Below are 56418 nucleotides of genomic sequence, written 5' to 3'. Positions count from 1 at the left end.
CAGGCAACCCTTCCAGTCTAATTGAGCTGCGTATCCCAACACTCGAAGGGGGGCGAAACCTCGTAGCCACCATCCCAGCTCCTGCGCGTTGATGGATGGCTTCACGCGTTACCATACAGACTCTTGCCGAGTGAGCGACAGCAGCGCAGCATGTGCACCCACATAACAAGCCGCCATGAGGAAACCCAATGCTCCTGCACCTGTCGACCTGGGCCGAGATCGGTCAGTTTCTCGAACGCAGCCGTACCATCGTCGTGCCCATCGGTTCCAACGAACAGCATGGCCCCACCGGGCTGCTGGGTACCGACTGGATGTGTCCACAGATCATTGCCCACGAAGCCGAGAAAAGCGCCGATATCTTGATCGCGCCGACCTTCAATATCGGCATGGCCCAGCACCACCTGGCATTCCCGGGCACCATCTCGCTGCGGCCGTCGACCTTCATCGCCGCCATCGGCGACTGGGTCCGTTCGCTGGCTGGTCACGGCTTCGAGAAGATCCTGTTTCTCAACGGCCACGGCGGCAACATCGCCTCGATCGAGGCGGCCTTCTCCGAATTGTATGCCGAAGCGAGCTTCGCCAAGCGCCGCGCCGGCTACGCCTTGAAGCTGTGCAACTGGTGGGATCTGGAAGGTGTCGGCGAGTTGGCCCGCGAGCAGTTCCCCACCGGACATGGCAGCCATGCCACGCCCTCCGAGATTGCGGTGACGCAGTGGGCCTATCCGGAATCGATCAAGTCGGCCGACTACTCGCCACGGATCGGCAACACCGGCCCGATCCGCGAAGCCCTGGACTTCCGCGCACGCTTCCCGGATGGCCGCATGGGTTCCGACCCGGCCCTGGCCAGCGTGGAAAAAGGCGGTGAACTGGTGCGCCTGGCCGCCCGGGGGCTGGTGCGGGAAGTGGAAGCGTTCAGCCGCGAAGCACTGCCCGAGTGATCCCTGGCCCCTAATCCGGCGCCCGGCTCAGTTCGCCGATTTTCTCCAGCCGGGCCCGGACGATGTTGCGGCTGATGTTCAGCAGGCGCCCGGTCTGCAACTGGTTGCCGTGGCAATAACGGTAGGCGGTGCGGAATATCGTCTCCTCGATGTGCTCGTAAAGGTCCGGGATATTGCGCTCGAACAAGGCATTGAGCGCTGCCTCAAGGTCTACCGGGCCGCTGATGGCACGGGTCGGTTGCACGGTTTCCTCCTGGCGGACGCCCACCGTGCGCATGTCCACCAGGTGCAGGTCGGAAGGCGCCACACGCTGGTTGCGGCATACCAGCAAGGCGTGGTGAATGGCATTCTCCAACTCGCGGATGTTGCCTGGCCAGCTGTGTTCCAGCAGTTTGCGCTCGGCCTCGCTGCTCAGTGAGGCGCGGTTGTAGCCCAGGCGCTGGCAGTGTTCCTCAAGGAAGAATTCCGCCAGCGGCAGGATATCGCCCGGCCGCTCGCGCAATGGCGGCAGGCGGATCGTCGCCACGTGCAGGCGGTAGAACAGGTCCTCGCGGAAATTCCCCGCCACCACCGCGTCAGCCAGGTTGACGTTGGTCGCCGCCACCAGGCGCACATTGATCGGAATCGGCGTACGCGAACCCAGGCGCACCACTTCACGCTCCTGCAGCACCCGCAGCAGCTTGACCTGCATGTTCAGCGGCAGGTCGCCGATCTCGTCGAGAAACAGCGTGCCGCCGTTGGCCGCCTCGAACCAGCCGGCCTTATGGGTGGTGGCGCCGGTAAAGGCGCCCTTCTCGTGACCGAACAGTTCGCTCTCCACCAGCGTCTCGGCGAACGCGCCGCAGTTGACCGCCACGAACGGCTCGCGGCCGCGCCGACTGAGGTGATGGATGTGCCGCGCAACCAGTTCCTTGCCGGTACCGGTCTCGCCGATGATCAGGGTATTGGCCTCGCTGGGCGCCAGGCGCTCGATACGACTGAGCAGTTCCTGGGAGCGCGGGTCCTTGAAAACCAGCACGGTGGCGCGCACCGACTTGGTCAGTTCACGGGCGTTGGGGTGTGTGATCAGCGACATGATGCATTCCTGGCAGTAAAAGCGCCCCTTCATAGTGCCCGAAGATTTTTATGCTAAATAATTATTAATTAATATTTATATATTCCTTGAAATCATATGCGTGTTTTTTGCTACACACCTGCTGCTGGAGCAGCAATCGGTCAGCAGCTGCCTGTGTATCAATCAGCACACGATCCCCCTGGCGACTCTCGCCTGAGTCGCTGAAACCCTTGCCCGCCGTGGCCGGCAGCACTTTCCGGGTGCGCTGGCACGCAACCTGCTCTGCCCCCTTCAAGCACACCGCACAGCTGCAGGGGAAATTTCAATGAAAGGTTTCTGGCGCAACAGCCTCGCCGCATTGGCCGGGTTACTGGCGAGCTACGGCGCACTCGCCGAGCCGGCGCCGGCTTCGGTAAAGATCGCCATCGTGGCCTTCACCCAGGGCGGCAAGCCGGTGTTCGGCGGCATCGCCGGCCGGGTGATCGAGGACGGCTGGCTGGAACAGCAGCTCAAGGAGCGCGGGGTCACGCTGGAGTGGATCGCCCTGCCCCATGCCGGCGCCGGTCCGCAGATCAACGAAGGGTTCAGCAACAACAGCATCGACTTTGCCGTGCGCGGCGACCTGCCGTCGGTCATTGCCGGGGCCGGTGGCGTGCCGGGCAAGCTGATCGTGCCGGGCGGCAGCGGCAACAACGTCTACCTGGTGGTGCCCGCCAACTCCACGGCCAAGTCCATCGAGGACCTCAAGGGCAAGCGCCTGGCCCTGCACCGCGGGCGGCCCTGGGAGTTCGCCTTCAGCAACTTTCTCACCAGCCGGCAGCTCAAGCTCGATGATTTCAAGATCGCCAACCTCAACCCGCAGGTCGGTGCCGCCGCCGTGTCTGCCGGCAAGGTCGACGCCGCCGTGCTGCTCAACGAGGCCTATGCCCTGGAAGACAAGGGTGTCGGCAAGATCATCTGGTCGACCAAGCAAGGCAGCAACGACTGGCGCCTGGTCTCCGACCTGTGGGGCACCGACCGCTTCGTCCAGCAACACCCGGACATCACCCAACTGCTCGCCACTGCCTGGGTCAAGGCGGCCTGGTGGATCTCCCAGCAGCAGAACCAGGACGCCTATTACCAGCTGTCCTCCCGCGCCGGCATCAGCGAAAGCGTGTTGCGTCGCGATGACCAGGGCGACCCGGTGAGCTGGAGAGACCGCTGGGCCCCCAAGAGCGACCAGCAACTCAAGGCCCATTACCAGGCCCTGAGTGCCTACGCCCTGGCCAACCACCTGATTCGCGACAACTACGACATCACTCAGGCCCTGGCCACCCGCTACACCAACCAGGCGCTGATCGACCTGAACCTTACCGACTACTGGCCGAACCTGCGCGGCCAGGTCACTCAGAATCCATGACAGGAGTCACGATGAGCATCGAATTCTTTACCCGCCTGCCGCTGCACGGCGAAACCCAGTTTCTCCCCGGCGACCCACGCAACCGCGGCGACTGGCACCGTGGTGGCCCGAGTACCGGGGCCGTTTCCGGGTTCAGCGTTGGCGACCACTTCACCTACATCGACTACCTCGGCCAGATCGCCCGCGCCGCGGAAATCAATGGCTTCGGCGGCGCGCTGATGGTCAATGCGCCGAGTGGCGAGGAACCCTGGACGGTCTGCTCGCTGCTGGCCCGGGAAACCCGCACGCTGAAATACGTGACGGCCTTCCAGCCCTACCACTACACCCCCTGGGTGGCGGTACAACAGGCCGCGACCTACCAGCGCGCCACCGGCAACCGGCTGGTGTGGAACATCATCAATGGCGGCTCGGATGCGATCCAGCGCCAGGTCGGCGATTTCAGCGACCATGACGAACGTTATGAACGCGCCATCGAGTTCATGGACGTGGTCAAGGGCTACTGGAACAATGAAACCTTCCACTACGATGGCAAGTTCTACAAGGCTGACGGCGGCGGCCTGCGCGGCCCGCAGAAAAAGGCCGAGCTGCCGCTGATCTGCACTGCGGGCTCATCGAGCCCGGCACGGGAGTTCGCCGCACGGCACGCCGACTTCTACCTGATGCGCGCCGAACACCCTGACGAAATCGCCGCCCTGATCGCCGACATCCGCGAGCGCGCGCTGAAATACGGCCGCACCGGGATTCGCTTCGGCCTCTCCATCGACGTCATCACCCGCGAAACCGAAGAACTGGCCCGTACCGAGGCCAAGCGTTTCTTTGACGAAGGCATCGCCCGTGGCGCGGTCAAAGCCGTGGCGGCCCACGCCGGGCTGCGTACCGCGCGCAAGCTCAGCTATGAAAACGACTTCGCCAGCAAGCACGAAGCCCAAGGCTTCGACGACTTTTTCATCCACTCCAACGTCTGGACCGGTTTCGGCTACATCGGCATTCCACCCGGCTGTGCGCTGGTGGGCAGCTATGAAAACGTCGTGGCCCGGATTCGCGAATACAATGCGCTCGGCATCGACCTGTTCTTCCTCGCCGGCTACCCGCACCTGGAAGAGGCCTACCGCCTGGGCGAGCATATCCTGCCGCACTTTCGCGGCGAGCGCAGTGGCCTGAGCCGTACGGCCGAACCGCTGCTGGCGCTGCACAGCGCCAACGGTCCGAGCGGAGCCTGATCCATGAGTCAGGATTCGCACTCGCTCAGCCGTCGGGCCTTTCTCGGCCACAGTGCCGCCCTGGGTGGCGGGCTCATCCTTGGTGGCAGCCTGCTCGCCGGCTGCGGCCCGCAGGGCGACAAGCCCGCCCCCACGACGTCGACGGACGACCAGCCGCGTTACGGCGGTCGGTTGCGCCTGGGGATCATCGACGGCAACCAGAACGGCAACCTCGATGCCCACAAGCCCATCGGCGGCGGCATCGTCCGCGGCTTTGCGCTGTACAGCAAGCTCTGGGAATGGGACGAGCACATGCAGCCGCGCCTGGCCCTGGCCGAGCTGGCCGAGCCGAATGCCGATGCCAGCCAATGGACGCTGCGCCTGCGCCAGGGCCTGGAGTTCCACAACGGCAAGACCATCGACGCCGACGACCTGATCTTTTCCATCCGCCGCCTGACCGACCCGCAACTGGCCTCGCCCTATGCGGCACTGCTGCACTGGGTCGACCGCGACAATCTGGTCAAGCTCGACTCGCGTACCGTGCGCCTGGGCTTTCGCGAAGGCCGCAGCTACATGCCGCTGGCGGAAACCTGGGTCAACTTCGGCGGTATCGTCCCGGTGGACTACCACCCAGTGACCAACCCCGTCGGGGCCGGGCCGTACAAGCTGAAAAGCTACAGCCCCGGCCAGCGCTCGCTGTTCACCCGCTTCGAGCACTACTACAAGGACGGCAAGCCGTACGCCGACGAGTTGGAGATCATCGATTTCAAGGACCAGGTCGCGCGCCTGGCCGCCCTGCGCGCGGGGCAGATCGACATGGCCAACGTGATGCCCACCGAACAGCTGGAGGTATTGCAACGCGATCCGCGCGTACGCCTGCTCAAGTCGGTGAGCGGCAACTGGCTGTCGTTCGACATGAACCTGGACAAGCCGCCGTTCAACGACCCACGGGTCCGCGAGGCATTCCGCCTGCTGGCCGATCGCGAGGAACTGGTGCGCCGTGCGCTGAATGGCCAGGGTCGGGTAGCCAATGACCTGTACGCGCCGAGCGATCCGACCTTCAACCACGATCTCGGCCCGCGCCCGCACGACCCGCAGAAGGCCGCGCAACTGCTCAAGGAGGCCGGCCAGGAAAACCTCGAGGTGGAACTGATCACCACCACCGGTCCCGGACTGTCTTCGGCGCTGGTGCTGGCCGAGCAGGCCAGGCGCGTCGGCGTGACGCTGAAGGTCAAGCAGGTCGACCAGGCTACCTTCGACGGCCCGCAGCGCGCCGACTGGACCCTGAGCACCGGTGGCAGCATCGGTGCGCCGTTCCTCGCCAGCGCGATCCACACCGACGCGCCGTTCGCGGTGTCGAACAAGACCCACTTCAACGACCCGCAATTCTCGCAACTGTTCCTTGAGGCCATGGCCCAACCCGACCTGCAGAAGCGCACCGCCCTGGTCCACCAGGCGCAGCGCATCCAGTACGAACGCGGCGGGATGCTGATCTGGGGCTACGCCGACCTGCTCGACAGCGTGGCAACCCGCGTCGGCGGCGCAAAGGCGGAAGAGTCGCTGTTCAGTACCTGGCGCTTCGAACGCCTGTGGCTCAGGGACAGCGCCTGACCGCGGATATCACCGGGTTTTAGGGCCTATTCGCGGGCAAGCCCGGCTCCTACAAGTTTTGCGAGTGCTGGGTTCAACGCAGTACCTGTAGGAGCCGGGCTTGCCCGCGAACCGCCGCAGGCGGCCATCCCCACGTTCCTCCTTTTCCATCACCTTTTATTCGAGGCGAGTTCGTCATGCCCGCTATCGCACGTTTTTTACCCGCGCCAGGCCCCGAAAGCCTGCGCAAGAGCGCCCTGGCCCTGGCAATCCTGTCCAGCCTTCCCCTTGCGGCACACGCCGCCGACACCCAGTTGCAAACCGTCACCGTCGAGGCCAGTGCCAGCGACGACGATGCCTTGCCCACCCGGCCACCCTCCTCGATCTACGGCGGCACGGAGGCAAAGGTCCTCGACACCCCGCGCTCGGTCACCCAGATCAACGCCGAGCAACTGGCCAGCGACTCGATCCGCAGTGCCGACGACCTGGTCAAATACGCGCCCGGCATTACCCGTGGTGGCGGCCAGAACGCCGGGATCGCCCCACAGTTCCGCGCCCAGGGTTCCGAAGTGTTCCAGGACGGCCAGCGTGCCTATGGCGTACGCCATCCCGCCAACTTCAACGCCTACGAAGGCGCCGACATCGTCGCCGGACCGTCGTCGGTCACCTACGGCTCGGTCTCCGGCAGCGGCGGCTACGTCAACTACCTGAGCAAGAAACCCGACTTCAACAGCTTCAAGACCAAGGTCAGTGGCGAACTCGGCGCCTGGATCCCCGATGGCACATCCCGTGACTCAAGCAAGTTCAGTATCGACAACACCGGCCCCGTGAGCGACAACCTCGCCTACCGGGTCAGCATCACCAAGCAGCGCCAGCAGGATTTCTACGACAACGTCGACAACAACTTCGACGCCTTCTACGGCGCGCTGGCCTGGCGCAACGACAACGTACGGGTCGACTGGAACGCCAGCTACGACAACTACTATGACTACAACATCACCCACGGCTGGAACCGCGCCACCCAGGCGCTGGTGGACAGCGGCAAGTACTACGCCGGACGGGCCACGCCGATCATCCAGAACGGCAACACCCTCTGGTCGCCGGTGCTGGCCTCCGGCGCCGCCGATGCGCCGACCCTCGGCTGGGTGCAACGCCAGCGCAATGCCCAGGGCCAGTACACGGTGGTCGATGGCAGTTTCCAGACCGCCTCGCCGAACACCCAGGGCAACCCCGGCACCCTGCGCGGCTGGGTCTATGACCCGACCCTGGCAGGCAACGGCCTGACCTCGTTGTCGTCCCAGGTCGGCCAGCGCGCCGAGGACCAGAGCAGTTCGCGGCGCTTCACCACCCAGTTGCGGATCGAGGCCGACCTGTCGCCGACCATCACCCTCGCCAACAGCACCTTCTACCAGCGCTCCAAGGACCTCACCGACGCGGTGGGTTCGTTCCAGGTGAAGTCCAAGGACAATATTTTCGACAACCGCTTCGAGTTCCACTGGAACAACGAACTGCGCCTGGGCGATTTCAGCCTGCGTGACGAGAGCAACAGCGGGCTGATCTACCGCCGCGAGTTCAACCAGTCGATCGCCGCCAACAACAACTTCGGTTCGACCATCAACGCCTACGACCTGACCCTCGACCCTTCCGGCAAGAACCCCGGCACGCTGCTCGGCCTGACCGGTTCGAACCCGGCCGGCGGCAATGGTGCCTGGATCGGCCAACCGGGTGTACCGCAGTACTCCAGCTACTATGGTTGGCTCAACCTGCCGGCGATGTACCCCGTCAGTGGCGGGCTCTATGCCGAATCGGTCGCACCCTATACCGCCGAGAGCACCTGGAGCACCAAGACCCTGTTCAGCCAGCACAACCTGCATTTCGGCGAGCGGGTCGGGTTGAACGTCGGCGCCAGCCGCAGCTGGATCGATGCCGAGATCGACAACCCGTTCGTCCTGCCGGGCAGCAATTCGCGCAAGGACAGTCACAACTACAGGCTGTTCTCGGTGCAGGTCAGCCCCTACGTCAAGCCTACCGAAAACAGCACGCTCTACTACACCTTCGACCGCTCGCTGGCGGTGAATACCGGGTTCTTCTCCAATGGTCTCGGCTGGGGCAGCGGCACCGGCGCCAACCAGCTCAGCCCGCTGGCGTTCCAGAGCCTGAGCGTACTGCATGAAGTAGGATTGAAGGTCGAAGCGATACCCAAGGAACTGTTCTTCACCCTGGCGGCCTTCAAGCAGGCCCGCGACCAGTCGCCGGACAGCAACAACAACATCGCCCGACTGGTGATCAAGGGTGTCGAGTCGACCCTTCGCTACCAGCCCAACGACCACCTGCGCAGTGGCCTGAACCTGTCCAGGCTCAATGCCTACAACGAATTCACCTCCCAGGCCGGTTTCGCCTCGGCGGGGTTCATTGCCGACAACGGCACCGTGTTCGGCGACAACAACAGCCTCAACCAACGGCCCTCCGGGCGCTTCGACGCCGTGCAGATTCCCGAATACACCGCCAGTGGCTATGTCGACTACCGCTTCGACTCGGGCTTCGGCGCCGAGCTGTCCGGCTGGTGGACCAGCAACTGGTACCTGAACCTGAGCAAGACCGTGAAGATCCCCAACGAATACAACCTCGACCTGGCGCTTTACTACCGCCAGCCGCAGTGGAGCACCACCTTGCGCGTACTCAACCTGACCAACGAGCTGAACTTCGTCAGCGGCCTGGCCGGCTCGACCAACACCTTCCTGCAGCCCATGCCGGGTCGCACCGTGCTGGCGCAGTTCGACTATCAGTTCTGACCCTTCAACCCCAAGAGGCAATCACGATGTCCATTGAATTCGTCGGCATGATCTTCCCCCGCCAGTGGTCCGAGACCCGTGGCGTACGCAGTCCGGACTTCGACCTGGAGTTCATCCGCCACCATGCCCGCAGCCATGAGCATGCCGGTTTCGACCGGGTGTTGATCGCCAGTGGTCCGGGCAGCGCCGACAGCCTGCAGATCGCCGCCTACGCGGCGGCCCATACCGAGCGCCTGGGCTTCATGATCGCCCACCGGCCGGCGCTCACCGCCCCCACTGTCGCGGCGCGCGCCTTCGCCACGCTGGACCACACCACCGGCGGCGGGCGAATTCGCCTGCACGCGATCACCGGCATCACCGCCGAGCCCCAGGAAGGCGACACCCTGCTGGACAAGACCGAGCGCTACAAGCGTACCGACGAGTACCTGGAGATTGTCCGACGGACCTGGACCGAAGAGGAACCATTCGATTTCGAGGGCAAATACTTCAACATCAAGGGTGCGTTTTCTCCGGTCAAGCCGTTGCAGAAGCCGCATATCCCGATCTCGTTCGGCGGTTCGTCGGACATCGCCTACCAGATCGCGGTGAAACATGCGGACCTGTACGCGTTGTGGGGCGAACCCCTGAGCGGCGTGGCCGAGCAGATCGGCAAGCTGAAAGCCGCGGCGCAGGCGGCCGACGTCGCAGCACCACGGGTGAGCCTGTCGGTCCGACTCATCCTCGGCGCCACCGAGGAACTGGCCTGGCAGCGCGCCGAGCAGATCCTCGCGCAGATCAAGGCCAATCCGCAGTTCGCGGCAGGCAGTCCGTGGCAGAAGCACCTAAAGGGCACCGGCTCCGAACGGTTGCTGGCGGCGGCCGCCGCGAGCGATCGCCATGACCGGGCGCTATGGATGCCGACGGCGACGGCGGTCGGCGCCTACGGCGACACCACGGCCCTGGTCGGCACCCCGGAGACCGTGGCCCAGGCACTGCTGGACTATGTCGACCTGGGCGTGACGACCTTCCTCAACCGTGGCTACGACCCGTTCTATGACACGGTCGACTACGGGCGCTGGATCATTCCGGCGGTGCGTGAAGAAGCGCGCCGCCGCCAGGCACGGGTAGCCTAGGGCGGCGCGTGGTCGACGCGACTAGATGACGAAACGGGCAACCATCGCACTCAGATCGACCGCCAGGCGCGACAGCTCGTGGCTGGCGGCGCTGGTCTGGTTGGCCCCGGCGGCAGACTGGGAAGCCAGGTCGCGAATGTTCACCAGGTTGCGGTCGACCTCGCGGGACACTTGCGCCTGCTCTTCCGAGGCGCTGGCGATCACCAGGTTGCGCTCATTGATCAGGTTGATCGACTGGGTGATCTGCTCCAGGGCAACGCCGGCCGCCCGGGCGCGCTCAAGCGTGTCCTGGGTCCGCTGGTTGCTCTGCTGCATCGACTGCACCGCTTCGCCGGTACCGTTCTGGATGCCCGCCACCATCTGTTCGATTTCCCGGGTCGACTGCTGGGTTCGATGGGCCAGGGCCCGCACTTCGTCGGCCACCACCGCGAAGCCACGCCCGGCCTCGCCGGCCCGGGCCGCCTCGATCGCAGCGTTGAGGGCCAACAGGTTGGTCTGCTCGGCAATCGCCCGGATCACGTCGAGTACCTGGCCGATATCCCGCCCCTGGGCAGCCAGGCCCTCGATCAGTGCCGAAGTACTCTGCACGTCATGGGTCATGGTCTGGATTGCCTCCACGGTTTCCACGACCCGGTTGCGCCCCTCGCGAGCAGCCTGGTTGGACTGCTGGGAAGCCTCGGAGGTCGAGACGGCGTTACGTGCCACTTCTTCCACGGCGCTGGTCATCTCGTTGACCGCAGTCGCCGCCTGCTCGATCTCGTTGTTCTGCTGTTGCAGGCCACGGGAGGCTTCCTCGGTGACCGCGCTGAGTTCCTCGGCCGCCGAGGCCAGTTGGGTGGCAGAGCCGGAAATCTGTTCGATGGTCTTGCGCAGGTTGCCTTGCATGGTCGACAAGGCACTCAGCAGGCGCGCCGGTTCATCCGTACCTTCGACCTGGATCGGCTTGGTCAGGTTGCCACTGGCGATGATCTCGGCGGTTTCGACAGCGGTCTTCAAGGGCTCGACGATACTGCGGGTCAGCAGCCAGGCCAGCAACACGGTCAACAACGAGGCAATGATTGCAACGCTGATAATGCCAGTGCTGGCGTTGTCATACTGCCTGCCGGCCTCGTCCGACGCAGCCTTGGCTCCGGCCTTGTTGATATCCACCAACTGATTGAGTTGCACGCCCATCAGGTCGGTGCCGGATTTGATCTGAGTGTTGATCAGGCTGCGCAATTCATCGAGCTTGTCCTGGCGGGACAACTCCAACATCCGGTTCTGGTCCTTGAGGTAAGTCTCGAGCGTGGCGGCAAATTCCTTGTACTTGGCCAACTCCTCGCCCGCCGATGGCAAGTCGGCGTAGCTCTTCTGGTCCTTGCGCACCTTGTCGACGAGGAACGCGATACGCGTTTCAGCTTCCTGCAACGCTGCCGGTTCGCGGTTGGTCAAGACACGAAAGGACAGGATACGCATGCGCAGCACACCCTCGATCACATTGCCCAGATAACCCACGCTGGGCAACTGGTTGGTCTGCATATCGATCGACGCCTGGCGGATCACCGTCATGCGGGTTTGCGCAAAGACACCCAGCACGATCACCAGCAAGGCAATAAATGCAAAGCCGAGAAAGGCCCGAGGGGCGATGTTCATATTGCGTAGGGACATGGGAAGCTCTCTCTGGACAATGAGGCTGAAAGCATCCATGCCATCTATCTATCGAGGCCTGGCACCCGATAGTTTCAACGCCCCGCGTAAAAAACGGCATGGACTCAATAGCAATATCGGCAGGACTAAAGGTTTTATACAGGGCAACTCGCAAAAATAATTCAAGTAATTACAACTAGTTGAGAAGCCTTATCTATGACGCCAAAAAGATGGCCGTTTAATACCAAAAAAACGATTCAGCTCCCTGTAACTGTATAACAAACCAAGTAAGATGGATCCAATAGTTCAAGCATCATATAAAAACCACCCTGTAAAAAAGGTGGAAAACGAATGCACTTCGTTTCCCGCCTATTGGCAACTACCCTGAAACCCTGGTTACTCCCCTGTCTTGATCTTGTTCCACAGCCGCGTGCGAATCCGATCGATATTCAGCGGCATGGCCTCAAGGGCAAACAGCTTGTCCATCATCTGCGGGCTTGGGTACACCTTGGTATCGGCCTTGAGGGCCGGGTCGACAAGACTGTCGGCTGCCACGTTGCCGTTGGCATACTTCACATGGTTGCTGATGCCCGCCATCACCTCGGGCCGCAGCAGGTAGTTCATGAATGCATAACCGGCCTTCTCATCCGGCGCATCGGTGGGCATTGCCACCATGTCGAACCAGATGGCCGCGCCTTCCCTGGGAATCGAATAACCGATATTGACGCCGTTATGCGCTTCCTGGGCCCGGCTGGCGGCTTGCAGGATGTCACCCGAGAAACCCACCGCGACGCAGATGTCGCCGTTGGCCAGGTCGGTGGTGTACTTGGATGAATGGAAGTACGCCACGTAGGGTCGCACTTTCATCAATAGTGCCTCGGCTTTCTTATAGTCCGCCGGGTTCTTGCTGTGGTGCGACAGGCCCAGGTAGTTGAGCGTAGCCGGCAACAACTCGGGGCCGTTGTCGAGAATCGCGACACCACACTTCTGCAACTTCTGCATGTTTATGGATTGAACTCCAGCGGGTGGATGATCCGGCGCATGACGCCGGTTATTTCATGAAACCTTCCATGAACCCGGCCAGGCGGCTGGCCAACTTGCGGCGCCAGGGCGCGGCGTTGGGGTTTGCCAGTACCTGGTCTTCATGGACGAAACTGCGCACGATCGCGTTATAGCCCAGCCAGCGACAGGGCTCGGGCTCCCAGGCCTTGAGCGCAGCCAAGCCGCCTTCGTGGATGACCCAGGGCTGGCGGACCCGCGGGGTGTCCTGCTGCAGGATCAGGTCGGCCAGGGTCCGCCCGCCCAGGTGGCTGGCGCCCACGCCCTCACCACCATAACCGCCGGCCAGTGCCAGGCCATTGGCACGATCGCAGAGCATGTGTGGGCGGAAGCGCCGCGACATGCCGAGGTTGCCACCCCAGGAATGGGTAATCCGCACCGTCTTCAATTGCGGGAACAATTCGCCGAACAGGTAGCGACGCAGATCGATTTCGGCGTCGGTCAGATTGAAGTCATGCCGCAGTTGACCGGCGAAGCGATAACCGCCACGGGCGCCGAACACCAGCCGGTTGTCGGCCGAACGCTGGCCGTAGGTGACTTGGCGACTGCCCTCGCTGAAGGCCTGGCCGCGATCGAGGCCGATTTCTTCCCAAGTCGCCGCGGACAATGGCTCGGTCGCCACCAACAGGCTCTGGACCGGCAACTGGTAGCGGCCCAGGGGCGGCAGGGTCACTGAATAGCCTTCGACGGCCGGCACCACCCAATGGCTGCGCACCTGGGCGTTGCGGGTGCGCAAGCCACCGTGACGCCAATCGGTCACCGGGGTGTTTTCATAGATCGGCACACCCAGGCGCTCAACCGCCCGTGCCAGACCGCGGGCCAGCTTGGCCGGCTGGATCGTCGCCATGTGCGGCGAGAAGATCGCGCCGTAGGGCCGGGCGACGCGAATCTGCCGGACCAGCTCGGCGGGGCCCAGCCAGGTGTAGTCGGCTTCGTCCAGGCCCTGGCGGTGCAGCCCTGCCAGGTAGCTGCGCAGGCTCTGCTCCTGTTCGGGATAACGGGCGGCACAGTACAACACCCCACCCTTGCGGTAGTCGCAGTCGATGAACTCGCGATCGATGACCGCTTTCACTTCATCGGGAATGCCATGCAGCAACTCGAAACCGGCACGTCGTTGCTGGGGTGACAGCCCGGCCAGCAGGCGGTCTTCACCCAGCAGGTTGCCCATCAGCCAGCCGCCATTGCGCCCGGAAGCGCCAAAGCCGGCGGTCTGCGCCTCGATCACTACCACCTTCAACTGCGGCGCCTGGCGCTTGAGGTAATAGGCGGTCCAGAGCCCCGTGTAACCGGCACCGATGATCGCCACGTCGACATCCAGGTCCTGCTCCAGACTGGCCCGAGGCGTCAACGGCTCATCGAGCTGATCCATCCATAAACTGATATTTCGCCAGACCGGCATGCAGGCCCCCGCAACCTGTAACAGATGGCTGCGATGCTAGTCCTGCCACTCAGGGCGTGTCTTGCGCGCGTGCACGCAAGGAAATTTGCCGCAGGTAGGCCTTGGGCGACAGGCCCGTGTGCTGGCGGAAACAGTTGTAGAAGGCCGACAACGAGTTGAAGCCGGCGGCAAACGCGAGGTCATCGATCCGTGCCGCCGGCCCGGCCTGGTCCAGGGCCGCAAGCAGATGCCGCAGACGCGCCTGGTTCACGTAGCGGTAGAAGCTCTGGCCGAGCACCTGGTTGAGCAGGTAGGAAATCTGGTTGCGGCTGTAACCGCTGTCCTTGGCCACTCGCTGCAGGTCGAGGGCGGGGTCGAGATAGGGTTGCTGGCGCTCGAAGTACTGTTGCAGGTCATCCGCCATGAAACTCAGTTGCCGTGGCGACAGGCCCAGGCGGCTGGTCGCCGGGCGCAGTGCGCTGGCCACGGGGCTGACAGCTTGCTCATGCACCAGCGAGGCATATTCGTTGACCCGCCAGATCAGTCCGTCACGGACGGTGATCGCCTCGCTGGAACGAAACGACACCAGTCCCGCCCCGCCCCGCAAGGTGAGCTGGTACTGGATGAAGGCCGTGTTGCCATCCAGGCGGATACGATCGCTGTGTTCCAGCGCCTCGTCGGAGTCGCGGGGCATGCTGGCCTGCACGTATTCACGCAACTCGGCCAGGCCCATTACCCGGTTCTGGAAAAAGTCGTGGTACTCGACGTCCGGATGATACAGCGCCATGACACCGTCCAGGTCCCGGTGCTTCCAGCGCAGGTGGTAGCGCAGGACGATATCGCCGGTGATTGGGGTCTGCAGCGGGCCGTCGTCGTCGAACATGGAAGGCTCGTATATGTAAGTTTTATGACATCGATCAAGTTACAGGGAAACAATCGCCGGACGGGCGCTAAAAACTCTCCTGCGGGAGGCACACGGATGCTACTTTTAGCACTCGGCCTTGGCACAAGGCCAGGTCGGACCATGAGGTCCTGCCGTTCCTACCCGCGAGCAAAAGGAATCGCTCAATGACACAGGTGGGCACTATGAGCAAATTCTTCAGCAAGGTCACGTTTCCCAATGCCTGCCAGCTGATGCGCTGGCATTTTCATCCAATGGGTTTCGAAGCCAGCATGGACGCACCGGGCAGCATGATCGCCCGGCTATTCGACCGCGCCAGCGGCGAGACCCTGATCGCCATCGCCGGCATCCCCTGCGCGACGGTGATGAATGCCGCCGATGTGGAGCGCATCATCGAGGCTGTAGAGGCAGAGCTTGCGTTCTTCGTGCCACCCCAGAGCCTGCAGGTGCCTGCCTGATCAGCCCTTGCCGGAACCCGGCCTGGCACGCAGGTCGGCGAAGAACGCCTTGCCTGGCGCAATCCGGTCCGAGGCCTTGGGCGCATTGGCCGCCTGGGCATCCTGCCCATCCAGATACCAGTAGCAATGTTTCACCGCGCGGGTGATGCCGACATAGGCCAGGCGCAGGATCTCGTCCTTTTGCGCGCTGTCGTAAGGCTCGGCATCGCCATCCTTGCCCAACCCGGCCATTCGGTAGACCTGGTTCTTGTAGGGAGACCGCGTCAGGTGCAGGCAGTCACCCAGCAGGAACACCGCATCCGCCTGCAGGCCCTTGGAGCTGTGGTAGGTCAATTGCTTGAGCCGTCGCTGCTCGAACGGCAAGCTAGAATCAACATTAACTACAGAGTGAATATGCTCTTCAATCAATAACTTATCGCTACTTTTTCGAAACAGCATCAATATGGTGTCGCCGTTCCGATAGTGTTCCGCCAGGCGCCTGCCCAGTTCCGCGTCATCCCGCTCGAGAACATTTACCGGTACCAGTTCCCTGGGCTCGCCAGCAGCCCTGGCCTTCTTGCCGGCGATTGCCGGCGCCGCACGCACGATGTGTTCGGCAGCATCGATGATGTGTTGATGGCTGCGGAAGTTATCGCTGAGCATCACCCGCGTTGTGGACGGCGACGGGAACTCCTTGCCGAACTCCATGAAGTACTTGGGCGAACTGCCCCGCCAACCATAGATCGACTGCCAGTCATCACCCACACACAGCAACGAGGAATGCTGGGCCCCACGCCCGACATGCAGGGCCGGGCCGCGCCGGCGAATTTCCCGCAGGCTGGCACGCAGCCAGGAGACAATCTGCGGGGAAACATCCTGGAACTCGTCGATCATCAGGTGCGAAAGCGGTCGCAGCAGCTCGTCACTGAGCAGCGACTGGTTTTCCGGATTGTTTTCGCCGAACAGCGAGAACATCCGGTTGTAGGTCATGATCGGCGGCGACTGTGCCTGCAGGTGCGCCTCAAGGGCCTTCCAGAACAGACTCAAAGCCTCGAAGAAAAACCGGTCGGGGTCATCCTTGGCAAAGCTCATCTGGCCGACCGCCACGTTCACATCCAGGCCCAGGTTCTCGATGAACCCGGCGGCCATGACAAAGCAGTCGAGCAACGGCGCCGACGCCAGCTCGCCCTTGACCTTGTAGTCGAACCCGGGACCCGCCGTGGCTTCTCCCCCAAGAGCAGACAAGACACGCTTTGCTGATTCGTAATTATCAATCCATATCAATGGCTTACGGCAAAAAGCTTGAAACAGGGTGCGCTTGACCGCCCACTCCGCACGCACCGTCAGGCGCGAGCCCGGCCGGGTCACCTGCGGACTCTCACGTGGATCGAAGCCCAGCACCACCCAGGCATCCAGCTCGGGGATGAAGCCGTGGCAGTGGAACGGCGAACCATTGATGTCCAGCGTTTCACGGTTCGGCTCGATGCCCTTGATCGGCCAGGCACCAGCACGGAACCACAGGTCTTCGATGGTATCGCAAAGCTCCTCATCGCGACGGGACGCCAGCTCGGTGACCGCCATCCGCTTCTGCACATCCGGGTGATCCTGCTCCAGCTCCTTGAGCTGCAGGGCATGTTTGTACAGCGGCGCCAGGATCTCGCGAAAACGCGGGTTGTCCTGTTGCAGACGGTGGTAGCAGGCGTTCAGGTGCTGGCGCTGGGCGTCGTTGATCCGCAGGTCGAAGGGATTGCTGTCGCTGCCTTCATCGTCACCGGCCGTACGCGCCCCAAGGTTCTCGAATGCCTGCAATTGGCCAAAACCGGGCAATCCGCGAACCATCGGCAGGATGCGCGAGTGGAAGGTGCGCACCACTTCCCTGGCTTCGCGCAGTCCAAGCGGACGCCCCCACAGGGTAAGGATTTCGATCAGTTTGGCGATGAAGTCCTTGCGCGACTCACGGGTGAAGGTCACCACGGTCAACGAGCCAAGCTCGAAGCCCAGGTAATGGGTGAGCAACAGGATGCGCAGCACCAGCGAGGTGGATTTACCGGCACCGGCTCCGGCGATCACCGATGTAGACGGGGTGTCGCTGAAGATCATCTTCCACTGTGCCGCGCTCGGCTGCGCATGAGCGGGCAACAGCCGGGCGACATCGGCCTTGATGCGCTTCTTCAGTTCGGCGCTCAGCGGCAGGCGCCAGTCGTCGAACAGGTTGTCATCGACCCCGGGCGCCCGATGTTCGGCAGGACGGGTATCGCGGATCAGCAGGACCTGGCGACCCTCCTCCAGCCCCTCGGCATGCCCTTCCCGGTAGCCGTATTCGACGCCGGCGCTATGCCCACTGCGAAAGCCGTCCGCCTGGCCTTGCAACCAGGACGCCACGTGCTGCGCACGCAAACGGCTCAGGCCACCGCCCAACAGGCGGGCCATCAGCCGCTTGAACAACGGCAACTGGGCCAGGGAGGAAAGTTCGGCAGGCGGTTCGGGATCATATTGCGACACGCTGGCTCCTGGTCTGGGACGGTCCGGGTGGAAAGCTTATGGTCGCCTGATTAGCCGTACAGTTCTAGTCAATTGCTTTTCAATCAGCCATTTAGACGACGAACTGAAAGTGCAGACATCACTTCACCACCTCAAACACATCGATTAATTAGATAATTATAAGGAATTATTTACGCTTTTTATCGATATAGATCTGACAGATGATGAATCCATCAACCCACGGTCACCGTCCTGCCCTGGCCCGGCGCCAGCCCACGACGAACCTGAACAGGAGAAGCATCATGCTGCAACTTCGACCCTTCGACAGCCTGGGCGGCGCTCATCACGGCTGGCTGAATGCCCACCACCATTTCTCGTTCGCCGAGTACTACGATCCGCAACGCATGCACTGGGGCAACCTGCGGGTCTGGAACGATGACGTGATCGCTGCCGGCACCGGCTTCCCGAAACACCCGCATCGGGACATGGAAATCATCACCTACGTTCGTGAAGGCGCAATCAGCCACGAGGACAACCTGGGCAACAAGGGCCGTACCGAAGCTGGCGATGTACAGGTAATGAGCGCGGGGACCGGGATTGCCCACAGCGAATACAACCTGGAGTCGACGCCGACCAAGATCTTCCAGATCTGGATCATTCCGGAGCAGGAAGGCGCGGCACCTTCGTGGGGTACCCGGCCATTTCCGAAGGGCGAGCGTGGCGAAGGCTTCGTGACCCTGGCCAGTGGCAAGGCGGGTGATGAACAGAGCCTGCGGATTCGTGCCAACGCCCGGCTGGTGGCGGCCAACCTGAAGGCCGGTGAAAGCGCCGAGTACCGCTTGGGCAGCGATCGCCGGGCCTATCTGGTACCTGCTACCGGGGTCATCGAGGTCAATGGCCTGCGGGCCGAGGCACGCGATGGCGTGGCCGTGGCCGAAGAAGAGGTCGTGCGGGTGACTGCCGTGCAGGACAGCGAGATCATCCTGGTCGATGTGGCCTGAAAGGCTGAAATTGGGGGTTGTGGCGGGACCGGCAGTTAGCCTGAAACCGAAATTGTGAATCAGTGCAGGACCGTGGCGGGCGGGCTTGCCCGCGCTGGGGTGCAAGGCACCCCCAAACCCAGCCACCTCGGTTTGACTGATGTACCGAGGACTCAGACTTCAGGGGGCTTCGCCCCCAGCGCGGGCAAGCCCGCTCGCCACAACAGCCGACACCAGGCACATCAGCATCAGGCCGGGGAAATCGCCCCGTCCACCAGCACCTGCGCTTCTTCCACCAGACGCTTGAGGTGATCGTCGCCAACGAAGCTCTCGGCGTAGATCTTGTAGATATCCTCGGTACCCGATGGACGCGCGGCAAACCAACCGTTTTCGGTCATGACCTTCAGCCCGCCGATCGCCTGCTCGTTGCCTGGGGCATGGCTGAGGATCTGCTGGATCGGCTCGCCCGCCAACTGCGTCGAACTCACCTGCTGCGGCGACAACTTGCCCAGCAGCGCTTTCTGCGCTGGCGTGGCAGCGGCGTCGACCCGCACCGAGAACGGCTCGCCCAGCGCATCGGTCAGACCACGGAAGATCTGGCTCGGATCACGGCCGGTGCGCGAAGTCATTTCCGCCGCCAGCAGGCCCGGGATCAGGCCGTCCTTGTCGGTGGACCAGACCGTGCCGTCCTTGCGCAGGAACGACGCACCCGCACTCTCCTCGCCGCCAAAACCCAGCGATCCATCGAACAACCCGTCCGCGAACCACTTGAAGCCCACCGGCACTTCATAGAGACGACGGCCCAGTCGCGCCGCCACCCGGTCGATCAGGCCGCTGCTGACCACGGTCTTGCCCACGGCGGCATCGGCACGCCACTGCGGACGGTTCTGGAACAGGTAGTCGATGGACACCGCCAGGTAGTTGTTCGGTGCCAGCAGGCCGCCGGACGGGGTAACGATGCCATGGCGGTCATGGTCGGGATCGCAGGCGAAGGCCACGTCGAAACGCTCCTTCAGGCCGATCAGGCCCTGCATCGCATGGCTGGAGGACGGGTCCATGCGGATCTTGCCGTCCCAGTCGACGCTCATGAAGCGGAAAGTCGGGTCGACCTCGGTGTTCACCACTTCCAGGTTCAGCTTGTAGTGATCGGCAATTGCTGACCAGTAGCGCACCCCGGCTCCACCCAGCGGATCGACGCCCAGGCGCAGGTTGGCACTGCGAATGGCGTCCATGTCGATGACATTGGCCAGGTCGGCGACATAGCTGTTGAGGTAGTCATGGCGGTGGGTGGTCGCGGCCTTGAGCGCACGCTCGTAGCTGACGCGCTTCACGCCAGCCAGTTTGTCCGCCAGCAGCTCGTTGGCCTTGGCCTCGATCCACTTGGTGACGTGGGTGTCAGCCGGGCCGCCATTGGGCGGGTTGTACTTGAAACCGCCGCTTTCCGGCGGGTTGTGCGAGGGGGTGATCACCACGCCGTCCGCCAGGCCACTGGTGCGGCCGCGGTTGTAGCAGATGATCGCGTGGGACACCGCCGGCGTCGGGGTGTACTCGTCGCCCGCGGCGATCATGGTTTCCACGCCGTTGGCGGCGAACACTTCCAGGGCACTGGCACCCGCAGGAGTGGACAGTGCATGGGTGTCGATACCGACGAACAGCGGGCCATCGATTCCCTGGGATTGGCGGTACAAGCAGATTGCCTGGCTGATGGCGAGGACGTGCCACTCGTTGAAACTCAGTTCGAAGGAACTACCCCGATGTCCCGAGGTGCCGAAGGCGACACGCTGGGTGGAGATCGTCGCATCGGGCTGGCCGGTGTAATAGGCCGATACCAGTCGCGGGATATCTACCAGCAACTGTGCCGGTGCCGGTTTGCCCGCAAAAGGACTGAGTGTCATGCAAAACCTCTGGAAATGAAGGGTACGGGGAAAGCGCAGCAGTTTACTGGCAGTTCGACACCGCCGGTAAGCTATCTATCCGCTGCAAGCAAAGAATTTTCATGGCAGGCGCCCCCTCTGGGAAAGGGGGCGTGAGAGAGAAGATGGTGGCGCGGTACGCTGGCGTCAGAACGCCCGCGCCCTGGCCTGGTCATGACCGGCACCTTGACCCTGTGCCAGGTCATGGCGCAACTTGGCGATCAGTTCGGAGATGGCCCGGCTGCTATCGAGCTTGGAAGTACGGATACCGGTGACCAACAGGTCGACCCGTTCGGACTTCTTGTCGAACACCTTGACGGTGAGGGACTCATCCGCCCCCACGCTGCACTGGCAGCGCGTCGGCAGAAAACTGCTTTCAATGATGTTGCGTAATTCAAGTGACGATAGCGATAGCATGGCGACTCTCTCCGTTATATGAGGCTGCCAGTTTCCTTGCCGGGACGGTCAGCGACCGCCTACGGGTTCTTCACACGATACAAACCCAACGCATGCCCCCGCCCAGTCCTATCCTGAAGGACGGAAGCCTCGCCACAGACTAGGCCGTTTCCCACGGCTGCGTGAGCGCTGTCCGTCCGACGGGCACACCGCTGGTCGCTTTAATAGCGAAATGCCGCTATCCAGCCAGCATGAAAAAACCTTTGCCGGGGCCGCATTTGCCCTTATCTTCGCCAGTTGTTTGCAAATCCGCCGTGACAACCATGCGGCTCACCCGAAGTTGTACCATTCCACCGAGGGCGCGATCCCTCCTGACCAGGCACAGAAAGCTCATGAACTCGACGACTATCGCCGCCACATTCCTGTTGGCCATGACCACTGCCGCCAGTGCGGTCGCCGCCGACAAATCGGACCTGGCGCCCTTCCCCAAGGCGGAAGACGGCTTTACCCGCACGGTGATCCGGGTACCGAAGATGACCAAGGACTCCGATCACCGGGTGGAAATCATCGCCGGCAAGATCCTGCCCGTCGACTGCAACCAGAAGCGCCTGACCGGCAGCCTCGACGAGAAGAACCTGGAAGGCTGGAGCTATTCCTACTATCGCCTGGAAAATGTCAGCGGCCCGGTTTCGACCCTGATGGCCTGCCCGCCCGGCGCCAAGCCGAAGAAGGACTTCGTTCCGGTGGTCGGCACCGGTTACATGTTGCGCTACAACAGCAAGCTGCCGCTGGTGATCTACGCGCCGGACGACGTGCAGATCCGCTACCGGATCTGGACCCCCTCCAAGCTGATCAAGAAAGCCGTCAGCGAGTGACCTGGGGAGCGCAAGCATGATCACCTGCCACGTCAAATACGTCATTGACCCGTATCAACTGGCCGAATTCGAGGCTTATTCCAAGGCCTGGATCCGCATCGTCGAACGCCTCGGTGGTACCCACCACGGCTACTTCCTGCCCAGCGAAGGCGCCAGCAACATCGCCTACTGCCTGTTCAGCTTTGGTTCGCTGGCCGAGTATGAGCGCTATCGCCACGCCGCCCTGAGCGACCCGCAGAGCGCTGCGCTGGTCGCTTCGGTGGTGGAGAAGAAGTTCATCCTCAGCTACGAGCGCAGCTTCATGCGTCCGTTGCTGTCCTGAGCCGGTACGCGCTCAGGCAACGGCAGCCTGCGGCCTGACCAGGGCCGCACGCTCGACGACGTGGCGCAGGCTGTCAAAGTTGATATTGGCCCCGGAGTTGATCGCCACCAGCGTCTGCCCCTTGGTCCCGCCCTGCGCTACGTACTTCTTGATCCCTGCCACTGCCAGCGCGCCCGACGGTTCGGTGATCGAGCGGGTATCGTCATAGATGTCGCGGATGGCCGCACAGAGTTCGTCGTTGCTGACGGTGATGACCTGGTCGACATGCCACCGGCAGATCTCGAAGCCATAGGCGCCGATCTGCGCCACCGCCACCCCGTCGGCAAAGGTTCCGACCTGGGGCAACACCACCCGCTCGCCGGCCCGCAAGGCCATTTGCAGGCAGTTGGAATGTTCCGACTCGACCCCGATGATCCGCACCTGCGGCCGCAGGTATTTGACGTAGGCGGCGATCCCGGCGATCAGGCCACCACCACCGACCGGCACGAAGATCGCGTCCAACTGCCCCTGGTGCTGATTGAGCAGCTCCATCGCCACGGTACCCTGGCCTGCGATCACGTCGGGATCATCGAAGGGCGAAACGAAGGTAGCGCCCTGCTCCTTTGCCAGCGCCAGGGCATGGGCCAGGGCGAAGGGAAAGCTTTCACCGTACAGCACCGCATTGGCGGCGCGACTGCGCACGCCTTGCACCTTGAGTTCCGGCGTGGTGGTGGGCATGACGATCGTCGCCTTGATGCCCAGGGTGCGCGCCGCCAGGGCCACGCCCTGGGCGTGGTTGCCCGCCGAGGCGGTGACTACGCCGCAACGGCGCTGGGCCTCGCTCAGTTGCACCAGCTTGTTGTAGGCGCCACGAATCTTGAAGGAAAAGGTCGGCTGCAGGTCTTCGCGCTTGAGCAGTACCTGGTTGCCCAGCGCCTCGGACAACGCCGGCGCCGGCTGCAATGGCGTGCAGATCGCCTGGTGGTAGACCGGGGCCGCAAGAATCTTGCGGACATAGCGACCCAGCAGTTCGTCATTGACGCTGGAGGGTTGGCTGGCGGTATCGATGTTCATCAGGCTCTCCGGGATTGGCGCTTGACCTCGGAGGCAGAAACAACAAACCCGCCTCGGAGGCGGGTTTGGGTAAACAGGTGCAGCTCAGCCCGCCGGATAAGGAATGGCGATCATAATAATGCTTGGCTGAGGCAGGGCATGGGTGTTGGTCATTGCTGGAAACTATCCGGGAGTGACTTTCAAGTCAACGATAAAAATTCACGGCGGCTTGCCTGAAATATACGAAGCATATACGCTTCGTATATTCATTTTCCGTGAGAAGCCCATGGGTATCGTCAAGATCTCCGATCAACTGCACGAGCAGATCCGCATGGCCAGCGCCGCCATGGACCGTTCGATCAACGCCCAGGCCGAGTTCTGGATCAAACTCGGCCTGCTCGCCGAACTCAACCCGCAACTGGGCTACAACGAGCTGGTCAACCGCCTGCTGCTGAACAAGGATGACCTCATCCGGGGGCGCAACTGATGTCCGTCGGCCTGATCAAGAACGAAGCCGAACTGGCACTGATGCGTGAATCCGGGCGCCTGCTGGCGCAAGTCTTCAGCATGCTCGACGGCCTGGTCATGGCCGGCCTGTCGACCCTGGAACTGGATCGGCGGGTCGAGACCTTCATCCGCCAGGAACTGTTCGCCCGTCCGGCGAGCAAGGGCCAGTACGACTACCCCTACTCCATCAACACCTCGATCAACGAGGTGGTCTGCCATGGCATGCCTGACGCACGGGCTATCCTGCGCGAAGGCGACATCGTCAATATCGACATCACCCTGGAAAAGAACGGTTTCATTGCCGACTCCAGCAAGATGTACCTGATCGGCGCCGTCAACCCTAAGGCCCGGCGCCTCGTGGACAAGACACTCGAAGCGCTCTGGGAAGGTATCCGCGTGGTCAAGCCCGGTGCGCGCCTGGGGGATATCGGCCATGCGATCCAGAAGCACGCCGAGAGCAATGGCTACAGCGTGGTGCGCGAATACTGCGGACATGGAATCGGCCGTGAAATGCACGAGGAACCGCAGGTCCTGCACTTCGGCCGACCGGGCACCGGCATGATTCTGCGCGAAGGCATGGTCTTCACCATCGAGCCGATGCTCAACCAGGGCAGCCCCCGCACCCGCGGCCTGAAGGACGGCTGGACCGTGGTGACCCGCGACGGCAGCCTGTCGGCGCAATGGGAACACACCGTGGCCGTCACCCATGACGGCTTCGAAGTGCTGACCCTGCAGCCCCCTGGAACCTGACACCCGGCACCTACCACCTACCACCCGACACCTGGCACCTGACACCTGACACCTGACACCTGGCACGATTACCGTAGGAGCAGGGCTTGCCCGCGAACCGCCAGAGGCGGCCATTCTCCACAGCCCTGCGAAGCAGCCTTCGCAGGCAAGCCCCGACCCCACGGGAATCGGTGAAACCCACCGGCTCAGGCCGCACGGTCGGTATTCCCGGCCAGGCGCTTGAGCCCCAGTACCATCAGCCCTGCCCCGGCCAGCATCGCCAGCAGGAACAACGGGTAGGATACCCACCATGGCGTGCCAGCCGTCATCATGCTGTATTCGGACATGCCGCCAATGCTCGCAATCAGGTTCAATGGCAGGAACACCACGTTGATCAACGTCAACTTGCGCAGCAGGCCATTGGTGCTGTTGTTCATCAGGTTGCCACGGGCATCGATCAGCGCAGAAAACACATTGGAGTAGATTTCCGCCTGCTTGTAGCACTGGTTGTTCTCAATGATCAGGTCGTCGATCAGGCTGATCGCCTGTTCGCCGAAGGCTTGCTTCTGTGCATGATTGCGCAGCCGCGTGAGTACCGCGCCGTTGCTGTGCAGGGCATTGATGTAATAGATCAGGCTCTCGCTGAGGTTGAACATCTGGATCAGGTGACGGTTCTCCATCGACGCATAGAACTTCTGCTGCAGCTCGCGGGCGACCATCTTGATCACCTTGAGGTGCCCGAGGTAGTGATGGATGTTGTTGAACAGCATCTCCAGTAGCACATCGAGGGGCGTATCCAGTGCCTTGTGGGCACCCAGGCCATCGAGCTGGGAAGCATCGGTGGCGATCACCAGCAGGCGCTCCTCGCAAAACAGCAGGCCGCAGGAAGACACCTCAAAGGACAGGCTGTCCGCCGCCGAGTAGTTAAGCGGGCGCTTCCAGATCAGGAACAGATTGTCCGGGTGGAACTCGATGCGCGAGATCTCGTCCGGGTCCAGCGCCGACGCCAGGGCATGCTCATCCAGCTTGAAATGGCTGTGCAGCAGCTCCCGCTCGGCCGCATCGGGGTTGCAGAACAGCATGACCGCCGCATCCAGGTGCGGGACTGCGTGCAGGGCGCCGTGCTGCAATTCGAAACTCCTGATCATCGCGGCCCTCCTACCAGGCCTGGCCGCGACGCTTGAGCTCCAGGCGCCGAATGAACTCTTCGAGTACCAGTCCATAAAGGTCATCCTGCAGGTAGGCGTCCTCAATCCCGGCATCCAGGTTCGGGTTGTCGTTGACCTCGATCACCACCACCTTGTCACCGGACTGCTTGAGGTCTACCCCATACAACCCGTCACCGATCAGGTTGGCGGTCTTGACCGCCAGCTCGACCACCGCCCGCGGGGCCTCATGAATCGCCAGGGTACGGCACTCGCCGTTGATGTCCTGGCCCTTGGCCTTGTGGTTGTAGATCTGCCAGTGGCCCTTGGACATGAAGTACTGGCAGGCGAAGATCGGCTTTCGATTGAGCACACCGATACGCCAGTCGTACTCGGTGTAGAAGAACTCCTGGGCCAGCAACAGCACCGAGTGTTCGAATAGCTCGGCAGTTGCCTCCAGCAACGCCTGCTGGCTTTCGACCTTGATCACGCCCCGTGAGAAACAGCCGTCGGGAATCTTCAGCACCAACGGGAAACCCAGGCGCTCGCCAACCCGCTCGAAGTCCTCCGGTCGCTCCTTGTAGAGAATCTCGGTCGCCGGCATGCCCAGGCCATGGCTCCTGAGCAGGTCGGCCAGGTAGACCTTGTTGGTACAGCGCAGAATCGATGCCGGATCATCCATCACCACCACCCCTTCGCTCTCGGCCTTCTTGGCGAACCGGTAGGTATGGTTGTCGACACTGGTGGTTTCGCGGATCAGCAGCGCATCGTACTCGGCGATCCGCCCGTAATCCTTCTTCCCGATCAATTCGACATCGATGCCCAGCCCCTTGCCGACCCGAATGAAGTTCTCCAGTGCACGAGCATTCGACGGTGGCAGAGCTTCCTGGGGGTCATGGAGGATTGCCAGGTCGTAACGGGCCAGCCGGCGCGAGCGCGGCAGGCGCCAGATCCTGCGACTGAAACCATCCAGGGCATGGGCGAAGTGATCTTCCTGATCCTCGCGCAACTTATGCAAAGCTCCGGACTTGACACCTTCGATATGCCATCCGTTACTTTTCTTGAACTCCACCAGTAATATCGGACAGGGAAAAACTTCAAATAACTGCCGAGCCAACTCCTGCAAGGGCTCGATAACCGTACTACCGAAATACAGTGTCAGAGTGAAAGCCTCTGTATCACGATAGAGGTGATTGCCCAGGGCCCGGTCCAGGGTCTTGTCCAGATCATCCAGGGCCAGCCCGTAGAGCGACTTTCGGGTCAGCTCGCTGATGGTCCTTACCGACGGAATGACCCGGTGCCCGCGCGCCTCGGCCAACAACGAGCAATAGTAGCCATGCCCCAGGTACTTGTAGCTGCGGCAAAGGTTGATCACCTGCACGCGCTTGCCCGGTTCACCATCACGGGGCTGTTCGAGGTACTCCTGGGCAGTGACGATATCTTCGCAGGGAAAGTATGAAGCCCAGTCCTCCTTGCGTTCGACAATAATAATCAACTGACTACCCAAGTTATTCGAAAGCGATAAATAATTTTCCTTGGATATTGCTACCGGGAAACTTTGACCGGATACTTCGCGCCAATCACCTTGCACCGCTGACATAGAGATAGATCCGTTGAACAAGACACTTTCTATTAAGCACCAACTTTCGGGAAAGTCCCGTTTCGTTACGCAACTTTTACGGTGGTTATATGGATCTCGTCTTTCGCCCTGCCACAACCGATGACCTGCCCGCCCTGCTGCAACTCGAGGCACACTGCTTCACCGGTGATCGGCTGACTGCACGCAGTTTTCACTGGATGATCAGCCGGGCCCATGCCCGGCTGATCGTCACCCAGCAGCCTGACGGCCAACTGGCCGGTTATGCCCTGCTGCTGTTTCACCGGGGAACCTCCCTGGCGCGCCTGTATTCAATTGCGATCGCGCCCCATGCCCGCGGTATCGGCTTGGGCAGGCAACTGCTGCAACACAGCGAAGCCTGTGCCCTGGAGCACGACTGTGCCTACCTGCGGCTGGAGGTACGCACCGACAACGGCGCGGCGATCGCCCTCTACGAACACAACGGCTACAGGCGCTTCGGCATGATCAACGACTACTACGAAGACCACGCCGATGCGTTGCGCCTGGAAAAGCGCATCCTGCAACATCCGGCCAGGCGCGAGGCCCAGGTGCCCTACTATGCCCAGACCACCGAGTTCACCTGCGGTCCGGCCTGCCTTTTGATGGCAATGGCCGCTCTGCAACCTGAGCGCCAGGCCACGCGGCGCGAGGAAGTACAGATCTGGCGCGAGGCGACCACCATCTTCATGACCTCCGGGCATGGTGGCTGCAGCCCCCAGGGCCTGGCATTGGCGGCCTGGCGCCGCGGTTTCGCGGTACGTCAGCAAGTGAGCATCGACGGCCCGCTACTGCTCGACGGCGTGCGCAGCGAGCATAAAAAAACCGTCATGCGCCTGGTGCATGACGGTTTTGAAGAGGCGTTGCAAGAAACCGACGTCGAGCAGATCGTTGGCAACACCCTCGACCTGCCGCAACTGCTGGCCGCCGGCGGCAAGCCGCTGGTCTTGATCAGCAACTACCGCCTGACCCGTTCCAAGGCACCCCACTGGGTGATCGTCACAGACTGTGACGAAGAGTTCGTCTACCTGCATGACCCGGATGTCGACCATAGCCAGCATCGCCAGCCCCTGGACTGTCAGCACCTGCCGGTGAGCCGCGGGGAGTTCGACAAGATGAGCGCCTTCGGCCACCGCAAGCTGCGGGCCGCGGTGATCCTCTACTCCAGACCCACCTTGTAGAGCCCGCCGTCCTCGGCATCGGTCAGCACATACAGGTAACCGTCCGGCCCCTGGCGGACGTCGCGTATCCGCGACTTCAGGCCGCTGAGCAGCCGCTCTTCGTGGACGACCTTGTCGCCATCGAACTGCAGGCGGATCAGCTCCTCGGCGGCCAACGCACCGATGAACAGGTTGTGCTGCCATTTCGGGAAACGGTCGCCGTCATAGAAGGCCATGCCGCTCAAGCCCGGGGATTTTTCCCAGACATGATGGGGTGCCACGGTGCCCTTGACTATCTTGCCCTGGGCCTCGGGGATGGGCAGCAGCGAGTAGTTGATGCCATGGGTCGCCAGCGGCCAGCCGTAGTTCTTGCCACGCTCGATGATATTGATCTCGTCACCGCCACGGGGCCCATGTTCGTGGGTCCACAGGGTGCCGGTCCAGGGATTGAGCGCTGCGCCCTGCTGGTTGCGATGTCCATAGGACCAGATTTCCGGGCGTACGCCCTGTTGGCCGACAAAGGGGTTGTCGTCGGGGACTCGGCCATCGGGGAAGATCCGCACCACCTTGCCTTGCAGCTTGTCGAGGTCCTGGGCGGTCGGTCGCTCGTTGTTCTCGCCCAGGGCGATGAACAGATAGCCGTCACGGTCGAACACCAGCCGCGAGCCGAAGTGGTTGCCGGTCGACAGCTTGGGCTCCTGGCGGAAGATCACCTTGAAGTCCTCCAGCCGTTGCAGATCCGCCGACAACCGCCCGCGCCCCACCGCCGTACCGGCCTTGCCGCCTTCGCCACCGCCCTCGGCGTAGGACAGGTAGACCAGGCGGTCTTCCTTGAAGGATGGCGACAGCACCACGTCGAGCAAGCCGCCCTGGCCCTTGGCCCAGACCTGGGGCACACCGCCCAGCGGGGCCGACAGCTTGCCATCGGCACCTACCACCCGCAGGTTGCCCGGCCGCTCGGTTACCAGCATGCCCTGCCTGTCCGGCAGGAATGCCAGGGCCCAGGGGTGCTTGAGGCCGCCCACGATTTCGGTGGTGGTCACCGGGCCCAGCTCGGAGCTGGAGGTCTGCGGCGCGGCCAGGGCCTGCTGCAATGGCAGGCTCAGGAGCGCGCCGACGCACAGGGTGGCCATCAGTTTTCTGTGTAACATGGACAGTTCCTTATGGAGATAAAGAAGGGCCACGGCAACGATCAACGCTGCGTGTTCGGGCTGCGGGTGCCCGGCTGGATAGGCACGGCCTTCGGTGCCTGCTGCTGGCGCGGATAGCCGTTGCCGATAGCGCCATTCTCGATGGTCGAAGGGCGTGGCGTGGGCTGGGTATTGGGACCGCGCACGGGCGGTGTGCTGGGTTCGGAACCCTGGCGGCTGTTCGGGTTCGCGCGGCGGATCGGGCTGTTGTAGGGGTTGTCGCTGTTGGGCAGGTTCTGCGCCAACTGCAACGGAACCGGCCCGGTCCCATCCAGCGGCGCAGCGCTTGCGGTAATGGCGAAGGCCAGCAAACCGGCTGCCAGCAGCGGGGCCAGGCCAAGTGCGCGTCTGTTCATGAGGCCTCTCCTGCAGATCGGGTTCATCAGGTGATTGCGGATATCCCACCCTACTCTGATAACACCCTAGTGCCAGGGTTCGAACCTGAGGAAAATTTCATATGACAGAATGCTTCAGGCCCCTTCCGGTTCGCTATCCGCGAAGTCTCCCGTTCAAACCCTCCAGCCTACGCCCTTTTGCCCCACACATAACCTGTCATTCCTGATAGTTATCCCGGCGGATTTTTTCCGCTATAACCCCAGCAACAACACCCATTCCCAGCGCATGGGGCCCTGGGGATGCGTCGTGGTGACTTTGCCCTGTCCTTTATCAAGGATGAACGCAATGACCCGACGCCCACTCGCCAGTTGCTGCGCCCTGCCCCTGCTGATGCTGGTACTGCAGGATTCCCGTGCCGCCTGCGACCTGAACCCGACGGCCGGCGACGACCACTTCGTCTGCGACAGCGGCACCGCCCCCGGAGTTGTCGATCTCCAGGGCAACAACAGCCTGGACATGCCGTATCCGGGCACCGGGACCATTACTGGCAACGTGATATTCGGCAACGGCAACGACAGTGCAACGATCGCCAGCGGCACCCTCGACGGCAACCTTGACCTGGGCAGCGGCAACAACCGCTTCAACATGAGTGGCGGGATCATCCGCGGCACCCTCACCGGTAGCGCCCAGGCAACCATGAGCGGCGGTTCGATAGGCCAGGTCGACCTGATCAACGACAACAACCGCTTTCAACTGCAAGGTGGCGCCATCCTCGGCAACCTGGTCAGCACAGGCGCCAATGACGTGGTCATGGTTACCGGCGGCACCATTGGCAGCGTGACCCAGTCCGCCGACATCGTCACATCGGGTGGCAACAACCAGGTATTGATGAGCGACGGCACGGTCTATGGCGAAATCCACACCAGCAGCGGCGACGACTTTTTCAACTGGCGCGATGCCGGCATCATCCATGGCGCCATCCTCATGGGCGCCGGCAACGATCGGGCGCTGATCCAGAACCTCCCGGAAGCCACGCTCTCCAGCACACCTTCGCTCGATGGCGGCCTGGGCAACGACAACCTGGTCTTCGAAAACAGCAGCCCGGGCACCGGAGGGCGCTATGTGCACTGGGAATCCGTGGCACTGACCAACCACTCGGCGATGACCCTAAACGACAGCCTGGTGCTGGGTGACAGCGGCACGGGCAGCGGCCACCTGGACATCGATGCCAGTAGCAGCCTGAGCAGCAGCACCGGCTTGATCAGGGCCTTCGACGGCAGCCAGAACGCCACCCTGAACAACAGCGGCACGATCTACCTGACCACCGGCGGTGCCCAGGCCTCCGACCGGCTGACGGTCATCGGCAACTATGCCGGTAACGGTGGCAGCCTCAACCTGCACAGTGTCCTCGCCGGCGACAATTCGCCCTCGGACCGGCTGGTGGTGTCGCGCGGCAGTCTCTCGGGCAGCACCGTGATCAACGTCACCAACCTCGGCGGCAGCGGCGCCGAAACCCTGCAGAATGGCATCCAGGTGGTGGAGGCCAACCAAGGCGCGAGCAGCAGCGACGGCGCGTTTCATCTCGGCGGCACGGTCTCGGCCGGGCCATTCGATTACTTCCTGTACAAGGGCGGCGTCACTGCCGGCACCCAGAACAACTGGTATCTGCGCTCCAGCGTGACAGGCCCGGTAGTGCCATTGCCCGAGCCGGAAGGTCCGGTCACCCCGCTGCCGGAACCGGGAGGCCCGCTGCTGCCGGACCCGGAGCCTGGCGAAACCATTCCCTTCTATCGGCCCGAAGTCGCCGTCGACGCGTTGGTCGGCCCCGCCGCCGCCCTGCTGGACCAGGCAACCCTGGGCAACTTTCACCAGCGCCAGGGTGAGCAGGCGCTGCTCAAGGCCAACGACCAGGGCAACGCCGGCTGGCTTCGCACGTTCGCCAGCCAGGTGCGCCAGGGCTGGTCGGGCGACGTCGCTCCGAGCCTGAATGGCCGGTACTGGGGACTCCAGGCCGGGCACGACCTGTACTCGACCAGCGATGACGGCGGCAACCGTTACAAGGCCGGACTGTTTGTCAGCCATGCCCGGCTCCACGGCAGTGCGCGGGGCTTCGTCGACGGTTTCCAGGACAGTCGGGCCGGTAGCCTGCAGATCGACAGCGACAGCCTCGGAGCCTACTGGAGCCTGATAACCCCCAACGACGCCTACCTCGACGCGTTGGCCATGGGCAGCCGCTACCACGGCAGCGCCCACTCCGATCGCCAGTTGAAATTCGATATTGCCGGCCACGGCCTGAGCTTCTCGCTCGAAGGCGGCTACCCCTACCCGCTGGCCGCCGGCTGGGTGCTCGAACCCCAGGTGCAGCTCATCATCCAGAAGGTTTTCCTGGACAACGACAACGATGGCATTTCGCAGGTCAGGCCGGACTCGCAGGACTATTTCAAGGGCCGCCTTGGCGCCCGCATCAAGAACACCCTGAAGGTTGGCCAGGTGCCCCTGGAGCCCTATGTGCGTGCCAACCTGTGGCACACCTTTGGCGGCCGCGACACCCTGAGCTTCGACGGCTACCCGATCAGGACCGACCACCGCGCCAGCAGCGTGGAATTGGGCAGCGGCGTGCTGGCCCGGCTAGGCCGCGATTTGAGCGTGTATGGTGGCGTCGACTACGCCAGCCATATCGACAGCCGCCAGCAGGAAAGCCTTTCGGCCACCCTGGGCGTCAGGCTGGACTGGTAGTGCCTGAACTCCCGGGGAACTTTCCCCGGGAGCATCGCCGATGACTAGGCGGATTGACGTACCTTGTGCAGCGGCAGCGATACCGCGTAGGCCATCGCTTCTTCCCGGGTTTGGAATGAACTGAGCCGATCGGTTTCGGTACAGACCTTCCACGGGCCACCGCCGACACGGATCACGTCATAGCCGTTGACATGGGTTTTCAAGAGCTGGGGAACACTCATAGTCACCTCCATTGCATCAAACATCCGAGGTATTGCCAGGCCACCATACACCCGGTCGGCGCCGATGAACTGTCCGTACGTCGCATGGGGCATGACCCAACAGCTCAAGCATGCCCATCGGGGTTGTATTGGGCAGCCGACTCCAGCAGGATGATGGCATTACGACATTTATCGCCGCAAACATGCTGGAACCACCGAGAAACGCCAAGCTGGCGACATCGGCGGGCACCGCCACCTTTCCGGATGATGAGCACATCACACCCAAATGTGGAGAGTGCCCCATGCACAACCGCTCGATGGAACCCCATGAGTTCCTGTCCGCCGAAGAACGCGCGGCCATTGCCGAGATCGAGGCGAGCACCAGCGTGCTGCGCCTGGTTACCCGAGTGACCCAGATGCGATTCGCCGCCATCGCGAAGTTCACCGATACCGAGTGGGTCACCTGTTCCGTGTACGACCCGGACAACCTCGGAATCGAGCCCGGTGAATGCGCCCTGGTCGAAACCACCATCTGCAACGAATTCAAGCGCAATCCGCAAGCGCTGCTGATCCCCCAGATCAGCAAACATGAGCGCTTTGCCCTCCGGCCCATCGTGAAACGCTTCGAGCTGGAAAGCTACGCGGGCGTACCGATCTTTCTTCCGGATGGCAGGATGTACGGCGCCTTGTGCGCATTGGACTCCCGCTCGGTGCCGCTTGAAGACCCTGATGTCGGAGAAACACTCGGACTGTTCGCGCGCCTGATCGGTTGTATCTTTTTTGCCAACCTGCAGGGGCATGGACCGCTACAGTGCCACTGACCGGCCTTGGCTTCGATCCGGTCTGCCCTCAAGTTTCTGCTGATCAATGAGTTCGCGGCAATGAACTGCCGGCCTACTTATGCGACAATGGGCTCAATGTCTGGCCTCAATCCCGCATTTATCGCCCAACCGTAGGGTCACAGCATGCAGATGCTGCTGTCGGCCTGCGCGCGTTGGCTCAACTCTGGCTCCGCCTGGAGCGAGCCGGAAAGCTCAAAATGGGTATCGAATCGACACCTACCGGGCTTTTCAGCAACATAAGCTATTGATAGGTAAAGTAATTGATCTCCACAGCTAACATCACGATGCAGTTCGGCGCCAAGCCGCTATTCGAGAACGTTTCGGTCAAATTCGGCAGCGGCAACCGCTACGGCCTGATCGGCGCCAACGGTTGCGGCAAGTCGACGTTCATGAAAATCCTCGGCGGCGATCTCGAGCCGTCCGCCGGCCAGGTCATGCTGGAGCCGAACGTGCGCCTGGGTAAACTGCGCCAGGACCAGTTCGCCTACGAAGAATTCAGCGTGATCGACACCGTGATCATGGGTCACGAGGAGCTGTGGAAGGTCAAGGCCGAGCGCGATCGCATCTACTCGCTGCCGGAAATGACCGAGGAAGACGGCATGGCCGTCGCCGAGCTGGAAACCGAGTTCGCAGAAATGGACGGCTACACCGCCGAATCCCGTGCCGGCGAGCTGCTGATGGGTCTGGGCATTCCACTGGAACAGCACTTCGGCCCGATGAGTGAAGTCGCACCCGGCTGGAAACTGCGGGTGTTGCTGGCCCAGGCACTGTTTTCCGATCCGGAAGTGCTGTTGCTCGACGAACCGACCAACCACCTGGACATCAACACCATCCGCTGGCTGGAGAACATCCTGACCCAGCGTAACAGCCTGATGATCATCATCTCCCACGACCGGCACTTCCTGAACAGCGTCTGCACCCACATGGCCGACCTGGACTACGGCGAACTGCGCCTGTTCCCCGGCAACTACGACGAGTACATGACCGCCGCGACCCAGTCGCGCGAGCAACTGCTGTCGGACAACGCCAAGAAGAAAGCCCAGATCGCCGAGCTGCAGACCTTCGTCAGCCGCTTCTCGGCCAACGCCTCGAAAGCCAAGCAGGCCACTTCCCGTGCCAAGCAGATCGACAAGATCCAGCTGGCCGAAGTCAAGCCATCGAGCCGCGTCAGCCCGTTCATCCGCTTCGAACAGACCAAGAAGCTGCACCGCCAGGCCGTGACCCTGGAGAACATGTCCAAGGGTTTCGACGGCAAGACCCTGTTCAAGAACTTCAGCTTCACCGTCGAAGCCGGCGAGCGCGTGGCGATCATCGGCCCGAACGGTATCGGCAAGACCACCCTGCTGCGCACCCTGGTCGGTGAGCTGACTCCGGATGCTGGCAGCGTGAAGTGGACCGAGAGCGCGGAGCTGGGCTACTACGCCCAGGACCATGCCCACGACTTCGAGGAAGATGTCAGCCTGTTCGACTGGATGGGCCAGTGGACCCAGGGCGAACAAGTGATTCGCGGCACACTGGGCCGCATGCTGTTCTCCAACGACGAGATTCTCAAGTCGGTCAAGGTGATTTCCGGTGGTGAACAGGGCCGCATGCTGTTCGGCAAGCTGATCCTGCAAAAGCCCAACGTACTGGTGATGGACGAACCGACCAACCACCTGGACATGGAATCCATCGAAGCCCTCAACCTGGCGCTGGAAAACTACCCGGGCACGCTGATCTTCGTCAGCCACGACCGCGAGTTCGTTTCGTCCCTGGCGACCCGCATCATCGAACTGAGCCCAACCGGCGTGGTCGACTTCAGCGGCACCTACGACGACTACCTGCGCAGCCAGGGCGTGGTGTTCTAAGAGCTGAGACAGTAGCAAGCGGGCTTGTGGTGAGCGGGCTTGCCCGCGCTGGGGGGCAAAGCCCCCCTGAAACCGGCGACCGCGCCCCGCCTGGAAACACCGGGACATAGGGGTCGGGGCTGCCTTGCAGCTCAGCGCGGGCAAGCCCGCTCGCCACAAACTCACTCATCTCAGGCATCAGCATTGAACCTTGAACCTTGAACCTCAAGCATTAGCCTCAAGCCTCAAAAAATTAGTTAGCCTGCTTTCCTTTATCCTGCCATCCCGCCATGATGAAGCTCTCCAACCGCCCGCCCGCGAACGAGCCTCCATGTCTGCCCAGCAACCGCCCCGCCAGCCCGGCAACCTGACCGTCACCCTGCAAATCGTCTCCATCGTTTTCTACACGTTCATCGCCTTTCTCTGCATCGGCCTGCCGATCGCGGTGCTACCCGGCTATGTACATGAACAGTTGGGTTTCAGTGCGGTGATCGCCGGCCTGACCATCGGTTCGCAGTACCTGGCCACCCTGCTCAGCCGGCCCATGGCCGGACGCATGGCCGACGGCGTCGGCACCAAGCGCACGATCATCTATGGCCTGCTGGGGATTTTCCTCAGTGGTGGGCTGACCCTGCTGTCAACACTGGTGCAACACCTGCCGTTGCTGAGCCTGGTCATCCTGATTGTCGGCCGCCTGTTGCTGGGCATCGCCCAGGGCCTGATCGGCGTCGGCACCATCAGCTGGGGCATCGGCCAGGTCGGTGCCGACCAGACCGCGCGGGTGATTTCCTGGAACGGTATCGCCTCCTACGGTGCCATTGCCATTGGCGCGCCACTGGGGGTGTTGATGGTTGCCGACTACGGTTTCGCCAGCCTCGGCATCGCCCTGTCGCTGTTGGCCGCTGGCGCCCTGCTGCTGATCCGCAACAAGCCTTCGGTGCCGGTGATCCGTGGGGAGCGCCTGCCATTCTGGGCGGTGTTCGGCCGCATCGCGCCCTACGGCGCCAGCCTGACCCTGGCCTCGATCGGCTACGGCACCCTGACCACTTTCATCACCCTGTTCTATCTCAGCCGAGGCTGGACTGGCGCCGCCTACTGCCTGACGGTATTCGGCAGCTGTTTCATCCTCGCCCGCCTGTTCTTCATTGGCAGCATCAACCGCTTCGGCGGTTTCAAGGTCGCCATTGCCTGCATGAGCATCGAGACCCTGGGGCTGATCCTGCTGTGGCTCTCGCCGTCCACCAGCGTGGCCCTGGCTGGCGCCGGACTGGCCGGATTCGGCCTGTCGCTGGTGTATCCGGCCATTGGCGTGGAAGCCATCCGGCAGGTGCCCACCACCAGCCGTGGCGCGGGCTTGAGCGCCTACGCGGTGTTTTTCGACCTGGCACTGGCGATCGCCGGGCCACTCATGGGCGCGGTGGCCTTGAACCTGGGGTATTCATGGATTTTCTGCTGCGCGGCGCTGCTGTCGATCATCGGCCTGTCGGTCACCGTGCTGCTGGCACGGCGCCCGACGACGCCGTGAGTCACTGATCGGCGGTCTGCATGCCGCCGCGGTTCGGCACGCTGAGGGTCTTGCTGAAGAAGCGCCCGGCCTCGGAGATCAGGTCGCGGTGGATATCCGCACGATTGACACCCTCGGGGTCGGTGCACAGGCCCGGCGTCGCGTGCAATTGCTCCTCGCTGCACGGCGCCATGAACACGAAGTGCCCGGCCCCGGCGATCAGCTTGAACTGCGGCGCCACCGGCAGCTTGCGCGCCAACGCCGCGGCATTCTTGTCGGGGAACACCAGCTTGTCGCCATCACCGCTGTACATCAGCACCGGCACATGCACGTCGGCCAAGGTATGCCGGCCGAACATCAGGCCCAGTGGTGCCATCAGCATCAGCGCATGCACGCGGGGATCAGCCACCGGCTGCAGGTCGTCACGGTCGACGATCAGTTCACCCTTGGTGGTGCAGGCGTCCTTGTCATCGGGAAACTCCTGGCAGTACCGCCGCAGGCGATCAAGATTCGGCTGGGCGCCGGAAAGGATCAGCGCCGTCTCGCCACCGGCGGAATAGCCGATGACACCGACCTCCTCCGCTTCGACGAACGGCGACAGCATCGGGTCGCCGAGGGTGGCGGTAATGGCTTCGGAAATCTGCATCGGCCGCCCGTAGAGATTGCTCAGGGTGCCCAGGCGGCTGTGGTCCTTGTAGTTGTCGCCCGGATGCAGCACCGCCACTACGACAAAGCCCTTGCGTGCCAGGGAGGTGGCCAGGTCATGCAGGGCCAGCGGCGTGCCAGTGTTGCCATGGGACAACATCAGCAGTGGGTAGCGGCCAATGGCAATGCGCGAGTCCTCGCTGGCCTGAACGGTGTAGCCCCCGATCTTGCTCCACTGCTCACGGGCCGTGGACGGATAAAAGGCGATCGCCTTCATCGGCTGCAGATCCAGCGGATCGAGGAACGTCAGGCGATGAAAGCCCACGCTCCAATGAGCCGCCGGAGCCGGGGCCGCCTGCACCGTGGTGAGGCTGCCAGCCAGGCAAATCAGAAATACTGCACAAAGACGCATCATGGGGATGCCCACCTTTGCCGAGTAATTACACACCAAAATCTCTGTCATTCCTTGAAACTGAGGCCTCGAACCCGGCCCCGACCGACTCTTCACAGTTTTCCAGAGCGCCTATGGGTATAGCCGCTGCACAAGCCACGCCAAGACTGATCGGCCGACGCAAAAAACTCCGTACCCCGATCATTCATCATGATCAGAGTACGGAGTTTAGTGTTTGTTACCGGAAGTTTCTTGCCCGTTTACAAAAGCTTTACGCGGCGGCGAACAAAGTGTCGCTGATCAGCGCCTGGGCGTCGTTCATGGCCTTGGTACGAACCTCTTCACCGTAGCCCAGGCCGTGGGCACGGACGAACTCGATGTCGGTGATGCCGAGGAAGCCGAACAGCACCTTCAGGTAATCTTCGTGACCCACGCCGGTTGGCAGGCCAACATGCAGGCCACCGGCTGTCGAGACGATCACGACTTTCTTGCCACCAGCCAGGCCTTCAGGACCATTTTCGGTGTAGCGGAAGGTCTTGCCGGCAACGGCGATACGGTCGATCCAGGCCTTGAGCTGGGTCGGTACGCTGAAGTTGTACATCGGCGCGGCGATCACGATGGCATCGGCAGCCAGGAATTCTTCCAGGGTCGAAGCGCTCAATTCGGCTTCGTGACGCTGGGCGACATCGCGCAATTCGGCAGCGGTGCCACCGGCGGCCAGGGTCAGGCTGGAGAAGTGGCTGATGGCATCGGCGGCCAGGTCACGATAGGTCACCACGCTCGAAGGTTCGGCGGCCTGCCAGGCCTTGACCACGCTTTGGCTCAGTTGGCGCGAAGCCGAGTTGTCGCCCAGGATGCTCGAATCGATATGCAAGAGTTTCATGTGGGATCTCCAAGTGAGGATCGCCACTTGGCGATCGAATTGAGATAATCCTACCTGCATAACGAATGAATGATTAGATGCTCCAAATGCGATAGATTGTCCTATAAATAGAACGATTGGATTTCACGCCATGCAAGACCTCAACGATCTCTACTACTTCGCGAAGGTTGTGGATGCCGGGGGCTTCGCCGCCGCCGGACGGCTGCTGGGGATTCCCAAGTCACGGCTGTCACGGCGCATCGCCGAACTGGAAGAACGCCTCGGTGCGCGATTGCTGCAACGCACCACCCGACAGTTGAAACTGACGGCGGTGGGCGAACGCTACCTGCGCCATTGCCAAGCCATGCTGCTGGAGGCGGAAATGGCCGACGAGGCCGTGGCCAGCATGTCCAGCGAGCCCCGTGGACGACTGCGGGTCTCCTGCCCGATCGGTTTGGCCCAGGAGTTCATGCCCTGGGTCATCTCCAGCTTCCTCGCGGCGCACCCGCTGGTGCAACTGGAGGTGGTCATGGTCAACCGCCGGGTCGACCTGATCACCGAGGGTATCGATGTGGCCCTGCGGGTTCGCGAACACGGTGACGAAGATCCGCTGCTGGTCACTCGCCGGCTGCGCCAGGCACAGACCTTCATGCTCGCCACGCCGGAGTTCCTGCGCGAACACCCGATCAACAGCCTCGACGATCTCAAGAACGTGCCAGTGCTCGGTGCCCTGGAAGCGGATCGCCTGGTACACCTGGGTCTGCTGGATGAACACGGGCAAAAACGCGAGCTGGCCCTGGAGGCACGGTTGGGCGTCGATGACTTCGTCGTCCGCAAGGCCTGCGCCCTCGCCGGACTGGGCTTCACCGTGCTGCCCATGCTGTACTGTGAGGAAGAACTGGCCAACGGCACGTTCGTGCGCATCCTGCCCGAATGGTCACTCCCGAGTGGCTGGCTGCAGGCGGTCTATCCCCATCGACGCGGGGTGCTACCGGCCCTGCGGGCCTGGATCGATCATCTGGCCGAAGCATTCAAAGGTTGTGGAGACAGGGCGCTATGAAGGTATCCACCATGGACTCAGAAGCAGTGGCACGCTTTTGCCTCGATCTTCCCGGTGCCCGGGAGGACTACAAATGGGGCGGTGTCCGGGTGTTTTCGGTCGCCGGGACCAAGATGTTCGCGCTGCTCAACCTGAGTGGCGACACCTTGTCATTCAAGGTCGACAAGGAGCTATTCCTCGGCCACATCGATCGCCCTGGAATCCGCCCCGCGCCTTATCTGGCCCGGGCGTTCTGGATCACCATGACGGCGCCCTACCCGCTGGGCGCCGAGGAATTGCAGGACCTGTTGCGTCGCTCCCACCAACTGGTGGTGGCCAAGCTGCCCAAGCGCAGCCAGGTCGGCCTGCTGCTATAGCGTTGCCCTATAAAAAGGACAGGTGCGCCAGGGTGGCGTCGAGGAACAACCGGTCGATCCAGAAAACCTGGTGCAGCAGCACAATCAGCCAGAACACCAGCTGGAACGACAGCTTGCGGGTCTTGTGCCGGAACGCCTGCTGGGCCAGCAACGCGCCTGGCCAGCCGCCCAGCAGTTCGACACCATGCAGGACCTTTTCCGGGATGCGCCAGGCGTCATTACGCGCCTTGCGCTTGTCGCTCCAGTAGAGAAAGAACGCCAGCAGGCTGGCGATGCCATAGCTCCACAGCGGCCAGCCGATTCCCGTGCCCAGCCACAGGCGCAACGCGCCGAAGCCAGGCAAGGCACACAGCAGCACCCACAGCACGATCTTGAGCTTGAGCTGCCGGACTCGACCGGTTGGCACCGGCCGGCCACTCTCGGCCGCGTTCGGCTTCTTCATCCCTTGGTCGACCAGTCGACCCAACCGAACTGCCAGGTAGCCAGGATCACCAGGCCGAAGACGATCCGGTACCAGGCGAACGCCGCATAGCTATGGCTGGCGATGAATTTCAGCAGGCCGCGCACGGCGATCATCGCGAACACGAAGGACGTCACGAAACCGACGGCGAACACCGGCAAGTCCGCCATCTGGAACTGATGACGGAAACCGTAGCCGGAGTACACGGCGGCGGCGACCATGGTTGGCATGGCCAGGAAGAACGAGAACTCGGTAGCGGTCTTGCGTGAAAGGCCGAACAGCAGGCCGCCGATAATGGTCGCGCCGGAACGGGAGGTGCCGGGAATCATCGCCAGGCACTGGGCGAAGCCGACCTTCAGAGCGTCCTGCCAGCGGATGTCATCCACGGTTTCGGCATGCACCGTGTGTTCACGACGCTCGGCCCAAAGGATAACCACCCCACCCACCACCAACGCCGACGCGACGGTGATCGGATTGAACAGGTAGGTGGCGATCACCTCCTTGAACAGCACCCCGAGAATCACCGCCGGCATGAAGGCCACCAGCAGGTTGACGGTGAAACGCTGGGCACTGCGCTGCTTGGGCAGGTCCCGGACGACGGTGAAGATTTTCTCGCGAAACTCCCAGACCACCGCAAGGATCGCGGCCAACTGGATGATGATGTTGAAGGCGATTGCCCGTTCACCGCCAAAACCGAGCAGATCGGCGACGATGATCTGGTGCCCGGTGCTGGAAATAGGCAGGAACTCCGTCAGGCCCTCGACAATACCCAGTATCAACGCCTGTGCGGCGGTCCAAAGATCCATCACTCCCCCTCAAGGCCCGCTCCCGCAGGTCCCTACAAAATCGAAAACCATGACTCGCCGCCTGGGCGTCCACGGGCAAGCCTGTTGCCCAGTCCGTCGGAAAACCGTGAAAAATGCCTGAAAAATCAAACATCAACTCAGGTTTACCGGGATTGGGCCGAAATCCTATCAGACATGCCTGTTTATCGCTGCCTCGATAGTAGCCATAAGGAGGCTGTGCAGCGCAGGCAAAACCTGCTGCTATAGAGTCCAAAGCGAGACAACAACAAGAAAAAAGGAACGGTGGTCTTATGAAAAGCTTGCGCAGTGTGTCGATCAGTCGGCGCTTGTGGCTCATCCTGGTCCTGGCGGTGGCGATGCTGCTGACCCAGGGATTGCTGATGCTCAAGCAGACCCATGAAAACCTCTACCAGGCCAAGGCGCTGAAGACCCGGCACGTGGTCCAGACCGCCAGCGGTATCCTCGACTACTACCATGGCCTAGAGACTGCCGGCACCCTCAGCCGCGAGGCGGCACAGAAACAGGCCCTGAGCGCGATACGCGGGTTGCGTTATGACCAGAATGACTACTTCTGGATCAACGACCTGCGCCCGTTCATGGTCATGCACCCGACCAACCCCAAGCTTGAAGGCCAGGACCTGTCCGGTATCAAGGACCCCGACGGCTACGCGCTGTTCAACGAAATGGTGGTTTTGGCCAAGGCCAAGGGCCGCGGCATGATCGACTACCGCTGGCCGAAACCGGGCGCCAGCGCCCCGGTGCAGAAGACCTCCTACGTACAGTTGTTCGAGCCATGGGGCTGGATCATCGGCTCGGGCGTCTATGTCGATGATGTACAGGCCGAGTTCTACACACAGGTGCGCAACGCCTCGCTGGTCGGCCTGGCGATTGCCGTACTGTTGAGCGTGCTGGTACTGCTGATCAGCCGCAGCATCATCAGCCCGTTGCAGGAGGCCGTGCAGGCCATGGCCAATATCGCCAGTGGCGAAAGCGATCTGACCCGTACGCTCGACACCCACGGCCAGGACGAAGTGACCCAACTGGCCCGCCACTTCAACGCCTTCAGCAACAAGTTGCGCGGCGTGGTCAGCCAACTGCAGGCGTCGGCCAGCGAACTTGGCCAGTCCTCCAGCACCCTGGGTAGCAACGCCATCGAGGCCCAGGCACGCAGCCAGCAGCAATCGCAGCAGATGGAAATGGTCGCGACGGCGATCAACCAGGTCACCTACGGCGTGCAGGATGTCGCCAAGAACGCCGAGCAGGCCGCCAGCGAAGTACGCGATGCCGAAGGCCAGGCCCGCCAGGGCCAGTTGAACATCGACAACAGCCTGCAGCAGATCGACCAGTTGTCCGGCACCATTGCCGAGGCGGTGGAAGTGATCCGTACCCTGGCGGCGGAAAGTACGCAGATCGGCAGCGTCCTCGAAGTGATCCGGGCCATCGCCGAGCAGACCAACCTGCTCGCCCTGAACGCTGCCATCGAGGCCGCGCGCGCCGGGGAGCAGGGCCGCGGCTTCGCGGTGGTGGCCGATGAGGTTCGCCTGCTGGCACAACGCACGCAGAAGTCCACGGCGGAGATCCAGGCGATGATCGAACGCCTGCAGAACCACTCGGAGGCTGCGGTGAAGGTCATCAGCGACAGCAGTCGCGCCTCGCAACTGACCATCGAGCAGGCCGGGCTGGCCGGCGAAAGCCTGACGGCCATTGGCCAGGCCCTGCGCAACCTGAATGGCCTGAATGCCTCGATCGCCAGCGCCACCCTGCAACAGGCCCATGTGGTCGAGGACATCAACCAGAACGTCACCGAGGCGGCCGGCCTGTCCCACAACACCGCCCTGGCAGCCGAGCAGTCGAGCGCCGACAGTGACCGGCTCAAGGTCCTCAGCGAGCAGCTCAGCGGCTTGCTGCGCCAGTTTCGGATCTGATCAGGACCTGTTGGAGCTGGCTCGCCAGCGAACCGCCGGAGGCGGCCACTCACTGCAATCGGCGGTACCTGCTGAATCGCTAGCGCCAGCTCCCACAAGGGAGCTGGCGTCAGCAACGAGTTCCTGCACCACCGCAAGAATCCTCCCACCCCCTCCGCACTCTGGGTACAATCCGCCCCTTCTTTTCGATCCAGAGGTGCCCCATGTCCGGGCTTGAACTGTTTGCCGCCGCGCTCGGCGCGATTTCCGTCTGGCTGACGGTCAAGCAGAACCCCTGGTGCTGGCCGATCGGCCTGGTCATGGTGCTGCTCTACACCTGGATCTTCTTCGACGTGAAGCTCTACTCGGACATGCTGTTGCAGGTGGTCTACGCCGTGCTGCAACTCTATGGGTGGTGGCAGTGGACCCGTGGCGGCGTCATTCACCAGGGCCGCCAGGTTTCCCGCCTGGGCCCACAACCGGTGCTGGCCGGGCTTGCCGTCGGCGCGCTGGGCAGCCTGCTGCTCGGCGCTGCCATGGCCACCTGGACCGATGCCGCGCAACCCTGGCTCGACGCTGCGCTGACTGCCTTCAGCCTGGTCGCACAGTGGTGGATGGCGCAGAAACGCATCCAATGCTGGCTGCTATGGATCGTGGTCGATGTGATCTTCGTCGGCCTGTTCATCTACAAGGATCTCTACCTGACCGCCGCCCTCTATGGCCTGTTCACCCTGCTGGCCGTACAGGGCTGGCGCGAGTGGCGTACCGATCCGGCGCTGCCGGCATGAAGGTCGTGGTCCTGGCCGGCCCCGAGTCCAGCGGCAAGAGCTGGTTGTCCGAGGCCTTGTACGAGCGCTACGGTGGCGTGCTGGTGGGGGAATACGTGCGTCACTTCATGGAGCGGGAGCAGCGCGATACCTGCCTGGCCGACATACCCGCCATCGCTCGCGGCCAGTTGGCCTGGGAAGACGAGGCACGGGCGAAGCAACCGTCGCTGCTGATCCTCGACACCCATCTGTTGAGCAACATCCTCTGGAGCCGCGCCCTGTTCGGCGATTGCCCAACCTGGCTCGAAGCCGCCCTGCTCGCCCGGCAGTATGACCTGCACCTGCTGCTCAGCCCGGAAGGCGTTGGCTGGGTCGGCGACGGCTTGCGTTGCCAACCCGACTTGAGCGAACGCCGGGCGTTTTTCGACGACAGCCTGCACTGGCTGACCCGGCATCGGCAACCGGTCGAGGTGCTCGGCGGCGATTGGTCGCACAGGCACCAGCAGGCGATGAACGCAGTCGAGAAACTGCTCCACGAGTAAACGCGCCAGATCCGTGGCCTGACGCTCAAAGTGTCCGTTCATGAAACACCTGGCCCCACCGCAAGCGAACAGATTCAACGCTTGCGCGCCCAGACAGAGAAATGTGTCAAGCCACTGATACACCTGTCTGAAAGCCCCATTCCACGGGGCTTTCTCCATGATGCCCCGTTCCCCTGCTCCCCACCTGTTTCATCATTGAAACAACCAAAAACCGTCACCCTGCCAACAGAAATCACAACCTGTTGTTTTAAAAGCAAAAACAAAAAGCGGCACGGCTAATGCTCTTTACCTTCACAACGCTGAACAGGGCCAGCGTACTGAAGAAGGAACAAAGCCGTGGCGACCATCACAACAACAGGCTTCACCCGCATCTTGCTGATCGGTTGCGCTCTCGGCTCACTCCTGAGCCCCACCGCCCAGGCCGACGGAAATGGCATCATCGTGCTCAATCGCACGGTACAGCCCCAGGCCTACGGCCGCCCACCGCTGATCCCGGATCCCAACCCGACGACAGTCAATGCGAACCCATCGGCTCGCATCACCTCGTTGACCAACGGCATGGAACTGAGTGACGGCGATATCGCCGGCATCAGCACGGGGGCAAGCGTGACCCGGGTGATCACCGCCCATACCAACAACATGCCCGGCCTGAACAACCCCAACGGTCTGCCCGGCATGGCCGCCGGACACGGTGGTGGCAGCGGCGCCAGTATCGCCAATACGGTCAATCGCGGCTTGTCGGCGGGCATGGGTGCTCTCAACGCCATCGGCAAGGGGCAATAAGATGAAGCGCACGCTGCTTTTTCTCGCGATGTTCAGCAGCCTCCCGGCCCTTGCCGACAACGGCGTGATTGCCAACGACAACGCCCTGATCGACAACGCCGGCCAGCAATACAAGGGCAGCCTCATGCTCAATCAGGCAGCCGGCGACCAGCAGCAACAAATCAACAGCCGAGCGATCGCCATTGGCACCCATGCCAGCGCGTCGACCAGCCTGACCCAGAAGCTCAACAGCCCGGCCAGCACCGCCATCAATGCCAAGGCGGCCATCCAGGGCAACTCTTTCAGCAACGGCACCGGCATGGTGGGCGTCAACCAGTCCGCCGGAGCCAACAACCAGATGATCAACGCCGTGCGGATCAGCATCAGTGCTGCGCCACAAAGCGTCGATGACAGCGCCCTGTCGCAACAGAACGTGGCGCTGTTACCCAACTCCGGTTCATCCGGCACCCCAGGCAGCCGCCAGGTCGTTACCAGCGACCAGGCCTTCACCGGCAGCCGGGGCGTGATTCAGGTGAACCAGAGCGCGGGGGTGGGGAACCGTATGGCCAACACCCTCAGTATCCGGGTCGCAGACTGACCCGAGCAGTGCAATTAGAAAGTACCAACACTTAACCAACTAATAAGCACGGAGATACACCATGAAACCTACAATGGCTCTCAAACCACTGGTTTTCGCACTGGCCGCCATCATGGCAATGGCCGCACAGGCAGGTGGCAACGATCACGGTCACGGCAATGGCCATGGCAACCATGGTCCGAAAGGCCCCGATCTTGGCACCCTGCTGCAAATCACCGCCGGTGCCGGCGCCGCAGTGATCGACACCCAGTACAGCCACAACAACGCCGTGATCAACCAGGGCACCAAGAACAACGCCAGCGCCAATGACTCGCTGAACCGTTCCAGCGGCAACATGGGCGCCAACGTTGCAGCCGGTGACGGCAACCAACAGGACAACGCCGCCGCCCTGGCCACCGCCGACGAAAGCTTCATCTTCGGCACCGCAGTCTCTGCCAGCAGCGCGACCCAGACCAATACCAACAACGTCGTGCTCAACCAATCGACCCAAAACAATGCGTCGATGAACAACTCCGGCAACAACGGCTCCGGCAACATGGGCGTCAACATCACCGCCGGCAACTTCAACCAACAGAAAAACAACCTGGCCATCGCCGTCTCCGGTGGACGTGTAGCCACCGCCGCCGCCGCCGCCAACCAGACCGAAAGCGGCCTGCTGGTGACCAACAGCGGTGTGCAAGCCTACGAGAAAGAAACCCTCAAGGGCACCATCGATCTCAAGGGCAGCTACAAAGGCACCGGCTCCGGCACGATCAAGGGTGACGACGATCATGGCCATGGTTATGGCAACAAGGGCGGTCATGACAACGATGACCAGAAGTTCACCTTCAAGGAACAAGGCACTGTTGAACTGGCCGGCTACTGGACCCAGCAAGTGCTGACCCCCAATGGCTGGAAAAACGTGGTCACCAACAACGCCAGCCTGAACAACTCGGCCAACAACATGTCCGGCAACGCTGGCATCAACGTCTCGGCCGGGGTGGGCAACCAACAAAGCAACTCGCTGTCCATCGCCGCCGGTTGCAAAGCCTGCATGTAAGCGCGACAGCACTGAGAGCCCCGGAAACGGGGCTCTTTTTTCCGCACCTGAAGGCGTATCGACCATGCGTATTCTCGTCCTTACCCTGCTGTTCGGCCTTTGCCAACTGAGCCAGGCTGCAACCATGGCGGTCCCTGGCCTGCCCGGTGCCAGCGTCATCTACAAAAACGTGCAGAGCATTCGCGAACGGCGTTTTGCCGACCTGGTCCAGCAGAAAACCGATTTCAGCTGCGGCGCCGCCGCGTTGGCCACGGTACTGCGCCAGGCCTACTGGCTCGACGTCGACGAAGAACAAGTCATCAAGGGCATGCTGACCACGTCCGATGTGAACCTGGTCAAGACCCACGGCTTTTCCATGCTGGACATGAAGCGTTACGTCGAGAGTATCGGCATGCGCGCCCGCGGCTATCGCATTCCCCCCGACAAGCTGCCCAGCGTGACCATCCCGGTGGTGGTGCTGATGGACATCCGTGGCTACAAGCATTTCGTGGTGATGCAGCGCGCGGACAAGGACTGGGTGTACATCGGCGATCCGGTACTGGGCCACAAGCGCTACGCCGCAGCAGACTTCGAAAAGGGCTGGAATGGCATCGTGTTCGCCATCGTCGGTCCCGGCTATGACAAGGCCAACGCGCTGTTGGACCCGCCGGCCCCGCTGACGGCGAAAAACAAGCTGGACACCTTCAACCCGGTCAAAGATGCCGAGCTGATGGATTTCGGCTTTATCCAGAGCGATTTTTTCTGAGGTGCACTAACGAGTTAGGGAGCAGGATGCCCCGGGAGCAATAGATGAAAACTCCACACTGGCTGGTCGTGAGCTGCCTGGCAGTCGCCTGTTTGCCTGCACACGCGGCCTCGACCTTCAAACCTGTCGAAATCAAGGATCAGGAAATGTCCGAGTTGCGTGGCCGTTATGTCATGCCCGGACGCATCATCAGCTTCGGCGTCGTGATGGAAAGCAGCTGGAAAAACGCCAGTGGCGATGTCATCGGCGCAACCACCAGCCTGCAGATCCAGCAATCGACCGTCAAACCGCAATTCTATGTGACGACCTACAGCGTCCAGGGCAACGGCTCACCAGCCGCCCAGGGCTCCGGTACGGTGGTCGGCGGTAACGGTTTCAACACATCGGCCGGCGTGACCCAGGTGGTCCGCGCCGCCGGCGATGGCAATAGCGCCTATAACAATGTCGCCATCAACGTCAGCGAGGCCGACCAGGCACCCGCCAGCGGCCAGCAGATTGGGCAGGTTCTCAACAGCGGCGGCAGCATCACCGGCTCCAGCGCAGCGGGCAACGTCACGGTTTCCGCCGTCTCCGGCGGCATTCAAATGGCCATTGCCGCCAGCAACAACCAGGGCAACTCGTTGCAGCAGATCGCCCAGGGAGGCGTCCTGCAATCCACCGCTCTGCTCGGCGGCCACAATCTGGTCAACAGCATGACCCAACTCAACGTGGTACTGCAGAACAACTTGCAAACGGCAGGCGCACTGGATTGCAACCTGACCCAACTTAAAGGACTACGCAACATGGGATTCTGAACTACGCTCAGCTCCGACCATTGGAAATTAGTAAGGGACGGCTTATTTCATGCACAGATCGCTTTCTCTGCGCGCGGCTATATGTGTGGGTACTCTTTTTCCGGCGGCGTTGTTGCAAGCTGCACCCGATGCCGAAGTTGAGGCCCTGAAACAGGAACTTCTGGAACTCAAGCAACGCTATGTCCAGCAGCAGCAAGCCCTTTCGGTGCTGGAACAGCGGGTTCGACAGGTCGAGGACCAACCGGCAGCGCCGCCACCCAAGCGCCTGGTCAAGTCGCCGGCCGACTTGAGAAGGGGGCAGGCCGTGGCGGGGGCCAGCGCGAATGCTCCAGGTGCTGCGGCAGGCACCTCCGGGGCATCCTATGGTCAGTCGCTCAAGGATGATTCGGCGCCGGCCCAGAGTGTTTCCGACTTGTACAACGAAGCCAGTGGCTTTTTCGGCAATGGCAAGTTCAGTCTCGAAACCGGTATTACTTATTCGCGTTATGACACTCGGCAGTTGACCCTGAACGGTTTTCTCGCACTGGACTCAATCTTCCTCGGCACGATCAACCTTGATCGGATCAAGGCCGATACCTGGACACTGGACCTGACGGCTCGTTACAACTATGAGAACCGTTGGCAGTTCGATATAAACGCTCCGGTCGTGTATCGCGAGTCCACTTATCAATCCGGTGGTGGCAACGGCGGCAGCGCGGCATCGACCGTGGAAGACACCGTGACCCGCGACCCGATCCTCGGCGACGTCAACTTCGGAGTGGCCTACAAATTCCTCGATGAATCGGAAAACCTGCCCGACGCTGTCGTCAGCGTCAGGCTCAAGGCCCCGACCGGCAAGGACCCGTTCGGTATCAAGTTCGTCCAGTCGCCAAAGAGCAACAGCCTGTTCGTACCTGAAGATCTCCCCACCGGTAACGGCGTATGGGCGCTCACCACCGGCCTGTCGTTGGTCAAGACATTCGACCCGGCCGTATTGTTCGGTACCCTCGCCTACACCCACAACTTCGAGGACTCCTTCAGCGATATCAGTGCCCAGCAGGGCACCACGCAACCGGGCAAGGTCAGTATCGGCGACAGCTTCCAGTTCGGCGTCGGTGTGGCCTTCGCCTTGAATGAAAAAATGAGTATGTCGTTTTCCGTTTCCGACCTGGTGCAACGCAAAAGCAAACTCAAACCCGATGGTCAAAGCTGGCAGAGCGTGGTCGGCAGCGATGCCAACGCTGGCTATTTCAACGTCGGCATGACCATCGCGGCCACCCCGAACCTGACTATCGTTCCACAACTGTCCCTGGGCATGACGCCCGACGCCCCGGACTTCAGCTTCAGCCTGAAATTCCCCTACTACTTCTGAGCCCGTCTGGCGCCCTCAGCTACGGCATTCGCTGTGGCTGGGGATTTCTCTGAAGCCGTTAGCGATCCCAAGGGTCCTTTTGCGGGCAAGCCCTGCTCCTACGGGGGGAGTGTCGGACGCGAATGCGGCGCACGACCTTTAGCCCGCCAGTCGCCTCGAAAGCCCGGGAACCTAGCGAATCTGGTGCTTATGCAGCAGCCGATAGAACGTCGGCCGGGAAATCCCCAACACCTTCGCCGCGAGACTCATGTTGTTCCCATGCCGATTCAGCACATCGCACAACGCCTGGCGTTCAGCCTGGTAGAGATAATCCTCCAGGGTGCCCATCGGTGCCTGCGCGCTCGGCTCGCCGGCCAACCCCAGGTCGCCGGCCTCGATCTGCCTCCCCTCGGCCAGCACCAGGCCGCGCCGGACCCGGTTGGCCAACTCGCGCACGTTGCCCGGCCAGCCGTGGTTGCCCATGGCCACCAAGGCCTCTTCGCTGAAGCTGCGCGGCCGCCGCCCGGTTTCCTGGCTGTAGAACCGGGCGAAATGGTTGGCCAGCATCCGCACGTCGCCATGACGCTCGCGCAACGGCGCCGTGACCACCTGCAGCACATTCAGCCGGTAATAGAGATCTTCGCGAAAACGCCCGTTGCCGATCGCGGTTTCCAGATCGACGTGGGTCGCTGCCAGCACCCGCACATCGACCGGAATCAACTGGCTGCCGCCGACCCGCTCGATATGTTTTTCCTGGAGAAAACGCAGCAGGTTCGCTTGTAGCTCAAGCGGCAGGTCACCAATTTCGTCGAGAAACAGCGTGCCGCCATTGGCCGCCTCGATGCGCCCGACCTTGCGCTGGTGCGCCCCGGTAAAGGCTCCCTTCTCGTGGCCGAACAGCTCGGACTGGATCAGGTGCTCGGGAATCGCCCCGCAATTGATCGCCACGAAGGGCCGGGCATGGCGCTGCGACTGGCGGTGCAAGGTCTGCGCGACCAGTTCCTTGCCGGTACCACTTTCCCCACGGATCAGTACCGGTGACTCGGTGGGTGCCAGTTTGCTCAGCAACTTGCGCAATTCGCGGATGGAGCGGCTGTCTCCGAGCAATTCGTGTTCGGGTTGCTCCACAGGCGCCGAGCCCTGCCCGCGCAGCCGCGCCATGCCGAAGGCGCGACCCAATGTCACCTGTACGCGGGAAACGTCGAAGGGCAGAGTATGAAAATCGAAGAACCACTCGCAGACGAAGTCACCGACGTTCTGCAACCGCAGGACTTCCTGGCTGAGTACCGCGATCCATTCGGTGCCGCTGCGACTGATCAGGTCCTTGACCGCCTCGGGACGCTCCAGGTGGAACGGCTGCAGGCGCAACAGGCCAATATCGCAGGGCCGATCGACGGCAGCTTCAAGATCGCAGCTGTCGACATCCCAGCCGATGTTGCGCAGGTCGGGGAGCAACAGATGGCAGTCGTCGCAGGGATCAACGACCAGGAGACGCCTGAGCGGTGCGGCTTCTTGCATGACTGTTCCCTGGAGCCGGAATTATAAATTTTATTAGAAACAGTAATTTGGCAGATCTGGTTGTAACAGTAGCAAGCGCTTGACGCGAACTTGTACCGATTGATCATAAAGGCGACAGCCGGTTGATCATGACATACATAACGGGGAACCTATCTCCTCATTCATCGTCCACTCACCGAGGTTTTTTTGAAATCGATGAAAAAAAATCGAAAAAACTTTATTTCCCGTGTGACCTGATCCCCCCCAGCGGGCATCAGTACAAGTGAGACCAGCCGCGACGGTGCGCCCAGCCGACGGCTTACAACATTGTTTGGGCATACTTGAGAGAAGACCCCATGAACGCCCCGCTCCGTTTCAACGAAGCACTCCTGATGGCCGGCAACGCATTCAAACCTTTCCAATGCGTAGCCTGGACGGCACAAGACAAAGGCGACCTGAGCCTCACCGTAGTCGATCGCACCAACAACAGCATCGACCGCCGGCAGATCTCTTGCAGTGACTACTCGAACCTGGCGCAGTTGAAATCCCTGTTGGAACAGGCTCGTGCCGAATTGAGCAAGAAAGGCTACGACTTGCAGCCTTGGACTTTCTCGGCCTGAGACAGTTAAAAGCCTCGCAGACAAGCCCTGCTCCTACATTGACCGAGTCAGACGTACATCTTCATGTACGCCGCACTATCTGTAGGAGCGGGGTTTGCCCGCGAATACGAACGAACCGGCACAATAGTTGTAACTGAACTTAAAGCATTTCAATATGCCGATAATCGGCGCCAAGTTCATTCGCAAGTTGCCGCGCGCGCCCCAGGCGAACAGGTCCCTTTTCCAAATCGACCAGTAACGCCGGACAGTTGAACGGCACCAGGCCGCTCCACGCCCTCAAGCGCCCATCGGTCAACACCAGCACCCGCTGCTGTTCCTGGGCAAAACGCTTTTGTCGCACCGCCAACCAACTACCGGCCTCCCGCAAGGCTGCCAGCAACGGCGTTCCGCCGCCCGCCCCCAGGTTTTCCAACCAGCCCGCCATGCCGCTGGAGGCCTTCAGCCCTTGGACCTGCCACTGCGGACGAGTGCCGCTGGCCGTCAACAATGCCAGCCGCGCGCGCTGGCGATAGGCATCATCGAACAACTGCGCCAACAACCCCTTGGCATCGCTCAAGGCCCGATGCCTGCGAGTAGAAGCCGAGGCATCGACGATCACCAGCCACAACTCATGGGGCGAACTGCTGCGCAGACGAAAACGCAGGTCGCGATAGGCTTTCGGTCGGCCGCCCACCAAGGTCTCGACCCAGTTGATCGCCCCGCTCGCAGCAGCCCGAGCCACGCCCTGACGCCCCCTGGGGATCTCACCCGCACCGGTTCTGGCATTCGCCCCCGGCTTGAATCGAGGGCGAATGCCTAGGGCTTTTTTGGCCAGCTCGGAATGTCCCGACGAGCCCCCACCGCCATGGCCTTGGCCGGTAGTTCACCCCACTGCCCCTGGCCTTGCTCTGTACCCTGTGCCGGGTTCGACTGGCTCTCGGGGGCATCGGCAGGCCTGCTTGTCGAAGTCGCCGGCGGGTTCTCCCGTCGCCGGTGGCGCAGGGCAAACTCGGCGACTGCCTCGATATCCTCGTCGGCGATCTGCCGCGCACCGCGCCAGGCCGCATGGGCACGCGCCGCGCGCAGCCAGACGAGATCGGCACGCAAGCCATCGACGCCAGCGGCAAAACAGCGCTCGCTGATCGCCGTCATCGCCCGATCATCCAGTTCGATGTGCGCCAGTAACGTCCGCGCCTGCTCGCAACGCTCGCGCAAGGCCTGCTGTTCTGGCGCCCACCGGGCACAGAAAGCCTGCGGGTCACTGTCGAAGTCCAGCCGCCGACGAATGATCTGCGTACGCTCGACCGGCTGTGGCTGGCCGCTCAAGGCGACATTCAGGCCGAAGCGATCGAGCAGTTGTGGGCGTAGCTCACCTTCCTCGGGGTTCATCGTGCCGATCAGCACGAAGCGCGCCGAGTGGCGGTGGGAAATGCCATCGCGCTCGACCAGATTGGTGCCGCTCGCCGCAACATCGAGCAGCAGGTCCACCAGATGATCGGCCAGCAGGTTCACTTCATCGACATACAGCACGCCGCCGTCGGCCTTGGCCAGCACGCCGGGGGAAAACTGCGCCCGCCCCTCGCCCAGTGCGGCATCCAGGTCGAGAGTACCGACCAGGCGCTCCTCGGTGGCGCCCAACGGCAAGGTGACGAACTGCCCGCTGGCCAGCAGGTCGGCCAGGCCGCGGGCCAGGGTCGACTTGGCCATGCCGCGCGGACCCTCGATCAGCACACCGCCGATCTTCGGGTCGATGGCGGTCAGGCATAGCGCCAGTTTCAGCGCATCGGCACCGACCACCGCCGACAGCGGGAAATGCGGGGAGTCACTCATGGGGCATAGACCTCAACAATCTTCTTCAATATCGAGCAGCAGGTTTTCCAGCGCCTCGCGGTATTCCCCCGGCTCGCTCCACAGCCCGCGCTGCTGGGCTTCCAGCATTCGCTCGGTCATGTCACGCAGTGCATGGGGATTGTGCTCGCGGACGAATTCACGGGTATCGGCATCCAGCAGATAGGCATCGGCCAGCAAGGCGTACTGGTGATCGTCGATCAGGTGGCTGGTGGCATCGAAGGCAAACAGGTTGTCTACCGTCGCCGCCAGTTCGAACGCGCCCTTGTAGCCATGTCGCTTGACCCCCTCGATCCACTTCGGATTGGCCGCCCGGGAGCGGATCACCCGGTTCAGTTCTTCCTTCAGCGTACGGATCTTCGGCAGGTCGGGTTGGCTATGGTCGCCGTGATAACTGGCTGCGGTTTCGCCACTGAGGCTTTCCACGGCCGCGAGCATGCCGCCCTGGAACTGGTAGTAGTCATTGGAATCGAGCAGATCGTGCTCGCGGTTGTCCTGGTTCTGCAACACCGCCTGGACCTGGCTCAGGCGCCGGGCGAACAGCTCGCGGGCCGCCGTGCCTTCGTCCGAGCCGCCATACGCGTAGCCGCCCCAATTCAGGTAGACCTCGGCCAGGTCCTCGCGGCTCTGCCACAGGCGCCCATCGATGGCGTTCTGTACGCCGGCACCATAGGCGCCCGGCTTGGCACCGAAAATCCGCCAACCGGCCTGGCGGGCGGCCTGCTCGGCATCCAGGCCGTCGGCCTGCAACTGTTCACGCTCCTGGCGTACCCGAGCGGCGAGCGGGTTCATGTCCTCGGGTTCATCCAGCGCAGCCACCGCCTGTACCGCTGCGTCGAACAGGCGGATCAGGTTGGCGAACGCATCGCGGAAGAAACCGGAAACCCGCAGGGTCACGTCCACCCGCGGACGGTCCAGCAGGCTCAGTGGCAGGATCTCGAAGTCATCGACCCGCTGACTGCCCGTGGCCCAGACCGGACGCACGCCCATCAGCGCCATGGCCTGGGCGATGTCATCGCCGCCGGTGCGCATGGTCGCCGTGCCCCAGACCGACAGGCCGAGCTGGCGCAGATGATCGCCGTGATCCTGCAGGTGCCGTTCGAGAATCAGGCTGGCCGACTGAAAGCCTATGCGCCAGGCCGTGGTGGTCGGCAGGTTGCGCACGTCCACGGAAAAGAAGTTGCGCCCGGTCGGCAATACATCCAGGCGCCCGCGGCTGGGTGCGCCGCTCGGGCCAGCCGGGACGAAGCGCCCGTCGAGGGCAGCCAGCAGGCCTTGCATTTCAGCAGGTCCGCAGGCGTCGAGGCGCGGCGCTACATGGTCCAGGAGGCCCTCGATGATGCTGCGCACGTCGGTCCAAGGCTCGCTGTCCGGCAGTTCGGCAACACCTGCCAGGGACTGCTCGATCAGCATGGCGGCATACAGTTCCAGGCGTTCGCGGCTATCGCCGGCAGTGCGCCAGGTCGCCTCGTCGAGGGCACACAGCAACGCCGGACGAGGGCCGGTCCAGGACTCGGCCAGGGCACAGTCGAGCGGGTCGAAACCCAGTTCGAAGGCCTTGGCCAGGGCCCGCAGCAGGCTCGACTGGGCGCCTCGGCCATCGCCACGGGGAATGCGCAGCAGAGCCAGCAAGGTATCGATGCGCAACCGCCCCTGGGGTGATTCGCCGAACACGTGCAGGCCATCGCGGATCTGCGACTCCTTGAGGTCGCAGAGGTAGGTGTCCAGGCGCGGCAGCCAGATGGCCGCGTCGGCGTCGCTGTCGAGCCCGGCATCCAGTTGCAGCTCACGGTCGATCTGTGTGTCGCGCACCAGCTTGAGAATATCGCGCTGCAATTCACGGGCGCGGCGCGGGTCGAGCAGTTGCGCTTCGTAGTATTCGTCGGCCAGCAATTCCAGGTCGCGCAACGGGCCGTAGGTTTCGGCGCGGGTCAGCGGTGGCATCAGGTGGTCGATGATCACCGCCTGGGTCCGCCGCTTGGCCTGGGCGCCCTCTCCCGGATCGTTGACGATGAACGGATAGAGGTTCGGCAACGGTCCCAGCAGCGCATCCGGCCAGCAGTTTTCCGACAGGCCGACACCCTTGCCCGGCAGCCACTCCAGGTTGCCATGCTTGCCGACATGAATCACGCCGTGGGC

50 protein-coding genes and 2 pseudogenes (1 of these 52 cut by a window edge) are annotated in these 56418 nt (G+C 62.4%); 29 read left to right on the top strand and 23 right to left on the bottom strand.

Going from position 1 to position 56418, the window contains the following annotated elements:
• Positions 1 to 188: 188 nt before the first annotated feature.
• Positions 189 to 938, top strand: a complete 750-nt coding sequence (locus AC6I6U_RS18400) for a creatininase family protein (protein WP_497877458.1) — start codon at positions 189 to 191, stop codon at positions 936 to 938.
• Between the two features lie 10 nt (positions 939 to 948).
• Here AC6I6U_RS18400 and AC6I6U_RS18395 read toward each other — a convergent pair whose 3' ends face one another.
• The gene (locus AC6I6U_RS18395; RefSeq protein ID WP_497877457.1) at positions 949 to 2013 is read right to left on the bottom strand and encodes a sigma-54 interaction domain-containing protein; all 1065 of its coding nucleotides are present in this window, start codon (positions 2011 to 2013) and stop codon (positions 949 to 951) included.
• A gap of 304 nt (positions 2014 to 2317) precedes the next feature.
• Between AC6I6U_RS18395 and AC6I6U_RS18390 the strand changes: the two genes are divergently transcribed.
• The 5 genes from AC6I6U_RS18390 (at position 2318) to AC6I6U_RS18370 (ending at position 10084) form a co-directional block, all read left to right on the top strand.
• Positions 2318 to 3391: an ABC transporter substrate-binding protein gene (locus AC6I6U_RS18390; RefSeq protein WP_497877456.1), complete on the top strand. Its 1074-nt coding sequence runs from the start codon at positions 2318 to 2320 to the stop codon at positions 3389 to 3391.
• Between the two features lie 11 nt (positions 3392 to 3402).
• On the top strand, positions 3403 to 4611 hold the full coding sequence (locus AC6I6U_RS18385) for an LLM class flavin-dependent oxidoreductase (RefSeq protein ID WP_497877455.1): 1209 nt from the start codon (positions 3403 to 3405) through the stop codon (positions 4609 to 4611).
• 3 nt (positions 4612 to 4614) lie between these two features.
• Positions 4615 to 6201, top strand: coding sequence for an ABC transporter substrate-binding protein (locus tag AC6I6U_RS18380; protein ID WP_497877454.1), 1587 nt, complete (start codon positions 4615 to 4617; stop codon positions 6199 to 6201).
• A gap of 176 nt (positions 6202 to 6377) precedes the next feature.
• On the top strand, positions 6378 to 8972 hold the full coding sequence (locus tag AC6I6U_RS18375; RefSeq protein WP_497877453.1) for a TonB-dependent receptor plug domain-containing protein: 2595 nt from the start codon (positions 6378 to 6380) through the stop codon (positions 8970 to 8972).
• 26 nt (positions 8973 to 8998) lie between these two features.
• The gene (locus AC6I6U_RS18370; protein WP_497877452.1) at positions 8999 to 10084 is read left to right on the top strand and encodes an LLM class flavin-dependent oxidoreductase; all 1086 of its coding nucleotides are present in this window, start codon (positions 8999 to 9001) and stop codon (positions 10082 to 10084) included.
• A 21-nt stretch (positions 10085 to 10105) separates the two neighbouring features.
• On the opposite strand, the gene AC6I6U_RS18365 is transcribed toward AC6I6U_RS18370, so the two are convergent.
• The 5 genes and pseudogenes from AC6I6U_RS18365 to AC6I6U_RS18345 form a co-directional block, all read right to left on the bottom strand.
• On the bottom strand, positions 10106 to 10969 hold the full coding sequence (locus tag AC6I6U_RS18365; protein WP_497883057.1) for a methyl-accepting chemotaxis protein: 864 nt from the start codon (positions 10967 to 10969) through the stop codon (positions 10106 to 10108).
• Positions 10964 to 11716, bottom strand: a pseudogene (locus tag AC6I6U_RS18360) (MCP four helix bundle domain-containing protein); the annotation flags it as partial. The pseudogene AC6I6U_RS18360 and the gene AC6I6U_RS18365, both read right to left, overlap by 6 nt.
• A 390-nt stretch (positions 11717 to 12106) precedes the next feature.
• Positions 12107 to 12736: pseudogene (locus AC6I6U_RS18355) on the bottom strand (extracellular solute-binding protein); the annotation flags it as partial.
• Positions 12737 to 12761: 25 nt separating this feature from the next.
• Positions 12762 to 14168: an NAD(P)/FAD-dependent oxidoreductase gene (locus AC6I6U_RS18350; protein WP_497877451.1), complete on the bottom strand. Its 1407-nt coding sequence runs from the start codon at positions 14166 to 14168 to the stop codon at positions 12762 to 12764.
• Positions 14169 to 14217: 49 nt separating this feature from the next.
• Complete coding sequence (locus AC6I6U_RS18345; protein ID WP_497877450.1) at positions 14218 to 15030, bottom strand: AraC family transcriptional regulator; 813 nt, start codon at positions 15028 to 15030, stop codon at positions 14218 to 14220.
• Positions 15031 to 15233: 203 nt separating this feature from the next.
• Here AC6I6U_RS18345 and AC6I6U_RS18340 point away from each other — a divergent pair, with 203 nt between their 5' ends.
• Positions 15234 to 15506: a DUF1652 domain-containing protein gene (locus AC6I6U_RS18340; protein WP_497877449.1), complete on the top strand. Its 273-nt coding sequence runs from the start codon at positions 15234 to 15236 to the stop codon at positions 15504 to 15506.
• Here the strand turns inward: AC6I6U_RS18340 and AC6I6U_RS18335 are convergent, their stop codons facing one another.
• A complete protein-coding gene (locus AC6I6U_RS18335; protein WP_497877448.1) occupies positions 15507 to 17987 on the bottom strand; it encodes a UvrD-helicase domain-containing protein in 2481 nt (826 codons plus the stop codon).
• A gap of 281 nt (positions 17988 to 18268) precedes the next feature.
• Between AC6I6U_RS18335 and AC6I6U_RS18330 the strand changes: the two genes are divergently transcribed.
• Positions 18269 to 18967, top strand: coding sequence for a pirin family protein (locus tag AC6I6U_RS18330; RefSeq protein ID WP_497877447.1), 699 nt, complete (start codon positions 18269 to 18271; stop codon positions 18965 to 18967).
• Positions 18968 to 19194: 227 nt separating this feature from the next.
• Here the strand turns inward: AC6I6U_RS18330 and pgm are convergent, their stop codons facing one another.
• On the bottom strand, positions 19195 to 20841 hold the full coding sequence (gene pgm / locus AC6I6U_RS18325) for a phosphoglucomutase (alpha-D-glucose-1,6-bisphosphate-dependent) (protein ID WP_497877446.1): 1647 nt from the start codon (positions 20839 to 20841) through the stop codon (positions 19195 to 19197).
• Positions 20842 to 21006: 165 nt separating this feature from the next.
• Positions 21007 to 21276 carry a DUF1652 domain-containing protein gene (locus tag AC6I6U_RS18320; protein ID WP_497877445.1) on the bottom strand — a complete coding sequence of 90 codons (270 nt, stop codon included), beginning with the start codon at positions 21274 to 21276 and terminating at the stop codon, positions 21007 to 21009.
• A gap of 371 nt (positions 21277 to 21647) precedes the next feature.
• Between AC6I6U_RS18320 and eco the strand changes: the two genes are divergently transcribed.
• Both eco and AC6I6U_RS18310 read left to right on the top strand, forming a co-directional pair.
• A complete protein-coding gene (gene eco / locus AC6I6U_RS18315) occupies positions 21648 to 22130 on the top strand; it encodes a serine protease inhibitor ecotin (protein WP_497877444.1) in 483 nt (160 codons plus the stop codon).
• A gap of 16 nt (positions 22131 to 22146) precedes the next feature.
• Positions 22147 to 22452 (top strand): NIPSNAP family protein, encoded by a 306-nt coding sequence (locus AC6I6U_RS18310; RefSeq protein WP_497877443.1) that lies wholly within the window; start codon positions 22147 to 22149, stop codon positions 22450 to 22452.
• 12 nt (positions 22453 to 22464) lie between these two features.
• Here AC6I6U_RS18310 and ilvA read toward each other — a convergent pair whose 3' ends face one another.
• On the bottom strand, positions 22465 to 23505 hold the full coding sequence (gene ilvA, locus AC6I6U_RS18305) for a threonine ammonia-lyase, biosynthetic (protein ID WP_497877442.1): 1041 nt from the start codon (positions 23503 to 23505) through the stop codon (positions 22465 to 22467).
• 265 nt (positions 23506 to 23770) lie between these two features.
• On the opposite strand from ilvA, the gene AC6I6U_RS18300 reads away from it, so the two are divergent.
• Positions 23771 to 23971, top strand: a complete 201-nt coding sequence (locus AC6I6U_RS18300; protein ID WP_497877441.1) for a ParD-like family protein — start codon at positions 23771 to 23773, stop codon at positions 23969 to 23971.
• Positions 23971 to 24741: a type I methionyl aminopeptidase gene (gene map, locus AC6I6U_RS18295; RefSeq protein ID WP_497877440.1), complete on the top strand. Its 771-nt coding sequence runs from the start codon at positions 23971 to 23973 to the stop codon at positions 24739 to 24741. The genes AC6I6U_RS18300 and map overlap by 1 nt, the downstream gene beginning before the upstream one ends.
• Positions 24742 to 24926: 185 nt before the next feature.
• Here the strand turns inward: map and AC6I6U_RS18290 are convergent, their stop codons facing one another.
• Positions 24927 to 25868, bottom strand: coding sequence for a magnesium transporter CorA family protein (locus AC6I6U_RS18290; protein ID WP_497877439.1), 942 nt, complete (start codon positions 25866 to 25868; stop codon positions 24927 to 24929).
• Positions 25869 to 25878: 10 nt separating this feature from the next.
• Positions 25879 to 27465, bottom strand: a complete 1587-nt coding sequence (locus AC6I6U_RS18285; protein ID WP_497877438.1) for a RimK family ATP-grasp domain-containing protein — start codon at positions 27463 to 27465, stop codon at positions 25879 to 25881.
• A gap of 89 nt (positions 27466 to 27554) precedes the next feature.
• Between AC6I6U_RS18285 and AC6I6U_RS18280 the strand changes: the two genes are divergently transcribed.
• Entirely contained in the window at positions 27555 to 28661 is a 1107-nt protein-coding gene (locus AC6I6U_RS18280) for a peptidase C39 family protein (RefSeq protein ID WP_497877437.1), read from the top strand.
• Here AC6I6U_RS18280 and AC6I6U_RS18275 read toward each other — a convergent pair.
• Together AC6I6U_RS18275 and AC6I6U_RS18270 are read right to left on the bottom strand one after the other, a co-directional pair.
• Positions 28640 to 29791: a PQQ-dependent sugar dehydrogenase gene (locus AC6I6U_RS18275; protein ID WP_497877436.1), complete on the bottom strand. Its 1152-nt coding sequence runs from the start codon at positions 29789 to 29791 to the stop codon at positions 28640 to 28642. The two genes, AC6I6U_RS18280 and AC6I6U_RS18275, sit on opposite strands and share 22 nt — an antisense overlap.
• 41 nt (positions 29792 to 29832) lie before the next feature.
• Positions 29833 to 30186 (bottom strand): hypothetical protein, encoded by a 354-nt coding sequence (locus AC6I6U_RS18270; protein WP_497877435.1) that lies wholly within the window; start codon positions 30184 to 30186, stop codon positions 29833 to 29835.
• 325 nt (positions 30187 to 30511) lie between these two features.
• Here AC6I6U_RS18270 and AC6I6U_RS18265 point away from each other — a divergent pair, with 325 nt between their 5' ends.
• Positions 30512 to 32902 carry an autotransporter family protein gene (locus AC6I6U_RS18265; protein ID WP_497877434.1) on the top strand — a complete coding sequence of 797 codons (2391 nt, stop codon included), beginning with the start codon at positions 30512 to 30514 and terminating at the stop codon, positions 32900 to 32902.
• A 44-nt stretch (positions 32903 to 32946) separates the two neighbouring features.
• Here the strand turns inward: AC6I6U_RS18265 and AC6I6U_RS18260 are convergent, their stop codons facing one another.
• Positions 32947 to 33123, bottom strand: a complete 177-nt coding sequence (locus AC6I6U_RS18260; protein ID WP_497877433.1) for a DUF2188 domain-containing protein — start codon at positions 33121 to 33123, stop codon at positions 32947 to 32949.
• Positions 33124 to 33404: 281 nt separating this feature from the next.
• On the opposite strand from AC6I6U_RS18260, the gene AC6I6U_RS18255 reads away from it, so the two are divergent.
• From AC6I6U_RS18255 to AC6I6U_RS18245, 3 genes are all read left to right on the top strand, one after another.
• Positions 33405 to 33923: a GAF domain-containing protein gene (locus tag AC6I6U_RS18255; protein WP_497883056.1), complete on the top strand. Its 519-nt coding sequence runs from the start codon at positions 33405 to 33407 to the stop codon at positions 33921 to 33923.
• Positions 33924 to 34204: 281 nt separating this feature from the next.
• Complete coding sequence (locus AC6I6U_RS18250) at positions 34205 to 35791, top strand: ABC-F family ATPase (protein WP_497877432.1); 1587 nt, start codon at positions 34205 to 34207, stop codon at positions 35789 to 35791.
• 310 nt (positions 35792 to 36101) lie between these two features.
• A complete protein-coding gene (locus AC6I6U_RS18245; protein WP_497877431.1) occupies positions 36102 to 37295 on the top strand; it encodes an MFS transporter in 1194 nt (397 codons plus the stop codon).
• Position 37296: 1 nt separating this feature from the next.
• Here the strand turns inward: AC6I6U_RS18245 and AC6I6U_RS18240 are convergent, their stop codons facing one another.
• Positions 37297 to 38334, bottom strand: a complete 1038-nt coding sequence (locus tag AC6I6U_RS18240) for an alpha/beta hydrolase family protein (RefSeq protein ID WP_497877430.1) — start codon at positions 38332 to 38334, stop codon at positions 37297 to 37299.
• 247 nt (positions 38335 to 38581) lie between these two features.
• Positions 38582 to 39193 carry an FMN-dependent NADH-azoreductase gene (locus AC6I6U_RS18235; protein WP_497877429.1) on the bottom strand — a complete coding sequence of 204 codons (612 nt, stop codon included), beginning with the start codon at positions 39191 to 39193 and terminating at the stop codon, positions 38582 to 38584.
• Between the two features lie 130 nt (positions 39194 to 39323).
• On the opposite strand from AC6I6U_RS18235, the gene AC6I6U_RS18230 reads away from it, so the two are divergent.
• Positions 39324 to 40232: a LysR substrate-binding domain-containing protein gene (locus tag AC6I6U_RS18230; protein WP_497877428.1), complete on the top strand. Its 909-nt coding sequence runs from the start codon at positions 39324 to 39326 to the stop codon at positions 40230 to 40232.
• Between the two features lie 11 nt (positions 40233 to 40243).
• A complete protein-coding gene (locus AC6I6U_RS18225) occupies positions 40244 to 40588 on the top strand; it encodes an MmcQ/YjbR family DNA-binding protein (RefSeq protein WP_497877427.1) in 345 nt (114 codons plus the stop codon).
• A gap of 7 nt (positions 40589 to 40595) precedes the next feature.
• Here AC6I6U_RS18225 and AC6I6U_RS18220 read toward each other — a convergent pair whose 3' ends face one another.
• Both AC6I6U_RS18220 and AC6I6U_RS18215 read right to left on the bottom strand, forming a co-directional pair.
• On the bottom strand, positions 40596 to 41030 hold the full coding sequence (locus tag AC6I6U_RS18220; RefSeq protein ID WP_497877426.1) for a DUF1294 domain-containing protein: 435 nt from the start codon (positions 41028 to 41030) through the stop codon (positions 40596 to 40598).
• Complete coding sequence (locus tag AC6I6U_RS18215; protein ID WP_497877425.1) at positions 41027 to 41854, bottom strand: undecaprenyl-diphosphate phosphatase; 828 nt, start codon at positions 41852 to 41854, stop codon at positions 41027 to 41029. Before AC6I6U_RS18215 ends, AC6I6U_RS18220 begins: the two co-directional genes overlap by 4 nt.
• Positions 41855 to 42144: 290 nt before the next feature.
• Between AC6I6U_RS18215 and AC6I6U_RS18210 the strand changes: the two genes are divergently transcribed.
• The 9 genes from AC6I6U_RS18210 (at position 42145) to fapF (ending at position 50356) form a co-directional block, all read left to right on the top strand.
• On the top strand, positions 42145 to 43779 hold the full coding sequence (locus tag AC6I6U_RS18210) for a methyl-accepting chemotaxis protein (RefSeq protein ID WP_497877424.1): 1635 nt from the start codon (positions 42145 to 42147) through the stop codon (positions 43777 to 43779).
• A 203-nt stretch (positions 43780 to 43982) separates the two neighbouring features.
• Complete coding sequence (gene pnuC / locus AC6I6U_RS18205; protein ID WP_497877423.1) at positions 43983 to 44546, top strand: nicotinamide riboside transporter PnuC; 564 nt, start codon at positions 43983 to 43985, stop codon at positions 44544 to 44546.
• Positions 44543 to 45067, top strand: coding sequence for an AAA family ATPase (locus tag AC6I6U_RS18200; protein WP_497877422.1), 525 nt, complete (start codon positions 44543 to 44545; stop codon positions 45065 to 45067). The genes pnuC and AC6I6U_RS18200 overlap by 4 nt, the downstream gene beginning before the upstream one ends.
• A gap of 336 nt (positions 45068 to 45403) precedes the next feature.
• A complete protein-coding gene (gene fapA / locus AC6I6U_RS18195; RefSeq protein WP_497877421.1) occupies positions 45404 to 45850 on the top strand; it encodes a functional amyloid chaperone FapA in 447 nt (148 codons plus the stop codon).
• Between the two features lies 1 nt (position 45851).
• Positions 45852 to 46427 carry a fibril amyloid subunit FapB gene (gene fapB / locus AC6I6U_RS18190; protein WP_497877420.1) on the top strand — a complete coding sequence of 192 codons (576 nt, stop codon included), beginning with the start codon at positions 45852 to 45854 and terminating at the stop codon, positions 46425 to 46427.
• A gap of 61 nt (positions 46428 to 46488) precedes the next feature.
• The gene (fapC, locus tag AC6I6U_RS18185) at positions 46489 to 47466 is read left to right on the top strand and encodes an amyloid-like fimbrin subunit FapC (RefSeq protein WP_497877419.1); all 978 of its coding nucleotides are present in this window, start codon (positions 46489 to 46491) and stop codon (positions 47464 to 47466) included.
• A 64-nt stretch (positions 47467 to 47530) separates the two neighbouring features.
• Entirely contained in the window at positions 47531 to 48211 is a 681-nt protein-coding gene (gene fapD / locus AC6I6U_RS18180; protein WP_497877418.1) for a fibril amyloid maturation endopeptidase FapD, read from the top strand.
• A gap of 44 nt (positions 48212 to 48255) precedes the next feature.
• Positions 48256 to 49005, top strand: coding sequence for a fibril amyloid subunit FapE (gene fapE, locus AC6I6U_RS18175; protein WP_497877417.1), 750 nt, complete (start codon positions 48256 to 48258; stop codon positions 49003 to 49005).
• Positions 49006 to 49054: 49 nt separating this feature from the next.
• Positions 49055 to 50356 (top strand): fibril amyloid transporter FapF, encoded by a 1302-nt coding sequence (gene fapF / locus AC6I6U_RS18170; RefSeq protein ID WP_497877416.1) that lies wholly within the window; start codon positions 49055 to 49057, stop codon positions 50354 to 50356.
• Between the two features lie 171 nt (positions 50357 to 50527).
• Here the strand turns inward: fapF and AC6I6U_RS18165 are convergent, their stop codons facing one another.
• Positions 50528 to 51853 (bottom strand): sigma-54 dependent transcriptional regulator, encoded by a 1326-nt coding sequence (locus tag AC6I6U_RS18165; RefSeq protein WP_497877415.1) that lies wholly within the window; start codon positions 51851 to 51853, stop codon positions 50528 to 50530.
• Positions 51854 to 52188: 335 nt separating this feature from the next.
• On the opposite strand from AC6I6U_RS18165, the gene AC6I6U_RS18160 reads away from it, so the two are divergent.
• Positions 52189 to 52452 (top strand): hypothetical protein, encoded by a 264-nt coding sequence (locus tag AC6I6U_RS18160; RefSeq protein WP_497877414.1) that lies wholly within the window; start codon positions 52189 to 52191, stop codon positions 52450 to 52452.
• Between the two features lie 139 nt (positions 52453 to 52591).
• Here AC6I6U_RS18160 and AC6I6U_RS18155 read toward each other — a convergent pair whose 3' ends face one another.
• The 3 genes from AC6I6U_RS18155 to cobN form a co-directional block, all read right to left on the bottom strand.
• Positions 52592 to 53173 (bottom strand): vWA domain-containing protein, encoded by a 582-nt coding sequence (locus tag AC6I6U_RS18155; RefSeq protein WP_497877413.1) that lies wholly within the window; start codon positions 53171 to 53173, stop codon positions 52592 to 52594.
• A gap of 74 nt (positions 53174 to 53247) precedes the next feature.
• Complete coding sequence (locus tag AC6I6U_RS18150; protein ID WP_497877412.1) at positions 53248 to 54261, bottom strand: magnesium chelatase ATPase subunit I; 1014 nt, start codon at positions 54259 to 54261, stop codon at positions 53248 to 53250.
• A 12-nt stretch (positions 54262 to 54273) separates the two neighbouring features.
• Positions 54274 to 56418: the 3' portion of a cobaltochelatase subunit CobN gene (gene cobN, locus AC6I6U_RS18145; protein WP_497877411.1), read on the bottom strand. Its footprint extends 1629 nt past the window's final position; 2145 of the gene's 3774 nt are visible here — the last part of the coding sequence; the start codon falls outside the window, past its right edge; the stop codon is at positions 54274 to 54276.

The sequence above is a fragment of the Pseudomonas sp. UTLPPB19802 genome, assembly GCF_059730225.1.
Note: the sequence above shows the minus strand (reverse complement) of the source record. Positions and strands in the feature narration are given on the sequence as shown.

Excerpts from the sequence above, each read along its gene's own strand:
- AC6I6U_RS18400 (WP_497877458.1), top strand. The coding sequence starts at position 189 with ATGCTCCTGCACCTGTCGACCTGGGCCGAGATCGGTCAGTTTCTCGAA.
- AC6I6U_RS18215 (WP_497877425.1), bottom strand. The coding sequence starts at position 41,854 with ATGGATCTTTGGACCGCCGCACAGGCGTTGATACTGGGTATTGTCGAG.
- AC6I6U_RS18385 (WP_497877455.1), top strand. The coding sequence starts at position 3,403 with ATGAGCATCGAATTCTTTACCCGCCTGCCGCTGCACGGCGAAACCCAG.
- AC6I6U_RS18270 (WP_497877435.1), bottom strand. The coding sequence starts at position 30,186 with ATGAACAGACGCGCACTTGGCCTGGCCCCGCTGCTGGCAGCCGGTTTG.
- AC6I6U_RS18220 (WP_497877426.1), bottom strand. The coding sequence starts at position 41,030 with ATGAAGAAGCCGAACGCGGCCGAGAGTGGCCGGCCGGTGCCAACCGGT.
- AC6I6U_RS18255 (WP_497883056.1), top strand. The coding sequence starts at position 33,405 with ATGCACAACCGCTCGATGGAACCCCATGAGTTCCTGTCCGCCGAAGAA.
- fapB (WP_497877420.1), top strand. The coding sequence starts at position 45,852 with ATGAAGCGCACGCTGCTTTTTCTCGCGATGTTCAGCAGCCTCCCGGCC.
- AC6I6U_RS18395 (WP_497877457.1), bottom strand. The coding sequence starts at position 2,013 with ATGTCGCTGATCACACACCCCAACGCCCGTGAACTGACCAAGTCGGTG.
- AC6I6U_RS18300 (WP_497877441.1), top strand. The coding sequence starts at position 23,771 with ATGGGTATCGTCAAGATCTCCGATCAACTGCACGAGCAGATCCGCATG.
- AC6I6U_RS18150 (WP_497877412.1), bottom strand. The coding sequence starts at position 54,261 with ATGAGTGACTCCCCGCATTTCCCGCTGTCGGCGGTGGTCGGTGCCGAT.
- fapC (WP_497877419.1), top strand. The coding sequence starts at position 46,489 with ATGAAACCTACAATGGCTCTCAAACCACTGGTTTTCGCACTGGCCGCC.
- pnuC (WP_497877423.1), top strand. The coding sequence starts at position 43,983 with ATGTCCGGGCTTGAACTGTTTGCCGCCGCGCTCGGCGCGATTTCCGTC.
- ilvA (WP_497877442.1), bottom strand. The coding sequence starts at position 23,505 with ATGAACATCGATACCGCCAGCCAACCCTCCAGCGTCAATGACGAACTG.
- AC6I6U_RS18225 (WP_497877427.1), top strand. The coding sequence starts at position 40,244 with ATGGACTCAGAAGCAGTGGCACGCTTTTGCCTCGATCTTCCCGGTGCC.
- AC6I6U_RS18235 (WP_497877429.1), bottom strand. The coding sequence starts at position 39,193 with ATGAAACTCTTGCATATCGATTCGAGCATCCTGGGCGACAACTCGGCT.
- eco (WP_497877444.1), top strand. The coding sequence starts at position 21,648 with ATGAACTCGACGACTATCGCCGCCACATTCCTGTTGGCCATGACCACT.
- AC6I6U_RS18160 (WP_497877414.1), top strand. The coding sequence starts at position 52,189 with ATGAACGCCCCGCTCCGTTTCAACGAAGCACTCCTGATGGCCGGCAAC.
- AC6I6U_RS18210 (WP_497877424.1), top strand. The coding sequence starts at position 42,145 with ATGAAAAGCTTGCGCAGTGTGTCGATCAGTCGGCGCTTGTGGCTCATC.
- AC6I6U_RS18370 (WP_497877452.1), top strand. The coding sequence starts at position 8,999 with ATGTCCATTGAATTCGTCGGCATGATCTTCCCCCGCCAGTGGTCCGAG.
- fapE (WP_497877417.1), top strand. The coding sequence starts at position 48,256 with ATGAAAACTCCACACTGGCTGGTCGTGAGCTGCCTGGCAGTCGCCTGT.
- pgm (WP_497877446.1), bottom strand. The coding sequence starts at position 20,841 with ATGACACTCAGTCCTTTTGCGGGCAAACCGGCACCGGCACAGTTGCTG.
- AC6I6U_RS18280 (WP_497877437.1), top strand. The coding sequence starts at position 27,555 with ATGGATCTCGTCTTTCGCCCTGCCACAACCGATGACCTGCCCGCCCTG.
- AC6I6U_RS18390 (WP_497877456.1), top strand. The coding sequence starts at position 2,318 with ATGAAAGGTTTCTGGCGCAACAGCCTCGCCGCATTGGCCGGGTTACTG.
- AC6I6U_RS18230 (WP_497877428.1), top strand. The coding sequence starts at position 39,324 with ATGCAAGACCTCAACGATCTCTACTACTTCGCGAAGGTTGTGGATGCC.
- AC6I6U_RS18365 (WP_497883057.1), bottom strand. The coding sequence starts at position 10,969 with ATGCAAGGCAACCTGCGCAAGACCATCGAACAGATTTCCGGCTCTGCC.
- AC6I6U_RS18240 (WP_497877430.1), bottom strand. The coding sequence starts at position 38,334 with ATGATGCGTCTTTGTGCAGTATTTCTGATTTGCCTGGCTGGCAGCCTC.
- AC6I6U_RS18340 (WP_497877449.1), top strand. The coding sequence starts at position 15,234 with ATGAGCAAATTCTTCAGCAAGGTCACGTTTCCCAATGCCTGCCAGCTG.
- AC6I6U_RS18320 (WP_497877445.1), bottom strand. The coding sequence starts at position 21,276 with ATGCTATCGCTATCGTCACTTGAATTACGCAACATCATTGAAAGCAGT.
- AC6I6U_RS18260 (WP_497877433.1), bottom strand. The coding sequence starts at position 33,123 with ATGAGTGTTCCCCAGCTCTTGAAAACCCATGTCAACGGCTATGACGTG.
- fapF (WP_497877416.1), top strand. The coding sequence starts at position 49,055 with ATGCACAGATCGCTTTCTCTGCGCGCGGCTATATGTGTGGGTACTCTT.
- AC6I6U_RS18285 (WP_497877438.1), bottom strand. The coding sequence starts at position 27,465 with ATGTCAGCGGTGCAAGGTGATTGGCGCGAAGTATCCGGTCAAAGTTTC.
- AC6I6U_RS18345 (WP_497877450.1), bottom strand. The coding sequence starts at position 15,030 with ATGTTCGACGACGACGGCCCGCTGCAGACCCCAATCACCGGCGATATC.
- AC6I6U_RS18245 (WP_497877431.1), top strand. The coding sequence starts at position 36,102 with ATGTCTGCCCAGCAACCGCCCCGCCAGCCCGGCAACCTGACCGTCACC.
- AC6I6U_RS18290 (WP_497877439.1), bottom strand. The coding sequence starts at position 25,868 with ATGATCAGGAGTTTCGAATTGCAGCACGGCGCCCTGCACGCAGTCCCG.
- AC6I6U_RS18375 (WP_497877453.1), top strand. The coding sequence starts at position 6,378 with ATGCCCGCTATCGCACGTTTTTTACCCGCGCCAGGCCCCGAAAGCCTG.
- map (WP_497877440.1), top strand. The coding sequence starts at position 23,971 with ATGTCCGTCGGCCTGATCAAGAACGAAGCCGAACTGGCACTGATGCGT.
- AC6I6U_RS18310 (WP_497877443.1), top strand. The coding sequence starts at position 22,147 with ATGATCACCTGCCACGTCAAATACGTCATTGACCCGTATCAACTGGCC.
- AC6I6U_RS18330 (WP_497877447.1), top strand. The coding sequence starts at position 18,269 with ATGCTGCAACTTCGACCCTTCGACAGCCTGGGCGGCGCTCATCACGGC.
- AC6I6U_RS18275 (WP_497877436.1), bottom strand. The coding sequence starts at position 29,791 with ATGTTACACAGAAAACTGATGGCCACCCTGTGCGTCGGCGCGCTCCTG.
- AC6I6U_RS18200 (WP_497877422.1), top strand. The coding sequence starts at position 44,543 with ATGAAGGTCGTGGTCCTGGCCGGCCCCGAGTCCAGCGGCAAGAGCTGG.
- fapD (WP_497877418.1), top strand. The coding sequence starts at position 47,531 with ATGCGTATTCTCGTCCTTACCCTGCTGTTCGGCCTTTGCCAACTGAGC.
- AC6I6U_RS18380 (WP_497877454.1), top strand. The coding sequence starts at position 4,615 with ATGAGTCAGGATTCGCACTCGCTCAGCCGTCGGGCCTTTCTCGGCCAC.
- AC6I6U_RS18265 (WP_497877434.1), top strand. The coding sequence starts at position 30,512 with ATGACCCGACGCCCACTCGCCAGTTGCTGCGCCCTGCCCCTGCTGATG.
- AC6I6U_RS18165 (WP_497877415.1), bottom strand. The coding sequence starts at position 51,853 with ATGCAAGAAGCCGCACCGCTCAGGCGTCTCCTGGTCGTTGATCCCTGC.
- AC6I6U_RS18350 (WP_497877451.1), bottom strand. The coding sequence starts at position 14,168 with ATGCCGGTCTGGCGAAATATCAGTTTATGGATGGATCAGCTCGATGAG.